This window comes from Bradyrhizobium sp. KB893862 SZCCT0404 (assembly GCF_018130885.1).
Classification (GTDB): Bacteria; Pseudomonadota; Alphaproteobacteria; order Rhizobiales; family Xanthobacteraceae; genus Bradyrhizobium; species Bradyrhizobium stylosanthis.
The window spans coordinates 113,560-170,032 of sequence record NZ_JAFCLT010000007.1 but is presented as its reverse complement, the minus strand read 5'-3'; the positions used below and the strand labels follow the sequence as shown (position 1 = coordinate 170,032).

55 protein-coding genes (2 of these 55 running past the window's edge) are annotated in these 56,473 nt (G+C 64.9%); 42 read left to right on the top strand and 13 right to left on the bottom strand.

The genetic code is table 11. From position 1 onward, the window contains the following. Window positions 1–166: the 3' portion of a hypothetical protein gene (locus JQ617_RS26355; RefSeq protein WP_212028862.1), read on the top strand. The gene continues 47 nt to the left of window position 1, outside the view; 166 of the gene's 213 nt are visible here — the last part of the coding sequence; its start codon lies off the left edge, out of view; its stop codon occupies window positions 164–166. Window positions 167–169: 3 nt separating this feature from the next. Here the strand turns inward: JQ617_RS26355 and JQ617_RS26350 are convergent, their stop codons facing one another. The 3 genes from JQ617_RS26350 to JQ617_RS26340 form a co-directional block, all read right to left on the bottom strand. After that, window positions 170–745, bottom strand: a complete 576-nt coding sequence (locus JQ617_RS26350; protein WP_212028861.1) for a GNAT family N-acetyltransferase — start codon at window positions 743–745, stop codon at window positions 170–172. A gap of 6 nt (window positions 746–751) precedes the next feature. Then, window positions 752–3,109 carry an Orn/Lys/Arg family decarboxylase gene (locus JQ617_RS26345; RefSeq protein ID WP_212028860.1) on the bottom strand — a complete coding sequence of 786 codons (2,358 nt, stop codon included), beginning with the start codon at window positions 3,107–3,109 and terminating at the stop codon, window positions 752–754. Window positions 3,110–3,190: 81 nt separating this feature from the next. Next, the gene (locus JQ617_RS26340) at window positions 3,191–3,670 is read right to left on the bottom strand and encodes an Lrp/AsnC family transcriptional regulator (protein WP_212028859.1); all 480 of its coding nucleotides are present in this window, start codon (window positions 3,668–3,670) and stop codon (window positions 3,191–3,193) included. Between the two features lie 143 nt (window positions 3,671–3,813). On the opposite strand from JQ617_RS26340, the gene ald reads away from it, so the two are divergent. After that, window positions 3,814–4,929 carry an alanine dehydrogenase gene (gene ald / locus JQ617_RS26335; RefSeq protein WP_212028858.1) on the top strand — a complete coding sequence of 372 codons (1,116 nt, stop codon included), beginning with the start codon at window positions 3,814–3,816 and terminating at the stop codon, window positions 4,927–4,929. Window positions 4,930–4,932: 3 nt separating this feature from the next. Here ald and JQ617_RS26330 read toward each other — a convergent pair whose 3' ends face one another. The 4 genes from JQ617_RS26330 to JQ617_RS26315 all read right to left on the bottom strand — a co-directional run bounded on the left by JQ617_RS26330 (window position 4,933) and on the right by JQ617_RS26315 (window position 9,786). Continuing rightward, window positions 4,933–5,568 carry a 2-hydroxychromene-2-carboxylate isomerase gene (locus JQ617_RS26330; protein WP_212028857.1) on the bottom strand — a complete coding sequence of 212 codons (636 nt, stop codon included), beginning with the start codon at window positions 5,566–5,568 and terminating at the stop codon, window positions 4,933–4,935. Between the two features lie 179 nt (window positions 5,569–5,747). Next, window positions 5,748–7,658 (bottom strand): flavin-containing monooxygenase, encoded by a 1,911-nt coding sequence (locus tag JQ617_RS26325; RefSeq protein WP_212028856.1) that lies wholly within the window; start codon window positions 7,656–7,658, stop codon window positions 5,748–5,750. Continuing rightward, entirely contained in the window at window positions 7,655–8,296 is a 642-nt protein-coding gene (locus JQ617_RS26320; protein WP_145663085.1) for a TetR/AcrR family transcriptional regulator, read from the bottom strand. The genes JQ617_RS26325 and JQ617_RS26320 overlap by 4 nt, the downstream gene beginning before the upstream one ends. Further along, window positions 8,293–9,786: an AMP-binding protein gene (locus tag JQ617_RS26315; RefSeq protein WP_212028855.1), complete on the bottom strand. Its 1,494-nt coding sequence runs from the start codon at window positions 9,784–9,786 to the stop codon at window positions 8,293–8,295. The genes JQ617_RS26320 and JQ617_RS26315 overlap by 4 nt, the downstream gene beginning before the upstream one ends. Window positions 9,787–9,959: 173 nt before the next feature. On the opposite strand from JQ617_RS26315, the gene JQ617_RS26310 reads away from it, so the two are divergent. The 7 genes from JQ617_RS26310 to JQ617_RS26280 all read left to right on the top strand — a co-directional run bounded on the left by JQ617_RS26310 (window position 9,960) and on the right by JQ617_RS26280 (window position 16,241). Continuing rightward, the gene (locus JQ617_RS26310; protein ID WP_063694401.1) at window positions 9,960–11,219 is read left to right on the top strand and encodes an ABC transporter substrate-binding protein; all 1,260 of its coding nucleotides are present in this window, start codon (window positions 9,960–9,962) and stop codon (window positions 11,217–11,219) included. A gap of 83 nt (window positions 11,220–11,302) precedes the next feature. After that, complete coding sequence (locus JQ617_RS26305) at window positions 11,303–12,205, top strand: branched-chain amino acid ABC transporter permease (RefSeq protein WP_212028854.1); 903 nt, start codon at window positions 11,303–11,305, stop codon at window positions 12,203–12,205. Next, window positions 12,202–13,221 (top strand): branched-chain amino acid ABC transporter permease, encoded by a 1,020-nt coding sequence (locus JQ617_RS26300; protein ID WP_212028853.1) that lies wholly within the window; start codon window positions 12,202–12,204, stop codon window positions 13,219–13,221. Before JQ617_RS26305 ends, JQ617_RS26300 begins: the two co-directional genes overlap by 4 nt. 2 nt (window positions 13,222–13,223) lie before the next feature. Further along, window positions 13,224–13,979 carry an ABC transporter ATP-binding protein gene (locus JQ617_RS26295; protein ID WP_212028852.1) on the top strand — a complete coding sequence of 252 codons (756 nt, stop codon included), beginning with the start codon at window positions 13,224–13,226 and terminating at the stop codon, window positions 13,977–13,979. Then, a complete protein-coding gene (locus JQ617_RS26290) occupies window positions 13,976–14,689 on the top strand; it encodes an ABC transporter ATP-binding protein (RefSeq protein WP_212028851.1) in 714 nt (237 codons plus the stop codon). The genes JQ617_RS26295 and JQ617_RS26290 overlap by 4 nt, the downstream gene beginning before the upstream one ends. A gap of 163 nt (window positions 14,690–14,852) precedes the next feature. Beyond that, window positions 14,853–15,071 (top strand): hypothetical protein, encoded by a 219-nt coding sequence (locus JQ617_RS26285; protein ID WP_212028850.1) that lies wholly within the window; start codon window positions 14,853–14,855, stop codon window positions 15,069–15,071. A 111-nt stretch (window positions 15,072–15,182) separates the two neighbouring features. Continuing rightward, the gene (locus JQ617_RS26280; RefSeq protein WP_212028849.1) at window positions 15,183–16,241 is read left to right on the top strand and encodes a YeiH family protein; all 1,059 of its coding nucleotides are present in this window, start codon (window positions 15,183–15,185) and stop codon (window positions 16,239–16,241) included. 325 nt (window positions 16,242–16,566) lie between these two features. Here JQ617_RS26280 and JQ617_RS26275 read toward each other — a convergent pair whose 3' ends face one another. The 5 genes from JQ617_RS26275 to JQ617_RS26255 form a co-directional block, all read right to left on the bottom strand. Continuing rightward, window positions 16,567–17,439, bottom strand: coding sequence for an ABC transporter ATP-binding protein (locus tag JQ617_RS26275; RefSeq protein ID WP_212028848.1), 873 nt, complete (start codon window positions 17,437–17,439; stop codon window positions 16,567–16,569). Further along, entirely contained in the window at window positions 17,436–18,344 is a 909-nt protein-coding gene (locus JQ617_RS26270) for an ABC transporter permease (RefSeq protein WP_349630653.1), read from the bottom strand. The genes JQ617_RS26275 and JQ617_RS26270 overlap by 4 nt, the downstream gene beginning before the upstream one ends. Further along, on the bottom strand, window positions 18,341–19,762 hold the full coding sequence (locus JQ617_RS26265; RefSeq protein ID WP_212028847.1) for an ABC transporter substrate-binding protein: 1,422 nt from the start codon (window positions 19,760–19,762) through the stop codon (window positions 18,341–18,343). The genes JQ617_RS26270 and JQ617_RS26265 overlap by 4 nt, the downstream gene beginning before the upstream one ends. Before the next feature lie 181 nt (window positions 19,763–19,943). Further along, on the bottom strand, window positions 19,944–20,717 hold the full coding sequence (locus JQ617_RS26260) for a Crp/Fnr family transcriptional regulator (protein ID WP_063694392.1): 774 nt from the start codon (window positions 20,715–20,717) through the stop codon (window positions 19,944–19,946). A 237-nt stretch (window positions 20,718–20,954) separates the two neighbouring features. After that, a complete protein-coding gene (locus JQ617_RS26255) occupies window positions 20,955–21,260 on the bottom strand; it encodes a gamma-butyrobetaine hydroxylase-like domain-containing protein (RefSeq protein ID WP_212028846.1) in 306 nt (101 codons plus the stop codon). Between the two features lie 193 nt (window positions 21,261–21,453). Here JQ617_RS26255 and JQ617_RS26250 point away from each other — a divergent pair, with 193 nt between their 5' ends. The 17 genes from JQ617_RS26250 to JQ617_RS26170 all read left to right on the top strand — a co-directional run bounded on the left by JQ617_RS26250 (window position 21,454) and on the right by JQ617_RS26170 (window position 41,139). After that, entirely contained in the window at window positions 21,454–22,227 is a 774-nt protein-coding gene (locus JQ617_RS26250; RefSeq protein WP_212028845.1) for a ferredoxin--NADP reductase, read from the top strand. Window positions 22,228–22,328: 101 nt separating this feature from the next. Further along, window positions 22,329–24,071: a fumarate reductase/succinate dehydrogenase flavoprotein subunit gene (locus JQ617_RS26245; RefSeq protein WP_212028844.1), complete on the top strand. Its 1,743-nt coding sequence runs from the start codon at window positions 22,329–22,331 to the stop codon at window positions 24,069–24,071. A 31-nt stretch (window positions 24,072–24,102) separates the two neighbouring features. Continuing rightward, window positions 24,103–24,336 (top strand): 4Fe-4S dicluster domain-containing protein, encoded by a 234-nt coding sequence (locus JQ617_RS26240; protein WP_063694388.1) that lies wholly within the window; start codon window positions 24,103–24,105, stop codon window positions 24,334–24,336. 2 nt (window positions 24,337–24,338) lie between these two features. Then, window positions 24,339–25,316, top strand: a complete 978-nt coding sequence (locus JQ617_RS26235; RefSeq protein WP_212028843.1) for a HEAT repeat domain-containing protein — start codon at window positions 24,339–24,341, stop codon at window positions 25,314–25,316. 133 nt (window positions 25,317–25,449) lie between these two features. Then, window positions 25,450–26,622 (top strand): fumarylacetoacetate hydrolase family protein, encoded by a 1,173-nt coding sequence (locus JQ617_RS26230; RefSeq protein WP_212028842.1) that lies wholly within the window; start codon window positions 25,450–25,452, stop codon window positions 26,620–26,622. A gap of 369 nt (window positions 26,623–26,991) precedes the next feature. After that, entirely contained in the window at window positions 26,992–27,957 is a 966-nt protein-coding gene (gene ytfQ, locus JQ617_RS26225; protein WP_212028841.1) for a galactofuranose ABC transporter, galactofuranose-binding protein YtfQ, read from the top strand. Between the two features lie 153 nt (window positions 27,958–28,110). Beyond that, window positions 28,111–29,655, top strand: a complete 1,545-nt coding sequence (locus JQ617_RS26220) for a sugar ABC transporter ATP-binding protein (protein WP_212028840.1) — start codon at window positions 28,111–28,113, stop codon at window positions 29,653–29,655. Then, on the top strand, window positions 29,652–30,644 hold the full coding sequence (locus JQ617_RS26215) for an ABC transporter permease (protein ID WP_212028839.1): 993 nt from the start codon (window positions 29,652–29,654) through the stop codon (window positions 30,642–30,644). Before JQ617_RS26220 ends, JQ617_RS26215 begins: the two co-directional genes overlap by 4 nt. Then, on the top strand, window positions 30,641–31,621 hold the full coding sequence (gene yjfF, locus JQ617_RS26210; protein WP_212028838.1) for a galactofuranose ABC transporter, permease protein YjfF: 981 nt from the start codon (window positions 30,641–30,643) through the stop codon (window positions 31,619–31,621). Before JQ617_RS26215 ends, yjfF begins: the two co-directional genes overlap by 4 nt. Next, a complete protein-coding gene (locus JQ617_RS26205) occupies window positions 31,618–32,388 on the top strand; it encodes a FadR/GntR family transcriptional regulator (protein WP_212028837.1) in 771 nt (256 codons plus the stop codon). The genes yjfF and JQ617_RS26205 overlap by 4 nt, the downstream gene beginning before the upstream one ends. 2 nt (window positions 32,389–32,390) lie before the next feature. Further along, window positions 32,391–33,317, top strand: a complete 927-nt coding sequence (locus tag JQ617_RS26200) for a Gfo/Idh/MocA family protein (protein WP_212028836.1) — start codon at window positions 32,391–32,393, stop codon at window positions 33,315–33,317. A gap of 2 nt (window positions 33,318–33,319) precedes the next feature. Beyond that, window positions 33,320–34,399 (top strand): aldose epimerase family protein, encoded by a 1,080-nt coding sequence (locus tag JQ617_RS26195; RefSeq protein WP_212028835.1) that lies wholly within the window; start codon window positions 33,320–33,322, stop codon window positions 34,397–34,399. Then, on the top strand, window positions 34,399–35,277 hold the full coding sequence (locus tag JQ617_RS26190) for an SMP-30/gluconolactonase/LRE family protein (protein ID WP_212029061.1): 879 nt from the start codon (window positions 34,399–34,401) through the stop codon (window positions 35,275–35,277). Before JQ617_RS26195 ends, JQ617_RS26190 begins: the two co-directional genes overlap by 1 nt. A 73-nt stretch (window positions 35,278–35,350) precedes the next feature. Beyond that, window positions 35,351–36,421 (top strand): multiple monosaccharide ABC transporter substrate-binding protein, encoded by a 1,071-nt coding sequence (gene chvE, locus JQ617_RS26185; protein WP_212028834.1) that lies wholly within the window; start codon window positions 35,351–35,353, stop codon window positions 36,419–36,421. Window positions 36,422–36,532: 111 nt separating this feature from the next. Beyond that, window positions 36,533–38,104 (top strand): multiple monosaccharide ABC transporter ATP-binding protein, encoded by a 1,572-nt coding sequence (gene mmsA, locus JQ617_RS26180; protein WP_212028833.1) that lies wholly within the window; start codon window positions 36,533–36,535, stop codon window positions 38,102–38,104. Beyond that, a complete protein-coding gene (gene mmsB / locus JQ617_RS26175) occupies window positions 38,101–39,291 on the top strand; it encodes a multiple monosaccharide ABC transporter permease (RefSeq protein WP_145663020.1) in 1,191 nt (396 codons plus the stop codon). Before mmsA ends, mmsB begins: the two co-directional genes overlap by 4 nt. A gap of 627 nt (window positions 39,292–39,918) precedes the next feature. Then, window positions 39,919–41,139 (top strand): sensor histidine kinase, encoded by a 1,221-nt coding sequence (locus JQ617_RS26170; protein ID WP_349630652.1) that lies wholly within the window; start codon window positions 39,919–39,921, stop codon window positions 41,137–41,139. Between the two features lie 24 nt (window positions 41,140–41,163). On the opposite strand, the gene JQ617_RS26165 is transcribed toward JQ617_RS26170, so the two are convergent. After that, window positions 41,164–41,319, bottom strand: a complete 156-nt coding sequence (locus JQ617_RS26165) for a hypothetical protein (RefSeq protein WP_167358335.1) — start codon at window positions 41,317–41,319, stop codon at window positions 41,164–41,166. Between the two features lie 172 nt (window positions 41,320–41,491). Between JQ617_RS26165 and JQ617_RS26160 the strand changes: the two genes are divergently transcribed. The 16 genes from JQ617_RS26160 to JQ617_RS26085 form a co-directional block, all read left to right on the top strand. Further along, complete coding sequence (locus tag JQ617_RS26160) at window positions 41,492–42,067, top strand: cytochrome c oxidase subunit 3 family protein (protein ID WP_212028832.1); 576 nt, start codon at window positions 41,492–41,494, stop codon at window positions 42,065–42,067. Window positions 42,068–42,069: 2 nt separating this feature from the next. Continuing rightward, window positions 42,070–42,330: a cytochrome C oxidase subunit IV family protein gene (locus tag JQ617_RS26155; RefSeq protein WP_212028831.1), complete on the top strand. Its 261-nt coding sequence runs from the start codon at window positions 42,070–42,072 to the stop codon at window positions 42,328–42,330. A gap of 95 nt (window positions 42,331–42,425) precedes the next feature. Then, on the top strand, window positions 42,426–42,878 hold the full coding sequence (locus JQ617_RS26150) for a c-type cytochrome (protein WP_063694371.1): 453 nt from the start codon (window positions 42,426–42,428) through the stop codon (window positions 42,876–42,878). Window positions 42,879–42,917: 39 nt separating this feature from the next. Further along, window positions 42,918–44,264 (top strand): cbb3-type cytochrome c oxidase subunit I, encoded by a 1,347-nt coding sequence (locus tag JQ617_RS26145; RefSeq protein WP_212028830.1) that lies wholly within the window; start codon window positions 42,918–42,920, stop codon window positions 44,262–44,264. A gap of 60 nt (window positions 44,265–44,324) precedes the next feature. Then, entirely contained in the window at window positions 44,325–45,137 is an 813-nt protein-coding gene (locus JQ617_RS26140; RefSeq protein ID WP_212028829.1) for a CbbQ/NirQ/NorQ/GpvN family protein, read from the top strand. Between the two features lie 10 nt (window positions 45,138–45,147). Then, on the top strand, window positions 45,148–47,067 hold the full coding sequence (locus JQ617_RS26135) for a nitric oxide reductase activation protein NorD (RefSeq protein WP_212028828.1): 1,920 nt from the start codon (window positions 45,148–45,150) through the stop codon (window positions 47,065–47,067). A gap of 148 nt (window positions 47,068–47,215) precedes the next feature. Continuing rightward, complete coding sequence (locus JQ617_RS40045) at window positions 47,216–47,728, top strand: hypothetical protein (protein ID WP_249157569.1); 513 nt, start codon at window positions 47,216–47,218, stop codon at window positions 47,726–47,728. A gap of 115 nt (window positions 47,729–47,843) precedes the next feature. Further along, on the top strand, window positions 47,844–49,181 hold the full coding sequence (locus JQ617_RS26125; RefSeq protein ID WP_249157567.1) for a TAXI family TRAP transporter solute-binding subunit: 1,338 nt from the start codon (window positions 47,844–47,846) through the stop codon (window positions 49,179–49,181). An 82-nt stretch (window positions 49,182–49,263) separates the two neighbouring features. Then, the gene (locus JQ617_RS26120; protein ID WP_212028827.1) at window positions 49,264–49,926 is read left to right on the top strand and encodes an HAD family hydrolase; all 663 of its coding nucleotides are present in this window, start codon (window positions 49,264–49,266) and stop codon (window positions 49,924–49,926) included. A gap of 6 nt (window positions 49,927–49,932) precedes the next feature. Then, window positions 49,933–50,883 (top strand): sugar-binding transcriptional regulator, encoded by a 951-nt coding sequence (locus JQ617_RS26115; protein ID WP_212028826.1) that lies wholly within the window; start codon window positions 49,933–49,935, stop codon window positions 50,881–50,883. A gap of 260 nt (window positions 50,884–51,143) precedes the next feature. Then, window positions 51,144–52,454, top strand: a complete 1,311-nt coding sequence (locus JQ617_RS26110; RefSeq protein ID WP_212028825.1) for an ABC transporter substrate-binding protein — start codon at window positions 51,144–51,146, stop codon at window positions 52,452–52,454. An 85-nt stretch (window positions 52,455–52,539) separates the two neighbouring features. Next, window positions 52,540–53,412: a carbohydrate ABC transporter permease gene (locus tag JQ617_RS26105; RefSeq protein WP_063694364.1), complete on the top strand. Its 873-nt coding sequence runs from the start codon at window positions 52,540–52,542 to the stop codon at window positions 53,410–53,412. A 1-nt stretch (window position 53,413) separates the two neighbouring features. Continuing rightward, complete coding sequence (locus JQ617_RS26100; protein ID WP_063694363.1) at window positions 53,414–54,244, top strand: carbohydrate ABC transporter permease; 831 nt, start codon at window positions 53,414–53,416, stop codon at window positions 54,242–54,244. 10 nt (window positions 54,245–54,254) lie between these two features. Beyond that, on the top strand, window positions 54,255–55,262 hold the full coding sequence (locus tag JQ617_RS26095) for an ABC transporter ATP-binding protein (RefSeq protein WP_212028824.1): 1,008 nt from the start codon (window positions 54,255–54,257) through the stop codon (window positions 55,260–55,262). A gap of 29 nt (window positions 55,263–55,291) precedes the next feature. Next, window positions 55,292–56,065 carry an SDR family NAD(P)-dependent oxidoreductase gene (locus JQ617_RS26090; protein WP_212028823.1) on the top strand — a complete coding sequence of 258 codons (774 nt, stop codon included), beginning with the start codon at window positions 55,292–55,294 and terminating at the stop codon, window positions 56,063–56,065. A 40-nt stretch (window positions 56,066–56,105) separates the two neighbouring features. Continuing rightward, window positions 56,106–56,473, top strand: the beginning of a protein-coding gene (locus JQ617_RS26085) for an FGGY-family carbohydrate kinase (protein WP_212028822.1). 1,279 nt of this gene lie beyond the right edge of the window; the window shows 368 of its 1,647 coding nt (coding positions 1–368); it begins with the start codon at window positions 56,106–56,108; its stop codon lies off the right edge, out of view.

Below are 56,473 nucleotides of genomic sequence, written 5' to 3'. Positions count from 1 at the left end.
CGGCCGCGAGATCGAGGTGTGCCAGGGCACGCTCGAGATCGATGCCGCCGACGAGGACGAGGCCAAGGAACGGGCGAAAGCAAGATTCTGCAAGGACCAGGCGTTGCATCATTGGTCGCTGCATGCCGACCGTATCCAGGTCAGGTCGGCTGACTTTCCTTCGTAAGATCTAGCGTCCGGGTGCGGTGACGGGCGGGGGCGCTGTCGTCCCGGCCCCGAGCGAGCGCTGCACCATCACGGTGTCGGACCAGCGGCCGTGGCGATAGGCGACGCCGCTGAGCAGCCCCGCACGCGCAAAACCGAACCTCTCGTGCAGCGCCAGCGACGGCGTGTTGTCGGCGTCGATATAACCGATCATCTGGCGGAACCCCGCCGCGGCACAGGCGTCGATCATTGCCCCGAGCAAGAGCCGTCCGACTCCGCGGCCGAGATGCGCGTGGTGGACGTAGATCGAATGCTTGGCGGTGTAGCGATAGGCCGGGCGCTTGCGGAACAGCACGGCATAGGCATAGCCGATGACCTCGCCGCGATAGGTCGCGACGAGATGCGGCAGGCGGGTCTGCTTCAGGTTCTTGCGGCGGTCGCGCAGGTCATCCGGCTCTGGAGCTCCGGTTCCCTCGACGTCGCGCGGCACGCCGGTGCGGACGTGATGGCGGTAGATCGCCAGCATCGCCTCGACATCGCTCTCGCGTGACGGCCTGACCAGGACGGGTTCTTCACTCGCGCGCGCAGCTGGTTCGTTCATCGGCACCTACTCGGCAACGACGTAGGTATAGAGCCCGATGCGTCCCTGGGCATCGATCTCCTTGTAGACGCCTTGGATCTCGACGTCGAAACCCGGGAAGGTGTTGAAGCAGGTCTCGAACATCTTGAGATAATCGATCATCGGCTTTGCCCGTTCCGTCAGCCGCTCGCCGGGCACGATGGTGGCGATGCCGGGCGGATAGACCACGAAGGGTGTGGTGGCGATGCGGCCCGCGATCGCCTCGATCGGCAGGTAGTCGACGTCGTTCTTGAACAAATAGCGGGCGGCGTCGCGCGGCGACATCGCGATCTCGGGCATGTGTTCGGGCATGAACTGCCGGGCCTGCAGCGCGCTGACATCGGCGGCGCGGAAGAAGCGGTGCATGTCGCCGCAGAGGTCGCGCAGGCGCACGCCGGCATAGCGCGTTTGCCGCCGCTGGTAGAATTCCGGGATCGCGTCCGCCAGCAGCGCATTGTCGTCATGGAGCCGCTTGAACGCGACGAGGCCGGAGATCAGCGTGCCGGCCTTGCTCGCCTCGACGCCCGGGGTGAGCAGGAAAAGCAGGGAGTTGAGGTCGTTCTTCTCGGGAACGATGCGGTTCTCGCGCAGATATTGCGCGACGACCGGCGCGGGGATGCCGTGCTCGGCATAGGCGCCGGTGGCACGATCGAAGCCCGGCGTGAGCAGCGTCAGCTTGTTCGGATCGGTGATGGCAAAGCCTTCCGCCAGATCGGGAAAGCCGTGCCAGTTGGTATCAGGCGAGAGCTGCCACAGCGCCGGATTGGTCGCGAGCTCGTCGGTGGAGAGCGTCTCCCAGGCGACGTTGTGGACGGCGCCGGGCCGGCCGACATCGGGGATGGCGACGCGGTCGGGCACGAAGGGCTCGAAGAACCAGCGGCGATCCGGATTCTGCTCCTTCTCCTCGAACTCCCGGCGCATCGCGCGGACCTTCTTGCGCAGCTCGATGCCGAGGCGGATCGTGTCGTCCCACAGCACCTCGCCGGAGCGGCCCTTCATCATCTGTGCGCCGACGTCGAGCGAGGCGAACAGCGGGTAGAACGGCGAGGTCGAGGCGTGCTGCATGAAGCTTTCGTTGAAGCGGCGGTGCTCGACGCGGCGCTTCTGGCCGCGGATGTGGCGATCCTTGATGTGGATCTGCGAGGCCTGCGAGAAGCTCGCGAGCTGCTTATGGGTCGACTGCGTCGCGATGATGCCCGGCGCTTCCGGGGGAAGGTTGTTCAGGCCCATGGCGAAGCGGCCGGCATACAGCGGGTGGAATTTCATGAAGCCGGCCCAGGCCTCGTCGAACAGGATGTATTCGCAGAGATGGCCGATGCGCTTCAGGATCATCTCGGCGTTGTGGATCGTGCCGTCATAGGTGCATTGCTCGACCACGGCAACGCGGAACGGCCGCTCCTTGCGCCAGGCGTCGCGATCCGTCACCAGCGGATGGTTGCGGATCGCCTCGCGCAGGGTCTTCTCGTCGAGCATGTCCCAGCGCATCGGGCCGATCAGGCCCCAGGCATTGCGGACGGTCGGGACATAGACCGGGATGCCGCCATTGATCATCAGCGCGCCGTGATGGGCGGCCTTGTGGTTGTTGCGGTCGAACAGCACGAGATCGCCGTCGGTGACGAGGGCGCCGAGCGCGACCTTGTTCGAGGTCGAGGTACCGTTGAGCACGAAATAGGTCTTCTCCGCGCCGAAGATCGCCGCCGCTTCCTTCTGCGCCTTCAGCGCCGGCCCTTCATGGGTGAGGAGGTCGCCGAGATCGAGCACGGAATTGTCGAGGTCGTCGCGGAACACGGACTCGCCGAGATGCTCGACGAAGACCCGGCCGATCGGGCTGCGATTGTAGAACACGCCGCCATTGTGGCCGGGGCAGGTCCAGAGCTGGTTGCCTTCCTCGGCATAGTCGACCAGCGCGCCGAAGAACGGTGTCTTCAGCGTCTCGGCATATTGCTTGAGACGGCTGATCAGGTTCTTGGCGATGAAGGGCGGCGTCTCCTCGGACAGGAAGACGTAGCCGTCGATGAAGTCGAGCACCTCGACCGGCAGGTCCTCGAACCGTTTGCGCCGGATCAGCAGGATGATCGGGAAGTCGAGGCCGCGGCGCCGCATCAAATTGATCAGCGCCGAGGTCTTGCCCTCCAGGCCCTTCTTGCCCCAGTCCACCACCATGCAGCCGATCGCGGCGTCGGTCTGCACCGCCATCTCGGCGTCCTCCAGCTTGCGGGCCCGGACCACCTCGAAGCCGGAGCGTTGGATCTCCTCGATGATCTGGTTGAAGCGGACGCCCTCGAGGTCGTCGGCGTCGAACATGGGGGCGGCGAACAGGAAGTTGAAGCGCTTGAAATAGTCCATTGTCTGTCCCGAATGTGCAGGAGACACAGCTCTCGGCACAATCGATGACAGTTCTATGACAGGGGGCGGGGCTGAGGCGTGCTAGCGCTTCACTTCACCGAACACGACCGTCGGCACCGCACGGTTGACGATCTCGCGTAGGGCAAAGCTCGATTGCACCCGCGCGACGCGCGGCAGGCGCGACAGCTCGGTGCGGTGGATGCGTTCGAAGTCCTGGATGTCGCGGGCCAGCACGATCAGGATGTAGTCGTCGGTCCCCGACATCAGGAAGCAGCGCACCACCGAGGGGCATTTCACCACCTCCGCCTCGAACGCCTTCAGCGCCTCGTCGCTCTGGCTCTCCAGCGCGATACGGACCAGCACCGTCGTGGTGAGACCAAATTGCGCCAGGTCGAGAGCGGCCTGGTAGGCCTGGATGTAGCCGTCGTCCTCGAGCGCCTTCTGCCGCCGCGCCAGCGCCGTGCTTGACAGCCCGACCTTGTTGGCGAGCTCGGCGTGGCTGGCCCGCGCATTGGTCGTGAGTTCCGCGAGGATGGTGAGATCTTTCCGGTCGAGGGCCAATGTTTCGTTTCCAGCGTCAAAGGACGTTTCCGCGCCGGAAACCGGCGCGCGTGCCCCGAAACTAGCGGATATTTGCACGAAACCAAACCGGCCCCCTCGCTACGATCAACAATGGAATCAATATATTGGCGAGGGAGAGCAAGATGCGTGTCGGTGTGCCCAGAGAGATCAAGGTGCAGGAATATCGCGTCGGGCTCACCCCGGGCGCCGTCCGCGAATATGTTGCGGCCGGGCATCAGGTGACGGTCGAGACCGGCGCCGGCAGCGGCATCGGCGCGTCCGACGAGGTGTACCAGCGGGCAGGGGCCTCCATTGCCGCGAGCGCGCGCGACATCTTCGCCAAGTCCGACATGATCGTGAAGGTGAAGGAGCCGCAGGCGAGCGAATGGGCTCAGCTCCGCGAAGGCCAGATCCTGTTTACTTACCTTCATCTTGCGCCGGATCCCGAACAGGCCAAGGGCCTGCTTGCGTCCGGTTGTACGGCGATCGCTTATGAAACCGTCACCGACGCGGCTGGTCACCTCCCCCTGCTCGCGCCGATGAGCGAAGTCGCCGGCCGCCTCGCCATCGAGGCTGCCGGCGCCGCGCTCAAGCGGTCGGCCGGTGGTCGCGGGCTGCTGCTTGGCGGTGTTCCCGGCGTGCAGCCGGCGCGGGTCGTCGTGCTTGGCGGCGGCGTGGTGGGCATGCAGGCCGCGCGCATGGCCGCGGGCCTTGGCGCGGAAGTCACCGTGATCGATCGTTCAATCCCCCGCCTGCGCGAACTGGATGACCTCTTTGTCGGACGCGTGCGCACGCGGTTCTCCACCATCGAGTCGGTAGAGGAGGAGGTGTTCGCCGCCGACGTCGTGATCGGCGCGGTACTGGTGCCGGGCGCCAGCGCGCCGAAACTCGTCACGCGCGCGATGCTCAAATCGATGCGGCCGGGCGCCGTGCTGGTCGACGTCGCGATCGACCAGGGCGGCTGCTTCGAGACCTCGCATCCGACCACGCACACCGATCCGACCTACGAGGTCGACGGTGTCGTGCACTATTGCGTCGCCAATATGCCGGGCGCGGTGCCGGTGACCTCGAGCCAGGCGCTGAACAACGCGACGCTGCCGTTCGGCTTGATGCTCGCCGGCAAGGGTTTTGCCGCGGTGCTGGAGAACCCGCATTTGCGCAACGGACTGAACGTGCACCGCGGTCGCATCACCAACAAGGCGGTGGCGGAGAGCCTCGGGCTGGAGTTCGCGCCGGTGGAGAGCGGGCTGGCGGCCTAGCAGTCAGGCCGGCTTGCGGTGGCGGCTGCCGAGCGCAGCCTCGATCGTCTCGGGCTTCTCGATGCGTTCGATCAACATGTCGATGCGGTCGCCGCCCCAGAACAACTCGCCGTTGAACACCATGGTGGGTACGCCGAACACACCGAGTGCCTCGGCCTCGTCGATGATGCGGTCGTGCTCGGCGCGGGCAGGGCCGTTCACGTAGGTTTCGAATTCGCTCGCCGAGCCGCCGCACGACGTGATGACATCCGAGATGGCGGCGGGATCGTCGATCTCGAGTTCGTGGCTCCAGAATTTGCGGAATACCGTGTCGTGGTACGGGCGGAAGAAGCCGTGTGCTTGCGCGAACAGCATGCCGGCGCTGGCATAGAAGGCGTCGTAGATCCGCCGCGGCCCCTTCATGACGAGCCCTTGCGCATTGGCATAACGCCGCGCGTCCATATAGGCGTAGCGCACCTTGCGCCAGAAATGCGGCGTGCGCTCCTCGACCCTCCCCATGAACTCGGCGATGCGCAGCGTGTAAGGCAACCATTCCAGCTCGACGCCGTGGGTTTCCTCGAGCTTGAACAGGCGCGCGTTGGCCACGAACGCGTAGGGGCTCTTGTAGTCGGTGTAGACGCGGACGATGGGCCTGGGCATGGCGGCTCTTCTTCCTTCTCCCCTTGCGGGAGAAGGTGGCGCGAAGCGCCGGATGAGGGGTTCTATCCGCTCGCAACACCGTTCGTGAGGATAGAACCCCTCACCCGGCTTCGCTGTCGCGAAGCCACCCTCTCCCGCAGGGGGAGAGGGTGCACCGGTTCTGCCGCGCGATCAACGCCTTACGTCACCGTCAGCCTGTACTGCCCCAGATCCGGATCATGCGTCATGCGCCAGTAATCCACGAACCGCCACGGCATCGCCGAGAACACCCGGCCGCTTGAGTTGCGGTAGTACGTGCTCATGCCCGGATGGGTCCAGATCATCGCCTCGTGCTCGGCATCGACCTTGCGGACGTAGTCGTCGAGCACGTCCTCGCGGACGTCGATCGCGGCGATATCCTGTTCGATCATACCGGCGAGACAGGCCGAGATATAGCGGCTCTGGCATTCCGACTGGAAGATGACGCTGCCGCCATGCGCGGGGCCGGAATTCGGGCCGAGCATGCAGAAGAAGTTGGGAAAATCGGGCACGGTGAGGCCAAGGAACGCAGTCGGGTTGTCGTTGGTCCAGGCCTCGCGCAAATTTTTGCCGCCGCGGCCAGAGATGTTGAGCCGCGCGGCCATCTCCGTGACCTTGAAGCCGGTCGCGACCACGATGATGTCGGCCGGGCGGTGCTTGCCGTCGGCAGTGACGATACCGGTTTCGTCGAAGCGGTCGATCGTGTCGGTGACGAGCTCGACATTGTCCCGCGTGAGCGTCTTGAACCAGTTGTTGTCGAGCAGGATGCGCTTGCCGTAGGGCGGGTAGGTCGGCACGCATTTCTCGATCAGGTCCGGCCGGCCCTGCAATTCGGACAGGATGAAATCGGTCAACTCCTGGCGATGCCGGTCGTTGCCCTTGTTGACCGCGCGCTCGGGATGCGGCCAGGCCGGGTCCTTGCGCAGGAACGGCAGCAGGCCGTCACCGTAACGCCAGAACATGTTGAAGCGGTACCATTGCACATAGAACGGCAGATGCGCGAGCAGCCAGCGCGCGCCCTCGGTGATCGGGTCGGAATAGCCCTTCACCGGCCGCGCCCATTGCGCGCTGCGCTGATAGACGGTGACCGAACCAACGCGGCCTGCGATCGTCGGCACCAGCTGCATCGACGTCGCGCCGGTGCCGATCACGGCGACATGCTTGCCGTCGAACTTGACGTCGTCGGACCAAAGCGCCGAGTGCAGGATCGTGCCCTTGAATTTCTCCTCGTCCTTGAAACGGGCGCGCGAGGGATCGTTGAGCTGACCAATGGCCGAGACCAGCGCGGTGGATTCGAAGGTCTCCTCACCATCCTGCGTTTTCAGGGTGGAGATCCAGCGCTTCTTGCCCTCGTCCCATCGCGATGCCGTCAGCTCGGTGTTGACGCGCAGATGTTGGCGGATGCCGTATTCGTCCGCGACCTTGAGGAGATAGCCGAGCAGCTCCTCGCGCTGGCAGAAATAGCGCGTCCATGCATTGCCGGAGCCGAACGAATAGGAATAGGAGTGGTTCGGCGTATCAACGCCGCAGCCGGGATAGCGGTTGATCCACCAGGTGCCGCCCAGCTCGGCGTTCTTCTCGACGATAGTGTAGGGGATGCCGAGATGCCCGAGCGCGACGCCGAGCGCGATGGCGCAGACGCCGGCGCCGACGATCAGCACGTGCTGCCCGGCGAGCTTGTCGTCGGAGGGCTTCTTGGTCCAGCGCGCCTCGCGCGGCACAAAACCCATCTCCTCACGCATCAGCGGCGCGTATTCCGGCGCGACGTTCTCGCCGAGGCAGGCGCGCATCATCCTCAGCAGCAGTGCCTCGCCGGGGTCGGCGATGACAGGCTTTGGCGTGCCGTCGGCAAACAGCTTGACCACGGCGGCGCGGATCTCAGCCTGGATTTCCCGGGGCACGCCGGCTTCCGGATCGGGGATGAGACGGATGTCGCGCTTGGGCAGGTATGGCGGCTCGAGCCATTTCTCATCCCCGGTCATGTGCACCAGCACCATCAGCAGGCAACGGATGTCGCCTTCGGCGATGGTCGAGGCGAGGTCGAGCGGCTTGTGCGGAGATTCGATGTTCATGGCTGGTCCTGATCTCCGGTTGAGCTGAAAAGGCCGCGCGTCATCAGCTTGCGATAGGCCGAGATGACGTGATCGGGCACGGCTGTGACGCCATTTTCCGAATAGGAATAGCGGCGGCTGAGATAGCCGCGCGCGCCCATCAGCATGTGGACGATCGCTTCGAATTCCTCGTCGCTGTAATCGGTGATCGCGCCGGCCCCTCGCGCGCGCCGCAAAATGCGGACATAGGCGACCGAGATGTTGTCGAGATGCTTCTGGTATCCGGTCGGCGCGAAGAACTCGGCCTCATTGAGGATGCGCAAAAATTCCGGCACCTCGCGGATGAAGTCGAAGAAGGCGGAGAAGCGCGAAATCTCCTGCCGCGCGGCATCCGCCGTACCGGTGCGGGCGCGGATGAACTCGACCATGTCGAGGCCGATCTTGGGCAGCAGCTGGTCCAGCAGCTCCTGGCGGTTCTCGAAATGATTGTAGAAGGTGCCCTGGGCGACACCGGCCTGTTCGGTGATGCGGGCGACGGACGCTTCGGCGTAACCATGCTTGCCGACGACCTTCGTTGCGGCCTCGAAGATCTTCTGCTTGGTCCAGGCGTTGCGCTCGACGCGGTTGAGCTTCGTCACCTTGGCGTTCGCTTGCGTCATTCGGACGTCTCCAGCTCGGCGCGCAGCACGCGCTTGAGGATTTTTCCGCTCGGATTGCGCGGCAGGCTGTCGCGGATGATTAGCTGCTTCGGCACCTTGAAGCTCGCCAGCCGCGCGCGGCAATGCTCGGTGAGGGCAGGGAGCGCGAGGCTAGCGCCCTCGCTCAGCACGACGATCGCGACGGGACGCTCGCCCCAGCGCGCATCGCGCAGGCCAATCACCGCAACCTCGCGTACCTCGGGCAGATCGTAGATGACGCGCTCGACCTCGGAGGAGGCGATGTTCTCGCCGCCGGAGATGATCATGTCCTTCTTGCGGTCGGTCAGGTACAGGAAGCCCTCGTCGTCGAGATAGCCGACATCGCCGGAGCGGAACCAGTCGCCGAAGAAGGCCGATGCCGTCTTCTCCGGATCCTTCCAATAGCCGCGCGTGATCTTGGGGCCGCGCAGGCAGATTTCGCCGTTGACGTTGGGCGGCAGCTTTTTGCCGTCCTCGTCGCGGATCTCGATCTCGACATGGGCAATGGCGTGCCCCGTGGAGCCGATCTTCTCGATCTCGCGGCCGGCCTCCATGAAGGTATCGCCGCCGACGGTTTCGGTGAGACCATAGGCGTCGATGTAGCGCGCATTGCGGAAGTACTCGGAGAAGGCGCGGATGCGCAGCTCCGGCGTCTTCTCGCCGCCGCCGATCGCCCATCTCAGGCTGGAGACGTCGTAGCGGTCGCGGGTCGGACAGGTCAGCATCGCCGTGGTCATCACGGGTGCGAACCACGCGGCGTTGAGCCTGTCCTCGGCGATGGCGTTGAGGGCTGTCTCCGGCTCGAAATTGCGCTCGATGCGGATGAAGCCGCCATGCCAGAGCACGGCGATGCCGGGCAAATCGAGCGCGCCGACGTGATAGAGCGGGCCGACGACGAGAAGCCGCGTCTCGGCGCTGAGGCCCAGCGCGATGGTCTGGTCGGCCGACTTCCAGTAGAAATTATCGTAAGTGAGCATCACGCCCTTGGGGCGGTCGGTCGTACCCGACGTGTACATCAGTCGCATCAGGTCTGATGGCTGACGAACGTGCATGGAGGCGGGTGCCGCATCGCCTGCCAGGTGCGAGATGCTCTGCTGCGCGGCGTCGTTCAGCACAACAGTCTTGGTGCCCGCGGCATTCGCGGCCAATTCCTCATCGACGATCAGCAGCCGCGCACCGGCATTCCCGGCGATGTAGCCGACCTCGTCGCGTGAGAGGCGGAAGTTGATGGGCAGGAACACCGCGCCGAGATGGCTCGTCGCAAACACCAGCTCGAGGAACGCCGCGCTGTTCTTCATCAGCACGGCCACGACATCGCCCGCGCCAATGCCTTGCGCGGCGAGCCAGCCGGCCGCTTGCCGGATGCGCGCGTCAAACACGGCGTAGGAAATCTCCTCGCCGCGATATTTCAGCGCAGACCGCTGCGGCGTACGCCGGGCGTGGAAGGTGATGAAGCTCGACAGGTTGATCATTTTCGCCGGTTTCGGGCCGATTGCCGGCCTCGTTGCCTTCCCGTTCTGAATGATGACTCATAATTCATGTTTGTCTTGACGTCACCCCCTGCCTCTGAAATTGTTGGGAACACGGAGACGAGACGATCTCCGGCAAGGGACTGGAAACGCCGACCCGAAAGAGGGAGGGGAAAATGACGAAGACCCGCACGCCGGGCATCAGCCGCCGTTCAACACTGGCGCTGATGGGCGCCGGTGCGATGAGTGTTGCCGCGCCCTGGGTGGCGCGTGCCCAGGCCAAGACCATCAAGATCGGCATGCCGACGATTTTGTCGGGGCGCGTCGCGCAGCTCGGCACGTCCTCGCGCAATGCCGTGATGCTCGAGGTTGAGAAGGTCAACGCCGCCGGCGGCCTTGCCGGCCGGCAGATCGAGATGGTGATCCGCGACTCCAAGGGCCAGCCGCAGGAAGCCGCCCGCGTCGCGCGCGAGCTCGTCAACACCGACGGCTGCGAGCTGCTGCTCGACGGCGAGGCGTCGTCCGGGTCCTTTGCCGTGCATGAGGTCGCGCGCGATCTCGGCGTGCTCTGCATCCACACCTGCTCGGAAGCGTCCTCGCTCACTGCCGATCCCAAGCAGCACATCCCGAATGCGTTCCGCTGCGTGCGCCAGGGCATCCACGATTCCATCGTCGGCGGCAGCTACGCTGCCTCGATCGCCAAGGCCAAGGGCCTGAAGAAATGGGCGACCTGCTCGCCGGACTATGCCTATGGCCGCGACACCACCGGCGAGTTCACGCTGTACCTGAAGCGCTTCGCGCCCGATGTCGAAGTCATCAGCGAATCCTGGCCGAAGCTGTTCCAGCCCGACTACACGGAGGTGGTGACGAAGATTTTGCAGGCCAAGCCGCAGGCGCTGTACTCCTGCCTGTGGGGCGGCGATCTCACCTCCTACATCGACCAGGCCAACATCTACGCGATGTTCAGCCAGATGGAGGTGTTCGCGGTCAACATGGCCGACTACACCGCGCTCACCGTGGTGAAGAACCTGCCGAAGGGCATCCACTCCGGCAATCGCTACATCAAGACCTTCCCGACCACGCCGGAGAATGCGGCCTGGGGCGATGCCTACCGGGCCAAGTACAACGAATATCCGACCAATTGGTCGTGGCAGAACGCGACTGCCGTGATGTTCCTGGCCGAGGCCGCGAAGAAAGCGAACTCCGCCGACGGCAAGAAGCTCGCGGAGGTCCTGAAGGGCCTCACCATCAAATGCCCGTTCGGCGCCGACGGCACCGTGACCATGCGCGGCGACGACCACACGCTGGTCGGCTACGCCATCGGATGGGGCACCACGATCCCGCAGGAGCCCTATGTGCCCGAGGTCAAGGCCGGCGACTGGAAGACCATCTTCGAGCTCGAAGCCGAGTGGAAGAAGAGCAAGGGCTACACCTGATCTGACGCGCGGCGGAGGCGGGCGACCGTCTCCGCCATTTGTTTTCCGCGCCATGCCCGGCGCGCTGCCATGAAAGTGCTCCCGTGGATCTCGACGCGCTCGCCGGCTGTCTTGCCAGCTCCGCCTGCCTGGTGACGCAAACCACCAGCGGCCTCATCATCGGCATGCTGCTGTTTCTGGTCGCGGTGGGGCTGACGCTGATCTTCGGCGTGCTCAAGGTGGTCAATTTCAGCCACGGCGCCTTCTACATGTTCGGCGCCTATTTCGCGATGACGGCCTATCAGCTCACCGGCAGCTTTGCGCTCGCGATGCTGGCCGGTGCGGCCGGCACCGCGCTTCTCGGCCTGGTCTTCGAGCGCGTCTTCATGAGCCGCGTCTATGGTGCGGACGTGCTGATGCAGCTGCTGGTCTGCTACGCCTTCGTGCTGATCTTCGACGATGTGGTGCGCATCATCTGGGGACCCGAGTTCAAGGCGATGGGCATGCCGTCCGCGTTCCAGGTGATGCCGCTGTTCATCGCGGGCGGCGTGGTGCCGCCGTATTATCTCCTGCTGATCGGCGTCGCGCTTGTCGCGGCTATCGTGCTTGGCGCGGGCCTGTCGCGCACACGCATCGGCAAGGTGATCCGCGCCGCGGCCCATAACCCGGGCATGGTCTCCGCGCTCGGCATCAACACCGGCCTGATCTATGGCGGCGTGTTCGCGCTCGGCGGCATGCTGGCGGGCCTTGCCGGTGCGCTGGCCGCGCCCGTGCGTTCGCTGACTCCAGGCATGGGATTCTCTGTGCTGATCGAGTCCTTTATCGTCACCGTGATCGGCGGCATGGGCTCGATCCTGGGCGCGCTGATCGGCGCGCTGCTGCTCGGCCTGATCAGGTCGTTCGGCTCCCTCGGCTTTCCCCTGTTCACGGAAGGCCTGATGTACCTCTTCATGGTGATCGTGCTGGTTTCCAAGCCCACCGGCCTGTTCGGCAAGGAGGCGGCATGACCGAGCTCGAGGCCGGACGTGCGCAGACGCTGGTGCCGGCGCGCGGCGGCGCGGCGCTGCAACGCTATCGCGACGTGCTGATCGCGCTGATCGCCTTCGCCGTGCTGGCGAGCCTGCCGCTCTTCACCGGCAGCAAGGCGCTGCTCGACTTCGTCATCCGCTGCTCGGCCTACGGGCTGTTCGCGACCTCGCTCAATCTGCTGGTCGGCTACACCGGCCTGACCTCGTTCGGTCACGGCATGTTCTTCGGCCTTGGGGCCTACAGCTTCGGCCTGATCATGCAGAAGCTCGGCGTGCCCATTCCGGTCGCCTTCGTCGCGACGCTGGCGATCACCGCGGCCGTCGCGGCGGTCATCGGCGCGATCTGCGTGCGGCTGAAGGAGATCTACTTCGCATTCGTCACGCTCGCCTTCCAGATGCTGATCCACTCGACCATCTTGTCCTGGGCCTCCTTCACCGGCGGGGATCAGGGCCTGCGCGGCGGCATTCCACGGCCCGCCTTTCTCGGCATCAACCTCGCCAACCACGTCCATCTCTACATCGCGAGCTGCGCGCTGCTGGTCCTCGGCCTGCTCGCGATGCGCCAGATCGCGCAATCGCCGTTCGGCTACACGCTGCGGATGATCCGCGACAATGCCGCGCGCGCGAGCTTCCTCGGCATCGACGTCTGGCGCGCCAAGCTGACCGTGTTCGTACTGGCGGCACTGTTCGCATCGATGGGCGGCATGGTGATGGCGTTGTTCGTCTCCGGCGCCTATCCGGAGTTCGCCTATTGGACGATCTCGGGCGAGGGCATCTTCATCAACATGCTCGGCGGCGTCTCGACCTTCCTCGGGCCGATGGTCGGCACGGTGCTCTTGCTGCTGCTCAACGACACCGTCACGCGCTTCACCGAATATCACGGCATCGTGCTCGGCGTGGTCATCCTGTTCTTCGCGCTGGGTCTGCGCAAAGGCCTGCTCGACTTCGTCGCCGAATGGTTTGCGCAGCGGCGCGACGCAGGCGAGGGGCGCTAGCCATGCTCGAGATCCGCAACCTCGCAAAATCCTTTGGCGGCGTGAAGGCGACCAACGACGTCTCGCTCGAATTTCCCGACGGCTCGCTCACCGCGGTGATCGGCCCGAACGGCGCCGGCAAGAGTACGTTCTTCAACCTGATCACCGGCGCCTTGAAGCCCGATTCCGGGCAGGTGCTGCTCGACGGCGTCGATCTCGCTGGCCGCTCGCCGCCGGAGATCGTGCGTCACGGCATCGGCCGCGCCTTCCAGGTCGCCAGCATCTTCAAGTCGCTCACCGTGCAGGAGACCATGCTGGCCGCAGTCAGCGCCGACCAGCGCTCGTCCGCGGTGCTGCACAAGCGGTTTCCCTTGCCCGAGACGCGGGACCGCGCCGAGCATGTGATGGAACTGCTCGGTCTGGCAAGCAAGCGTCACCGCACCGCCGCGACGCTGTCGCATGGCGACCAGAAGCTGCTCGACATCGCGCTGGCGCTGGTGCTCGAGCCAAAGGTGCTGCTGCTGGACGAGCCGACCGCCGGCATGGGGCCGGAAGAGCGCTGGCGCATGATCGATAAGGTGCGCGAGCTCTGGGAGATCCAGAAGATCACCGTCGTCTTCATCGAGCACGACATGGACATCGTGTTCAAGATCGCCCCGAAGATCGTCGTGCTCTGCTACGGCCGCATCCTCGCGACCGGCACGCCGGACGAGATCCGCAACAACACCGCGGTGATCGATGCCTATCTCGGCACCGAACATGCGGGAGCCGCCGCATGAGCGCTCCCGTCATCGAAGTCGATGACCTCGACGTCTATTACGGCACGAGCCAGATCCTGTTCGGCGTCGGCCTCTCGGTGCGGCAGGGCGAGACCATGGCGCTGCTCGGCCGTAACGGTGCCGGCAAGTCCACTACGATGAAGGCGATCATGGGCCTCGCGCCGCCGCGGCGCGGCAAGGTCAGCCTGCGCGGCGCGGTGATCTCAGGCAGGAAGCCGCACGCTATCGCGCGCGCGGGTCTCGGCTTCGTTCCGGAGGATCGCCAGATCTTTCCGGAGCACACGGTCGAGGACAATCTCGTCATCGGTCGCAAGAAGGGGCCGGACGGCCAGGACGAATGGCCGATCAAGCGCATCTATGAGGTCTTCCCGCTGCTGGAGCCGCTGCGCCATCGCATCGCGGGGCGTCTCTCCGGCGGCGAGCAGCAGATGCTGGCGATCGCGCGCACGCTGATGGGAAACCCGGCCTTGCTGCTGCTGGACGAGCCGAGCGAAGGCCTCGCGCCGATCATCGTGCAGCGGATCGGCGAACTGCTGCGCCAGCTCCGCTCGCTCGGCTCGACCGTGCTGATCGCCGAGCAGAACATGCATTTCTGCCTGGGGCTGGCGAGCCACGCCACGGTCATCGACAAGGGCCAGATCGTCTACGCCGCCGGGATCGACGAGCTGAAGGCCAACGACGGGATTCGCCGCCGCTATCTGGCCCTGTAAACCGGCTGCCGGTGCCCCAATAGGCCGGAAGAACAAAACTGTTGCCTCGGGACCCTCCGACGGAAGGAGTTTCCCCTCCCGGGGGCAAAAACGCCAATCGCTTCCATTGCTGTTTGGGGCCGAAACGACGACATTTCCGTCAGAAATTGATGGATTGACGACCATGGAACGTACCGGATTTGAGCCCTTCGGCGAGCAACTGATGTCCGCAACGGACGCCCAGCCGAAGTCGCGTGCCTCGAAGCTCCTGCTGCGGGCCGGCACCACGGTGTTCTGGTCGCTGGTCGCCGGTATCGTGCTGGCGCGTGCCGCCTTCTTCGAGCCGGGCATCTATGACGGCTTTGCCCGCGTCGCTTCACTGGCCAAGAATCTGATCTTCTGAGCCCGATTATTCCCGGCCGAGGACAGAACTTCCCTCGGCCCTGATATGTCGAAAACATATTTCCCAAACGGGTCGCGCTGCGTATAAATCCTTCTCCTCCGGGAGAAATTTGTGTCGCAGAATCAAGCATCCAGCCAGGCCGATTCCAAGCCGGCCACCGCCGTCAGCCGCATTGCGGCGCTGATTCCCGGCATCCTCCTTTGCATTCTCGTTGCCGGTGTCTCGGCCCTGCTCGAGCGGGCGGAACTGGGCGTTTTCGAGCATCCCTATGTCGAGGCGCTGGTGATGGCGATCCTGCTCGGCATGGCGCTGCGCAGCTTCTGGAAGCCGGCGCCGCGCTGGCAGGCCGGCATCGCCTTCAGCGCCAAGCAGCTGCTGGAAGTCGCGGTCATGCTGCTGGGCGCCTCGATAAGCTTCGCCGCGATCGCGGCTTCGGGCATCGCGCTGCTTGCCTCCATCGCCGCCGTCGTCGTGATCGCGCTGTGCGTCTCCTTCGGCCTCAGCCGGCTGCTCGGCCTGTCGACGCGCCTGTCCATCCTGATTGCCTGCGGCAACTCGATCTGCGGCAATTCGGCGATTGCCGCCGTGGCGCCGATCATCGGTGCCAATAACGACGAGATCGCATCCTCGATCTCCTTCACCGCCATCCTCGGCGTGATGATGGTGCTGGGTCTGCCGCTGCTGATCCCGCTGCTGCAACTGTCCGCCACCCAATACGGCATCCTCGCCGGTCTCACCGTTTACGCGGTGCCGCAGGTGCTGGCGGCGACGGTGCCGGCCGGGCTCATCTCGACCCAGATCGGCACGCTGGTGAAACTGATGCGCGTCCTGATGCTGGGGCCCGTCGTCGTCGGCCTCTCGCTCGTCGCCTCGCGCTGGCAGAGCGATGCCAAGAAGACCAGTGTCGGCTTCTTCCGCCTGGTCCCCTGGTTCATCCTCGGCTTCCTCGCGCTCGCGACCCTGCGTTCCCTCGAGATCGTGCCGAGCACGGTGGTCGGACCGGTGACGAAGATCACCAGCTTCCTCACGGTGGTGTCGATGGCAGCGCTCGGCCTCGGCGTCGACGTCCGCGTGCTCGCCAATGTCGGAGGCAGGGTGACAGCAGCGGTGACGCTGTCGCTGATGCTGCTGCTCGGGATCAGCATCGCGCTGGTACACTGGTTCAAGTGATCGGGGCAAAACTGCCGTAGGGTGGGCAAAAGCGCGAAGCGCCGTGCCACCATCTGTCTCCGTAGGCGAATTTTGGTGGGCACGCTTCGCTTTGCCCACCCTACGAGACCGGGTTTATCGGAGAGACGCCTTCGCCACGAACTCCTCTTCCTTCTCCCCTTGCGGGAGAAGGTGGCGCGAAGCGCCGGATGAGGGGTTCTATCCGCAAGTGACCCACTCAATACGTGCGCGCGGATGCATACCCCTCATCTGCCTTGCCTTCGGCAAGGCACCTTCTCCCGCAAGGGGAGAAGGGAAGTAACACCGCAAGCGTCGAGACGGATCGCTAAATCACATCCGCCAGCGAGTGGCCGTGCAGCTCGATGTTCAGCCCCTGCATGCCCATGTCGTTGATCTCGCCGCCCATCGCTTTGAGGCTTTCCTCGCGGATCAGCGACATCAGCCCGCGGCGGAGCGCCAAAAATTCCGACGACATCATCATGGATTGCTGCCGCGGCCGCTCCAGCGGGATCGGGATTTCCGCCTTGATCGAGCCCGGACGCGCGGTCATGCAGTAGACGCGGTCGGACAGGAAGATCGCCTCGTCGATATCGTGGGTGACGAACAGCACCGAGATCTTCAGCCGCTGCCACATGTTGGTGAGGATCTGCTGCATGATCACGCGCGTCTGCGCATCGAGCGCGCCGAACGGCTCGTCCAGCAGCAGCACTTTCGGTCCCGTCGCGAGCGCGCGCACGATGCCGACGCGCTGCTTCATGCCGCCGGAGAGCTTTTCGGGATAGTGTTTTTCGAAGGCCTCGAGGCCAGCTAGTCCGAGCAGCGTGCGCGCCGCGCGCTCGCGCTGGGAGCGCGGCATGCCGCGCATCTTCAGGCCGAACTCGACATTCTCACGTACCGTCTTCCAGGGAAACAACGAGTATTGTTGGAACACCATGCCACGCTCGGCGCTGGGGCCGTTCACGCGTTCGCCGTCGACGGTGACAACGCCCGTCGTCGGCTTGAGGAAGCCGGCGACCGCGTTGAGCAGCGTCGACTTCCCGCAGCCGGAGGGGCCGACGATCGAGACGAACTCGCCGGGCTTGACGTGAATTTGCGTATCCGTGACGGCTTGGACGGGCCCCTCGATGGTCTCGTAGGCCAGGGAGAAGTTCCTGACCTCGATATGGCCTTTCGGAGTACTTGCAAGAATCTCGCTCACGTCGTCCTCCACGGCATTACCAATCGTCCGGCGCCCCGGATCAACAGGCTCGATCCGAGGCCGAGCACGCCGATCGCGATCATGCCGAGCGCGATGTCGGCATACTGGACCAGCGAATAGGCCTCCCAGGTGAAATAGCCGATGCCGTATTGGCCCGAGATCATCTCGGCGGCGATCAGCGACACCCAGGCGACGCCCATGCCGACGGTGAGGCCGGTGAAGATGTGCGGCAGCGATGCCGGGAAATACACCTCGCGGAAGATCGAGCGCTCGCGCGCCCCGAGGCATTGCGCGGCGCGCACCAGCACCGGATCGACCAGCGACATGCCGTGCAGCGTGTTGACCAGGATCGGGAAGAACGAGCCGAGGAAGGTGATGAAGACGATGCTCTGCTCGTTGGTCGGCCACAGCATGATCGCCATCGGCACCCAGGCGATCGCCGGAATCGGCCGCAGCACCTCCGCGACGGGGAAGATGATCTCGTGCACCAGCTTGAAGCGGCCCATGATCAGGCCGAGCGGCACGCCGACGATCGCCGCCAGCGAGAAGCCGATGAAGATGCGCCGGCAGCTGAGCAAGATGTGCATCAGGAACTTGGGATCGTGCATCGCCTTGCTGAAGCTCGCATAGACCGCAAGCGGCGAGGGCACGTTGGTGAAGCGCACGAAGAACACGACGCGATAGGTCGTGAGCAGGTGCCAGACCAGCAGGAAGGCGATCAGCGACGTGACGCCGATCGCGATCGCCCGCAGTCCCGCCCGATTGAGCCGGTACCAGCGCAGCGCGAGCGTGCCGAAGGAGGGCGGTGCTGCGGGCGGCGTGGCGGCGGGCGTGGGACCCGCCTCTGCAATGGCTGTTGCCGGCATGCTGTCCTCGGGATGTCTGGCGAGGGCGGGGCTGCTCACGTCTTGCCTCCGCCGACGGCCGCCTTCACCGCATCGTCGAAACCGAGCACCTTGCCGCTGATCTTGGCGGCGTAAGCCTCGGCGTCCTTCTTGAGCAGGAACGGCGCGACCTCGCCATTGCCGACAGCAAAGAAGGCCTGGTCGGCGAACAGCTTGATGCCGCGCGTGGTGTCGAAGACGTAGGCGACGTTGATCTTCTTGCCCTTGGCTTTGTAGTCGGCATAGGCCCCTAACGTGCAGCTGGCGGAGGAGAAGGGCACGATTCCGGCATCATCCACCCAGACTTCGCCGGCCTTGCGCGGATCGGCGATAGGCTTCTTGCAGAAGGAATCTTCGCCTGCGATTTCGTAGTTCCTGGTGCTCGCAAGCTGGGCGTCATAGTCGAGCTTCATCTCGGCATAGGCCTTGCGGATGTAGCTGTCGTCGACCCATTTCTTCGGATCGAATTCCTTCATGCGGCCGAGATTCTGCAGCACCTTGACGTCGGTCGTCGCCGCATCGATCAGGGCCGGCTTGATCGTGGGATCGGTGGTCATGTTGCTGCTGGGGCCAAGGAAGATGTAGACGACCTCCTTGCTGATGCCGGTCCATTCCTGGATCTTTTCAGCAGCCAGTTTGGGATCGTCGCGCAGCCACTGGTTGGCGGCGATGACCGCCTTGAAGTAGGCAACGACGACCTCCGGATATTTCTCAGCGAAGTCGGTGCGGACGACGATGCCATGGAAGGTCGGCAAGTTCGTCTCGACGCCGTCGAAGATCTTGCGCGCGAAGCCGCGGAACGGCAGCAGCTCGGCGAAGGGGACGAAGTCGGCATGCGCGTCGATCTTCTTCTCCTGGAGATTGGTCGAGCCGACCTCCGGGCTCTGGCTGACGAGCTGGAAGAAGTCGGATGCGTAGCCGCGGTCCTGCATCGCCTTCAGCACCATGCCGTGCGCGGCGGAGCCGAAGGGGACGCTGACGAGCTTGCCCTTGAGATCGGCGAGGTCGTAGTAGGGCGAGTCCTTGTGGACGACGAGGCCGTTGCCGGAGCCGGAGAGGCTGTAGGCGGCGATGCCGATCAGTCGGCTCTTGCTCTCCGGATTGCTCTCGAAGGTGAAGCCGTTCACGATCAGCGGATAGTCGCCCATCATGCCGATCTGCAGCTTGTTCGCCATCATCGCGTTGGTGACGGGCGGGCCCGAGGTGAAGTTCTGCCACTCGAGCTCGAACTTGATGTTGGAATATTTGCCGTCCTTCGGCAGGTATTTCTCGAGCAGATGCAACTGGCGAATGACGACGCCCGCGGTCACCGTGTTGGTCGTGGTGTCCTGCGTTCCAATCCCGAGCGTGACGGTCTCTGCCGAGGACGGCTGCGTGACGAGTAGCGCCAGCGACGTCACCGACATCGCGATCGAGAGCGTGGGAAGATGGCGGACCATTCTCATCCTCATTCGGTTGGATGTGCTGTGGTTGCCATGATTGGGTGAGGGCACCGGCAGGGCAAATCCGGAGTGGCCGCCGCAGTCGATTAGTTGCCGGGAAAAGCTGATTGCATACTCCTTGAGCAGTCCTGCACTATAAAGCCGCTTGCCTGTGCACAGAGCGCTGGTCGCGGGCCCCTCAATCCGAGGCCTGGCCGCGCATCTCCTCCAGCACGTCGGTCCGGCACACCACGATCTGGGAGCGCTTGGTGACGACGATTCCCTTCTCCTGCATCCGCTTCAGGCTGATCGTGACCCATTGCCGGGTAGCGCCGACCATGTGTGCGATGTCGGCATGGGTGAAGGCCGCCGCGATCACGGTGCCGTCGGCGTCCTCGACGCCGTAGAGCTCGACGAGGTGCAGCAGGAGATGCGCAAGGCGCTGTGTGATCGAGCGCGTTCCCAGCATCTGGGCCAGCGCCGAATAACATTTGCCCTTGAAGGTCAGGCCTTCAATCAGGCCGATCGCAAGGTTGGGGATCTCTGCGGCAAGGGATCGCAGTTCCTTTCCGGGCAGGTGCACGACGCTGCAATTGCTGGATGCGACGCCGGACCATTGATGCACGGTGCCTTCGAACACTTCGGGCCCGCCGACGAAATTGCCGACATGCCAATAGGCCAGCGTGATCTCGCGCCCGAGCGGCGAGGTGTAGAAGACGCGGATACGGCCGCTCTCGATCAGCCAGATGCCGTCATGCTTGCCGCCCTGGCTGAACAGCGTCTGGCCCCGATTGAGCACCTTTCGCCGGCCCTGCTTCAGCACCAGCTCCCGCTCCCGCGGCGAGAGCTTGTCCATCAAGGGCGGCGGCCCGCCAATCCATTGCTGGTTCTCGGTGAGCAGCAGCGAGGAGCTGCCGGCAGGCCGGATTGCCGGGGGCGCAGCCCCACGACCAGCATTCGCCGCCTGCAACATTCGCCTGCCTCCGGAACGTTCAAATCGTTCTAAAGAGGAGCAATGTCCGTGCCAGAGGGGGGAGGGCGCGCGCCGTTGCCACACCCTACGCCGTCATCGCCCGCCCGGTGCGCAATTGCGCACAGGGGCGGGCGATCCAGTATTCCAGAGACGTCAATGGGTTACGGAGAGGCCGCAGCGTACTGGATTCCCCGCCTTCGCGGGGAATGACAGCGGTGCGCGTAAGGAGATCGAGGCTTACCGCCCCGCCAGGCTCAGCAGATACGGCTTCGGGTAAATTCCCCGGTTGTGCCCGTCCGAAAACGCGATGTTCAGCCCGTAGCCGAGATCGCCGATCTCGGTGATCGCGATCCCCGGAAATGTATCCGGGAAGCGGCCGTCGAAGCGGGCGCGGGTGCAGTGGGCGCATTTGCAGGAAAGGCGAAGCTTTTCGGCAGGGACGCTCAGCGCGTCGTCCTGCGTGGTGCGGACGAGGAGCGCGGCGAGATCGGCGCTGGCTTCATAGTCGGCCACGGTCGGTGCCACCAATGCGGTCATGGTCATCACGAACCTCCGCCTCTTCTCTACGTCGGCGCGGGCGCCCGCGAATAGCAACTAATTGCCGGGCAGCCGTGATCGCGTGCCCGCTCTTCGGTCATCGCCGCGAAATGTGAAACTAATCGACCGGGAATTTCACTTCCGAATTGCCGGACTCTCTTCTCTCCGTGACCTTGGGCGCCATCGACGAGGAGAGATCATGAGCGCATTTCAGAAGGAAACGGTTTTGTCGGTCCGTCACTGGACCGACTCGCTGTTCAGCTTCACCGCCACACGCGATCCCGGCTTCCGCTTCCAGAACGGCCAGTTCGCGATGATCGGCCTCGAAGTCGAGGGCAAGCCGTTGATGCGGGCCTACAGCATGGCCAGCGCCAATCATGAAGAGGCGCTCGAATTCTTCTCGATCAAGGTACAGGATGGTCCGCTGACCTCGCGCCTGCAGAAGATCAGGGAAGGCGACATCATCCTGGTCGGCCGCAAGGCGACGGGCACGCTGATAACAGGCAATCTCATTCCCGGAAAACGCCTGCTGCTGCTCTCGACCGGCACGGGCCTTGCGCCCTTCGCCAGCCTGATCAAGGACCCCGACGTTTACGAGAATTACGAGACCATCGTGCTTGCGCATGGCTGCCGCCAGGTCTCCGAGCTGTCTTATGGCGAGCACGTCGTCGACGGCCTGCGCAATCACGAGTTCTTCGGCCCCTTGATCCGCGATAAGCTGGTCTATTACCCGACCGTCACCCGCGAGCCGTTCCGCAACCGCGGCCGCATCACCGACCTGATCGCCTCAAACCAGCTGTTCGACGATATCGGGCAGTCCGGCCTCGATATCGAGACCGACCGCATCATGCTGTGCGGCAGCCCGGCCATGCTCGAGGAGCTGCACACGATGTTCTCCACGCGCGGTTTTGTCGAGGGCAATCACAGCCGGCCCGGCCATTTCGTCATCGAGAAGGCCTTCGTCGAGCGCTGAGGCGCAAATCGCATCCCGGCGACAACTAATTGCTATCGCCGGCAAGCCGACTGAACAAATCTGATGCAAAGGCGCCGGGATCGGCGAACCAGGAGCAAGTGATGGCACTAGATCAGATCGTCGACGGACTTTCGGAGGTTTCCTGCGATGTGCTGGTGATCGGCGGCGGCACGGCCGGTCCGATGGCGGCGCTGAAGGCGAAGCTGAAGAACCCGAAGGCCAACGTCGTCCTGCTCGAAAAGGCCAACGTCAAGCGCTCGGGCGCGATCTCGATGGGCATGGACGGGTTGAACAACGCCGTCATCCCCGGTTACGCGACGCCGGAGCAGTACACCAAGGAAATCACCATCGCCAACGACGGCATCGTCGACCAGAAGGCGGTCTATAAATACGCGCAGAACTGCTACAAGATTATCGAAGAGCTCGACAGCTTCGGCATCCGCTTCCTGAAGAACGAGAACGGCGACTACGCCGTCAAGAAGGTGCACCACATCGGCACCTACGTGCTGCCGATGCCGAACGGCGAGACCGTGAAGAAGGCGCTCTACCGCCAGCTCCGCCGTGCCCGCATCCTGATCTCCAACCGGTACATGGCGACGCGGCTGCTCAAATCCGCCGACGGCCGCATCGCGGGCGCGGTCTCGGTCAACACCCGCACCGCGGAGATGCTGGTGATCAAGGCCAAGGCCGTGATCCTCTGCATGGGCGCCGCCGGCCGCCTCGGCTTGCCGACCTCCGGCTACATGTTCGGCACCTATGAGAACGCCGCCAATTCCGGTGACGGCTATGCCATGGCCTATCACGCCGGCGCTGCGCTCGCGAACCTCGAATGCTTCCAGATCAATCCGCTGATCAAGGACTATAACGGCCCGGCCTGCGCCTATGTCGCCGGTCCCTTCGGCGCTTATACGGCGAACAACGAAGGTTCGCGCTTCATCGAATGCGACTACTGGTCCGGTCAGATGATGCTGGAGTTCTATAACGAGCTGCTCTCCGGCAAGGGCCCGGTGTTCCTCCAGCTCAAGCATCTCCACCCCGACACCATCTCCGAGATCGAGTCGACGCTGCACAAGGTGGAGCGACCGACGCGCGGGCTGTTCCAGCAGGGACGTGGCGTCGACTACCGCAGCGAGTCCATCGAGATGCACATCTCCGAGATCGGCTTCTGCTCCGGCCACAGCGCTTCCGGCGTGTTCGTCGACGACAACGCCCGCACCACCGTGCCCGGCCTATACGCCGCCGGCGACATGGCGAGCGTGCCGCACAATTACATGCTCGGCGCTTTCACCAACGGTTCGGTCGCCGGCATCGACGCCATGGAGTTCGCCGACAGCCACGACTTCGCGGAGTTCGATGCCGCCGATGTCGCGCTGGAGCGGGACCGCGTCATGGCGCCGACCAAGCGCGAGGACGGCATTCCGCCCAACCAGATCGAGTACAAGACGCGCCGCCTCGTCAACGACTATCTCCAGCCGCCCAAGGTCACGCGCAAATACGAGCTCGGTATGCGCCGCCTGGCCGAGGCACGCCAGGACATGCAGGAGCACATGATCGCGCGCAACGCGCACGAGTTGCTCCGCGCCCTCGAAGTGCAGTCGATCATGGACTGCGCCGACATGGCCGCGCACGCCTCGCTCTATCGCGAGGAAAGCCGCTGGGGCCTCTATCACTGGCGCACCGATTTCCCGGAGAAGGACAACGAGAACTGGTTCTGCCACACGCTGCTCTCGAAGCAGAACGGCAGGATGACCAGCGAGAAACGCGCCGTCGAACCTTACGTCGTGCCGATCGCCGACGACGAGAAGGATCTCTACGACAAGCAGCGCATCCGCGCCTCCGCCTGATCCACCAGAACACAGCAACAGGAGACAGCAAATGCCTCTCGCATCCTTTCAGACCTCGGTTCCGGTGGTCGTGGACGACGCCAAATGCATCGCCGACAAGGGCTGCACCGTCTGCGTCGACGTATGTCCGCTCGACGTGCTCCGCATCAGCGAGATGACCAACAAGGCCTACATGGCCTATGACGAGTGCTGGTACTGCATGCCCTGCGAGGCAGATTGCCCGACCGGCGCCGTCACCGTCAACATTCCCTATCTGTTGAGGTGATCATGTCGAGCCCGTTCGAATCCTACGACGACCTAGAGGACGCCGACGAGCGGCTCCAGGCCGCCGATCCCGCCGAGCGCCGCGTCGCCATCATCGCGCTCGGCCATTCCGGCGACCCGGCTGCGGTCGCGCATCTCTCGAACCTCGTCGCCGATCCCGACGCCGGCGTGCGCCAGCAGGTGGCGATGGCGCTCGGCGAGTTCGACGGGCCGGAGGCTGCGAGCGCGCTGGTCAAGCTGCTGGTCGATCCTGAAAGGATCGTGGCGGCGGCCGCGGCCGACAGCATGGCCGAATTCAAGGATCCCGCCTGCGCCGAGATCATCCTGCCGCTGGTCAAGCACGCTCACGCCTTCGTCCGCATGGGCGCGCTGCGTGCGCTCAAGGAATTGCGCTGCAAGGACACGCTGAAGCCGGCGCTGGAAGCGCTCCAGGACGCTGACGCCGCCGTGCGCGTGCAGGCGATCGGCGTGATCGGCTTCCTCAAGCTCGAAGAATCCATCCCCGCATTGACGGCGCTGATCAACGATCCCGACGCTCATGTCCGCCGCGCCGCCGTGAGCGCGCTGGCGTTCTCGCAGATGAAGCCTGCGGCCGAGACCATCACGCGCGCACTGAAGGACGTCGACTGGATGGTCCGCGAGATGGCGGCGGAGACGCTCGGCCTCAACGTCAACGGCTCAATTGCCGCGGACCAGCTCGTTGCCGCGCTCGCGGACGAATTCTGGCAGGTGCGGCTGAAGTCGATCCGCAGCCTCGGCAAGATGAAGATCGAGCGCGCGGTGCGCCCGATCGGCCATTGCATCAACCACGACCAGGCCAATCTGCGGAAAGAGGCGGCGGCTGCGCTCGGCGAGATCGCCCATCCCGACGGCGAGGCCTTCCTGGCCGTGATCGCCGACGATCCGGATCCCGACGTTCGCAAGAACGCACGCTGGGCGCTGCAGCAGATCGCGGCCCGGAAGGCGCGCGCAGGCGCATAAGGGGCGCGGGCAGGGGCATAGCGGCTCTTCCCGGCCGCTCTGGACTTCGCCCGCCAGACGTTTATTGGTCTTCGCCAACGGGATTGGTCGCTTGCGTGAGTTGCCGGTCCGAGAAACAGCGAGGACGCCGGCCATGACGACATTGACTGTGAAGGACCTTCTCCCCGAGGACGGTACGCGGGGAACATTGGTCGGCCGCGTCTGGCTGCCGCAGGTCAATGGTCCGGCCGTGGTCGCCGTGCGCGGCGACGGCGTGTTCGACGTCACCGCGAGATTTCCGACCATCAGCGCGCTTTGCGAGGAGGACAATCCCGCCAAGGCCCTCGCCGCAACCAAAGGCGAACGCATCGGCGATCTCGAAGCCATCGTTGACAATACGGTGCCGGACGGCCGCGACCCGAAAAAGCCCTGGCTGCTCGCGCCTGTCGATCTCCAGACGCTGAAGGCGGCCGGCGTCACCTTCGCGATCTCGATGCTGGAACGCGTCATCGAGGAGCGCGCCAAGGGCAATCCGGCTTCGGCCGAAGCGATCCGTAAAGAAGTCACGCGGCTGATCGGCGACGATCTGTCGAAGCTCAAGCCGGGCTCGGACCAGGCGATGCACCTGAAGCAGGTGCTGATCGACCAGAACGCCTGGAGTCAGTATCTCGAGGTCGGTATCGGCCCGGATGCCGAGGTCTTCACCAAGGCGCCGACGCTGTCCTCGGTCGGCACCGGCATGGACGCCGGCCTGCATCCGAAATCGACCTGGAATAACCCCGAGCCCGAGCTGGTGCTGTTCGTCTCCAGCCGCGGCAAGATCGTCGGCGGCGCGCTCGGCAACGACGTGAACCTTCGTGATTTCGAGGGCCGTTCGGCGCTGCTGCTCTCGAAGGCCAAGGACAACAACGCGTCCTGTTCGATCGGCCCGTTGCTGCGGCTGTTCGACGACAGCTTTACGCTCGACGACGCGCGAAAGCTCGACATCAGCCTGAACGTGACGGGCACGGACGGCTTCGTCCTCGACGGCCACTCCTCGATCAGCAAGATCAGCCGCGATCCGACCGATCTCGTCGAGCAGACCATCGGCAAAATCCACCAATACCCCGATGGTTTCGTGCTGTTCCTCGGCACGATGTTCGCGCCCGTCAAGGACCGCGACGCGCCGGGGCAGGGCTTCACCCACAAGCGCGACGACATCGTCACCATCTCCGCGCCTGAGCTCGGCAAGCTCGTCAACCGCATGCGCACCAGCGACGAGTGCGAGCCCTGGACGTTCGGCATCGGCGCGCTGATGAAGAACCTGTCGCAGCGGAAGCTGATCTAGCTTGCTCCGTTCTCGGCTCGCAGAAGCGAGCTTGCGGAAGATCGTCATGCCCGGGCTTGTCCCGGGCATCCACGTTCTTGGTGCCGCACCGTGAGGCGTGGATGGCAGGGAAAAGCCCGGCCATGACGGTGTGCTTCCACCCCGTAAAATTCCTTCATCTCCCCGTTGCATCTTCGGAACAAAATCGCGCTTGGCGTGTCTTAAGATCGCCTGCAGCCGCCGGCGCGTGTTTTCCGCCAATTAGTCAAATAATATGACTAGTCGGAACCCATCTTCCGTGAAATAGTGCCTCCCGCCGCCTCAAAGGCCGGCCTGCGGGTGCCATGCTACCGATCGGCGCCCCGGATAACATCTTGGGAGACACGCCTGATGACCCCTAAAGCCCTCTTTGCGGCCAGCGCCATGGCCGCCTTGCTGCTCGCGCTGCCGGCCAGTGCCGGTCAGCTCACCATCGGCTTCTCGCAGATCGGATCGGAATCCGGCTGGCGCGCGGCCGAGACGTCCGTCTCCAAGCAGGAGGCCAGTAAGCGCCAGGTCAATCTCAAGATCGCCGACGCCCAGCAGAAGCAGGAGAACCAGATCAAGGCGATCCGCTCCTTCATCGCGCAGAACGTCGATGCGATCTTCCTCGCCCCCGTCGTCTCGACGGGCTGGGATTCGGTGCTGAAGGAAGCCAAGGAGGCCAAGATCCCGGTCGTGCTGCTCGACCGCGATATCGATCCCTCCGGCAAGGACCTCTATCTCACCGCCGTGACCTCCGACAGCGTGCACGAAGGCGCGGTCGCCGGCGACTGGCTGGCCAAGACCGTCGGCGACAAGGCCTGCAACATCGTCGAATTGCAGGGCACCGTCGGCGCCAGCGTCGCCGCCAACCGCAAGAAGGGCTTTGACACCGCCATCGCCAAGCATGCGAACCTGAAGGTGGTACGCAGCCAGACCGGCGACTTCACCCGCGCCAAGGGCAAGGAGGTGATGGAAAGCTTCATCAAGGCCGAAGGCGGCGGCAAGAACATTTGCGCCGTCTACGCCCACAATGACGATATGATGGTCGGCGCCATCCAGGCAATGAAGGAAGCCGGTCTCAAGCCGGGCAAGGACATCCTCACCGTCTCGATCGACGCGGTCCCCGACATCTTCAAGGCGATGGTGGCTGGCGAGGCCAATGCGACGGTCGAGCTGACGCCGAACATGGCGGGCCCGGCCTTCGACGTCGTCGCGGCCTTCAAGGACAAGGGCACCGTTCCGCCGAAATGGATCCAGACCGAATCCAGGCTGCTCACCGCCGCCGACAATCCGCAGAAGGAATACGACAGCAAGAAGGGTCTCGGCTACTGAGCCGGGCATCGCGCCGGACCGCTTGCTTGCGGCCCGGCGCCCTCTTCGAAATTGCTGCGTGATCTTGCCGGAAAACCGCTGCGCACTTTTCCGGATCATGCTTTAGGCTGGGTGCCCGCGTCATGGGCGGGCGCCGGTGGGAGTGAACTTGCCATGGAGAATAGCCGCGATCCTGCTGCCCCACTGCTGGAGGTGCGTGGGATCAGCAAGAGCTTCGGCGCCGTGCGTGCGTTGCAGGAGGTCGACTTCACGCTGCGCGCCGGCGAGATCCATGCGCTGCTCGGCGAGAACGGCGCCGGCAAGTCCACGCTGATCAAGGTCGTCACCGGCGTGTTCCCGCGCGATGCCGGCATCGTCCGGCTCGGTGGTGAGGAGGTCGCGCCGCGCTCGGCAAAGGCCGCGCTTGGGGCCGGCATTGCCACCGTCTACCAGGAGGTCAATCTGCTGCCGAACCTCTCGGTGGCGCAGAACCTGTTTCTCGACCGCCAGCCGATGCGCTTCGGCATCGTGCGCGAAGGCGAGATGCGCCGCCGCGCCAACGCATTGCTCGCCGACTTCGGCCTCGACATCGACGTCGCCGCGCCGCTCGGCAACTATTCGGTCGCCATCCAGCACGTCACTGCGATCGCCCGTGCGGTCGATCTCTCAGCGCGCGTGCTGATCCTGGACGAGCCGACCGCGAGCCTCGATCGCCACGAGGTCGAGATCCTCTTCCGCATCATGCGTCAGCTCGTGGGGCGCGGCATCGGCATCGTTTTCGTCAGCCACTTCCTCGACCAGGTCTATGAGATCTCCGACCGCATCACCGTGCTTCGCAACGGTCGCCTCGTCGGCGAGCGCGAGACCGCCTCGCTGCCGCGCCTCGAGCTGATCCGCATGATGCTCGGCCGCGAGCTCGCGGAAACCACCAGCGCGCGGGCCTCCGCGGGCGAGCACAAGCCGCGCGAGGTCTGCGCCAGCTTCGAGAACTTTGGCAAGACCGGCTATGTCGCGCCCTTCAATCTCGAGTTGCGCCATGGCGAGGTCGTCGGCCTTGCCGGGCTGCTCGGCTCCGGCCGTACCGAGACGGCGCGGCTGGTGTTCGGCGCCGAGCGCGCCGATCGCGGGCAGGCGAGGGTGGAAGGCGCAGCCGTACGGCTGCACTCGCCGCGCGATGGCGTGCGTCACGGTTTTGGCTATTGTCCGGAGGAGCGCAAGACCGACGGCATTGTCGCCGAGCTCAGCGTGCGCGAGAACATCGTGCTCGCGCTCCAGGCCAAGCGCGGCCTGCATCGTCCGCTGTCGCGGCGCGAGCAGGACGAGATCGCGCGCCGCTACGTCAAGATGCTCGATATCCGCCCGGCGGATCCGGAGCGCCCCGTCGGCCTGCTCTCCGGCGGCAACCAGCAGAAGGTGCTGCTGGCGCGCTGGCTTGCGACCTCGCCGCGGCTCCTTGTGCTGGACGAACCCACGCGCGGCATCGATGTCGGCGCCCACGCCGAAATCATCCGCCTGATCCGCGAGCTCTGCGATGACGGGCTGTCGCTGCTCGTGATTTCCTCCGAGCTCGACGAGATCGTGACCTATTCGGACCGCGTCGTGGTGCTGCGCGATCGCACCCATGTCGAGGCGCTTGCGGGCGAGGCGATCGACGTCGGCAACATTCTCGCAGCCATCGCCGCCGACGGCGCTGCCCCGGCGCATGGGGCTCACGCATGACAGCGCTGCTGCCGCGCCGCGGCCTCGCCCAGATCCTCGCGCTGATCGTGATCCTTGCGGTCGACCGCGTGGTGTCGCCGCAATTCTTCGATTTGCGCCTGCAGGATGGCCGCCTGTTCGGCAGCCTGATCGACGTGCTCAACCGCGGCACGCCGGTGGCGCTGCTCTCGCTCGGCATGGTGCTGGTGATCGCGACGCGCGGCATCGATCTCTCGGTCGGCGCGGTGATGGCGATCTGCGGCGCCATCGCGGCGAGCCTTGCCGACAGCCACGGTCTTCCGATCGTGCTGGCGGCCGCGCTTGGCGCCGGCCTCGTTTGCGGCCTCTGGAACGGCTTTCTCGTCGCCGTGCTCGGTATGCAGCCGATCGTGGCGACGCTGATCCTGATGGTCGCCGGGCGCGGCATCGCCCAGCTCATCACCGAAGGGCGGATCGTGACGTTCTCCTCGCCGGACCTGGTCTGGCTCGGCAATGGCTCGGTGCTCGGCCTGCCGGTGCCGGTCGTGATTGCCCTGGGTATGCTCATTCTCACCGGCGCGGTGGTGCGCGGCTCGGCGCTCGGCCTGCTGATCGAGGCGACCGGCGGCAATGCGCGGGCGAGCGAGCTCGCCGGTGTCGGCACCCGCGCGATGATTTTGGCGGTCTATGTCTGGTGCAGCGTCTGCGCCGCGCTCGCCGGCGTGATCGCGGCGGCCGACATCATGGGTGCGGACGCCAACAATGCCGGCCTCTGGCTCGAGCTCGACGCCATCCTCGCGGTGGTGATCGGCGGCACCTCGCTGTTCGGCGGCCGCTTCAGTCTCGTCCTGGCCGTCCTGGGTGCGCTGATCATCCAGACCATGAACACCGGAATCCTGTTGTCGGGCTATCCGCCGGAGTTCAATCTGCTGGTCAAGGCGGTGGTGGTGCTCGCGGTGCTGCTGCTGCAATCGCCGAAATTCTCAGGCCTGGCCGGGATCGCTGCGCGGCTGCGGAGGACCAAAGCATGAGAGGCCTGCCGCCTGTCCTCATCACGGCGATCGTGCTCGTCGCGGGCTTCGCGCTCTGCGCCATGCAATTCCCCAACATTGCCTCCACCCGCGTGGTCGGCAATCTCCTGACCGACAACGCCTTCCTCGGCATCGTCGCCACCGGCATGACCTTCGTCATCATCTCCGGCGGTATTGATCTGTCGGTCGGCTCGGTGATCGGTTTCACCACCGTGTTCGTCGCGCTGGCGATCGAGCGCTGGGGTGTGCCGCCGCTGGTCGCCTTCGTCGCCATCCTGGCGCTCTCGGCCGCCTTCGGCGCGGCGATGGGCGCGGTCATCCATGTCTTCGACCTGCCGCCTTTCATCGTCACGCTGGCCGGCATGTTCCTCGCGCGCGGTGCAAGCTTCCTGCTGTCGACGGAATCGGTGCCGATCACCGCGCCGGTCTATTCCACCGTGTCGGACTTCGCGCTGCGGATGCCCGGCGGTGGACGGTTGACGGCGGTCGCGATCATCATGCTGGTGATCGTGATCGGCGGGGCGCTGCTGCTGCATCTCACGAGGTTTGGTGCCAACGTCTATGCGCTCGGCGGCAGCCGGGCCACCGCAAGCCTGATGGGCGTTGCCGTCGGCAAGATGACGATCAAGATCTACATGCTGTCGAGCCTGCTCGCCGGAATCGCCGGCATCGTCTTCTCCTTCTACACCAGCGCCGGCTATTCGCTCTCCGCCGTCGGCGTCGAGCTCGACACCATCGCCGCCGTCGTGATCGGCGGCACGCTGCTCACGGGCGGGCAGGGCTCGGTGATCGGAACCTTCCTCGGCGTATTGATCCAGGGCCTGATCCAGACCTACATCAATTTCGACGGGACGCTGTCGAGCTGGTGGACCAAGATCGCGACCGGCGTGCTTTTGTTCGCCTTTATCGCCCTGCAGCAGGGCCTGGTCGCACTTGCACGCCGGCCCGCGGCCAAGAGCATGGGAGCTGTCTCATGACCTCGCGCATCGTCGTCATCCCGACGCGGCGGGCCCACTCCAACCATGCGGAGGTGGCGCGTTCGATCGGCGTCGACATCATCGCCGGCCGCTACGCGGAAGGCACGCGCCTGCCGGGCGATGCCGAGATGATCGCGATGTTCGGCGTGTCGCGGCCGGTGCTGCGCGAGAGCGTGAAGACGCTGGTCGCCAAGGGCCTGCTCACCACCAAGGCCCGCGTCGGCACCGTCGTGCGCGAGCGCGGTGCCTGGAACATGTTCGACGCCGACGTACTGGCCTGGCATCTCGATGCCGGCATCGACAAGCGCTTCCTCAACGATCTCGCCGAGATTCGTCTGGCGGTGGAGCCGCGCGCGGCGATGCTCGCCGCAGTACAGCGGTCCGAGGAAGATGTCGCCGAGCTTCGCCGGAGCATGGACCGCATGCGGCGCGAGGCGTCCGACTCCGTCGGGTTTGCCGATGCCGATCTCGCGCTGCACGTGGCCGTGGCGCGCGCCTCCGGCAATCTGTTCATGCGGTCGATCGGGCATGTCATCGAGGCCGCGTTGCGCGCCTCGTTCCTGCTCAGCGCTCCGGTCGAGACGGAGGACCGCGACACCGTGCTGCTCTGGCATCAGAACATCGTCGATGCCATCGCCGCAGGCGATGCCGAGGCTGCCTCGGAGGCCATGATTTACGTCATTCACAACGGCATGCGCCGCCACGAGGGCACGGTGATCGAGACCGCCCCGGCCGAAGTGCTGCCGTCAGCGGACACTGGAGAATAAGCGTGACAGACCTTCGCATCGCCATCGTCGGCTTCGGCAAGATCGCGCGGGACCAGCATGTCGGCGCGATCGCCGCGACATCGGGGGCGACACTTGCAGCCGTGGCGAGCCGCAACGCTTCGCTCCCGGAGCTGCCGCATTTCGCCACCATCGAGAAGCTGCTGGAGAAGGGGCCGCCGATCGACGCGGTTTCGCTCTGCACGCCGCCGCAGGTGCGCCGCGCCCAGGCTGCTGCAGCGCTCAAGGCCGGCAAGCATGTCATGCTGGAGAAGCCGCCGGGCACTGGAGTGGCCGAGCTCGATCCGTTGATCGCGATGGCAAGTGAGGCCAAGCGGACGCTGTTTGCGACCTGGCATTCGCGCTACGCACCGGCGGTCGAGCCGGCCCGCGCGTGGCTGGCGAGCCGCCGGATCAAATCCGTGCACATCAACTGGAAGGAAGACGTCCGCGTCTGGCACCCCGGCCAGGCCTGGATATGGGAGCCGGGCGGGCTCGGTGTGTTCGATCCCGGCATCAATGCGCTGTCGATCCTGACCCGCATCCTGCCGCAACCCGTGTTCGTGACTGCGGCCGAGCTTGCCTTTCCCGCCAATTGCCAGGCCCCGATCGCCGCGGACCTGAAGCTGACGGATATCGACGGCCTGCCCATCACCGCCGCGTTCGACTTCCGTCAGACCGGGCCGCAGAGCTGGGATATCCTCGTGGAGACCGATCAAGGCCGGATGACCTTGTCCGGTGGCGGGCGGCGGATGGCCGTCGACGACAAGCCCATTGCCGAGGCGCCCGATCAGGAATATCGCGAACTGTACCAGCGCTTCGTCAAGCTGGCGGCGTCAGGCGCGAGCGATGTCGATCTGGCGCCGCTGCGTCTCGTCGCCGACTCTTTCCTGCTCGGCAAGCGCACGATCGTCGAACCGTTTGTGGATTGACCATGGCTGGCTCAAAGAAAATCGAACAAGATGTTTTCGGAACATTGCCCGACGGCCGCAAGGTCGAGCGCATCGTGCTGCGCGGGGAGGGGGGCTTCGAGGCCCGCATCATCACCCACGGCGCGGTGATCCAGGCGCTGATCGCGCCCGACGCCAAAGGCGGCACTGACGACGTCGTGCTCGGCCATGACTCCTTTGCCGGCTATCTCGCCGAACGGAAGTTCTTGGGTGCTACTGTCGGCCGCTACGCCAACCGTATCGCCAAAGGGCAATTCTCGCTCGACGGCGAGAGCTTCCAGCTTCCCGTCAACAACGGGCCGAACGCGCTGCATGGCGGCCTCGACGGTTTTGATCGCAAGCTCTGGGACATTGCCGGCATCGAGGAGGGCGCCGAGCCCGCGGTGACGCTCACCTATTCCAGTCCGCACGGCGAGGAGAATTACCCAGGCAAGCTCGACGTGCGGCTGACCTATCGCGTCACCGGCCCGGCCGAGCTGTCGCTGATGATGGAGGCACGCACCGATCGTCCCACCATCGTCAACCTGACCAACCACAGCTTCTTCAATCTGGAAGGCGCGACGTCGGGGGTGTCGATCCTCGACCACAAGCTCACGGTTGCCGCCGAGCATTTCCTTGCCATCGATCCCACCGCCATTCCGCTGCCGGAGCCGCCGCGCGGGGTGGCGGGAACACCATTCGACTTCCGTGACGCCAAGGCGGTCGGCGCCCGCATCCGCGAGAGCCACGAGCAGTTGCGCAACGGCAGGGGCTACGACCACACCTATTGCCTCGGCCGCGACGGCAAGCTCGCGCTGGCGGCGCGGCTGGAAGCGCCGCGTTCGGGGCGCATCATGGAGCTCTTGACCAATCAGCCCGGGCTCCAGGTCTATTCCGGCAACTATCTCGACGGCACGATCTCGGGCAAGGGCGGCAAGCTGATCCGGCAATCGGACGCCATGTGCCTGGAGCCGCACATCTGGCCCGACGCGCCGAACCGGCCAGACTTTCCGAGCCCGCGCCTCGATCCCGGCCAAGTCTATCGGCATCACACCGTCTATCGCTTTGGAGTGAGAGCGCCATGATGGAACAGGTGCCGACCTCGGTTCTATCGACCGAGCAATGCCATCTCGGCGAAGGGCCGACCTATGACGTCACCACCGATACTGCCTGGTGGTTCGACATCCGCGAGGGCAAGCTGTTCGAGGCGCAGCTCGGCAGCGGCTCGGTCCGCAGCCACGCGCTCGGCCGGATGGCCAGCGCGCTCGGGCGTATCGATGCCGCGCGGCAGTTGATCGTCGCGGAGGATGGTCTTTACATCCGCACGCTTGCCGATGGCGCGATGACGCTGTTCCTTCCGCTCGAAGCGGACAATCCCACCACGCGCTCCAACGATTGCCGCGTGCATCAATCCGGCACGTTCTGGATCGGCACCATGGGCAAGAAGGCCGAGCCGAAAGCGGGCGCGATCTACGCGCTCCATCGCGGCAAGATCTCGACGCTGTTTCCCGGCATCAGCATTCCCAATTCGATCTGCTTCTCGCCCGACGGCGCCACCGGCTATTTCACCGACACGACGCGCGCGGTGCTCTATGCCGTGCCGCTCAACCCCGCTACCGGCCTGCCGCGCGACGAGCCGGAAGTGCTGCTGCGCCATAGCGGCATCGGCGGTCTCGACGGCTCGGTGTGCGATGCCGACGGAAACATCTGGAACGCGTGCTGGGGCGCGAGCCGCGTCGACGTCTACTCGCCGCAAGGCGAGCGCCTGCGCTCCCTAAGCGTGCCGGCCAAGCAGTCGAGCTGCCCGGCCTTTGTCGGCCCCGACCTGTCGCGCCTGCTCGTCACCTCGGCGTGGCAGGACATGGACGCCGCGGCACGCGCCGCCGATCCGCAGGCCGGCTGCACATTCCTGTTAGAGGCATCCGCGCGCGGTCGCGCGGAGCCCGACGTCAAGCTCGCATAGGAGACCTCAAGGCAACCGACCTCCGTTCTCGACGAAACCAAAGAAACAGTCTGACACCCAAAGGGAGTGAAACATGCTGAAACTGAAGACCACATTCCTCGCGCTGGCACTGGCCGGCGCTGCGACGATGGCGGCAGGCCCGGCCTCCGCGCAGGAGAAGGCGACCGTCGGCATCGCCATGCCGACGAAGTCGTCGGCGCGCTGGATCGACGACGGCAACAACATGGTCAAGGTGCTGAAGGAGCGCGGCTACAACACCGATCTGCAATACGCCGAGGATGACATTCCGAACCAGCTCTCGCAGGTCGAGAACATGGTGACCAAGGGCGCCAAGGCGCTGGTGATCGCCGCGATCGACGGCACCACGCTGTCGGACGTGCTCAAGCAGGCGAAAGCGAAAGGCATCACCGTGATCGCCTATGACCGCCTGATCCGCGGCACGCCGAACGTCGACTATTACGCCACCTTCGACAATTTCCAGGTCGGCGTGCTCCAGGCGGAGTCGATCGTGCAGGGCCTCGGCCTCAAGGACGGTAAGGGTCCGTTCAACATCGAGCTGTTCGGCGGCTCGCCCGACGACAACAACGCCTACTTCTTCTACAACGGCGCGATGAGCGTGCTGAAGCCCTACATCGACAGCGGCAAGCTCGTCGTCGTCTCCGGCCAGATGGGCATGGACAAGGTCGCGACGCTGCGCTGGGACGGCGCCACGGCCCAGGCCCGCATGGACAACCTGCTCAGCGCCTACTACGGCAACAAGAAGGTCAACGCCGTGCTGTCGCCCTATGACGGCCTGTCGATCGGCATCATCTCCTCGCTGAAGGGCGTCGGCTACGGCAGCGCCGGCCAGCCGATGCCGATCATCTCGGGTCAGGACGCCGAAGTGCCCTCGATCAAGGCCATGCTGCGCGGCGATCAGTACTCGACCATCTTCAAGGACACCCGCGATCTCGCCAAGGTGACCGCCGACATGGTCGACTCCGCGCTGGCCGGCAAGCAGGTGACGGTCAACGACACCAAGACCTACGAGAACGGCGTCAAGACCGTGCCGTCCTATCTCCTGAAGCCGGTCGTGGTCTACAAGGACAATTGGGAGAAGACCCTGGTCGACAGCGGCTACTACAAGAAGTCGCAGTTCCAGTAAGTTGTTACGTCCGTCATTCCGGGCGATGCGAAGCATCGGACCCGGAATCTCGAGGTTCCGGGTTCGCCCTTCGGGCGCCCCGGAACGACGGCGATTTAAGGACATTATGCCATGACCGCCATGCTGGAGATGCGCAACGTCAGCAAGAGCTTTTCGGGCGTGCAGGCGCTGCGCGACGTCAATTTCTCGGTTCAGGCCGGGCAGATCCACGCGCTCGTAGGCGAGAACGGCGCCGGAAAGTCGACGCTGATGAAGGTGCTCAGCGGCGTCTATCCGGCAGGCAGCTACGAGGGCACCATCGTCTTCGACGGCGAGGAGCGGCGCTTCCGCGACATCAACGATTCCGAGGCGCTCGGCATCATCATCATCCACCAGGAGCTGGCTCTGATCCCGCTGATGTCGATCGCGGAGAATATCTTCCTGTCGCATCCGCCGTCGAAGTTCGGCGTCATCGACCGCGACGAGGTCTACCGGCGTACCCGCGAGCTGCTGGCGCAGGTCGGTCTGAAGGAATCCCCGGATACGCTGATCACGGATCTTGGCGTCGGCAAGCAGCAGCTGGTCGAGATCGCCAAGGCGCTGTCCAAGCGCGTGCGGATGTTGATCCTGGACGAGCCGACCGCGAGCCTCAACGAGGCCGACAGCGCCGCGCTGCTCGAGCGGCTGATGGCGTTCCGCGAGCAGGGCATCGGCTCGATCCTGATCTCGCACAAGCTGAACGAGGTCGCCAAGGTCGCCGATCACATCACCGTGCTGCGCGACGGCCGCACCGTCGACAGCATCGATTGCCATGCCGAGCCGATCCAGGAAGACCGCATCATCCGCAGCATGGTGAACCGCGACATGGCGCACCGCTTTCCGGAGCGCAGCGTGAAGATCGGCGAGCCTGTGCTCGACGTCGCGAACTGGTCGGTCTATCACTCCATCCATCCCGAGCGGCAGGTGATCAAGAACGTCAATTTCGGTGTCCGGCGCGGCGAGGTCGTGGGCATTGCCGGGTTGATGGGGGCAGGCCGCACCGAATTCGCCATGAGCCTGTTCGGCCGCTCCTGGGGCACCAATATCAGCGGCAGCATTGCCCTCGAGGGGCGGGAGATCACGCTGCCGAGTGTGGCCGCGGCAATCGACGCCGGCCTTGCCTATGTCACCGAGGACCGCAAGCAGCTCGGCCTGATCCTCGCCGACGACGTCCGCAAGAACATCACGCTCGCCAGCCTCGACCAGGTCGCACCTAACAGGGTGATCGACGACATCGCCGAGCTGAAAGTCGCCAGCGACTACCGGAACCGGATGCGGATCCGCTGCTCCGACGTCTACCAGGAGACCGGGCAGCTCTCCGGCGGCAACCAGCAGAAGGTGGTGCTGTCGAAATGGCTGATGACGGACCCCAAGGTTTTGATCCTGGACGAGCCGACCCGGGGCATCGACGTCGGTGCCAAATACGAGATTTACTGTATCATCAACGAGCTGGCCGAGGCCGGCCGGGGCGTCGTGGTGATCTCCTCGGAGATGCCCGAGCTGCTCGGCATCTGCGACCGCATCTGCGTCATGAACGAGGGCGCCTTCGTTGGCGAGTTCAGGGGCGCGGAGGCGACACAGGAAAAGATCATGCGCGCCATCATGCGCAACGAACGTAGCAACGGCGTGCCTGAGGCCGCGGAGATGGGAGGAACGCAGCCATGACCGACAAGACGGTTTCGCTGCCCGAAGAGCGCCGGCACGGCAACTTCATCAAGAACAATTTGCGCAACTACGGCATGCTGATGTCGCTGGTCGCGATCATGCTGTTCTTCCAGGTCATGACCGGCGGCACGCTGCTGCAGCCGCTCAACCTCACCAATCTGGTGCTGCAGAACAGCTACATCGTCATCATGGCGCTGGGCATGCTGCTGGTGATCGTCACCGGCCATATCGACCTTTCGGTCGGCTCGGTCGCGGGCTTCGTCGGCGCGGTCGCCGCGCTGCTCATGGTGACCTACAAGGTCGACTACACGCTCGCGTTCATCATCTGCCTCGCCGTCGGCGCCGCCATCGGCGCGGCGCAGGGCTATTGGGTCGCCTATTTCAAGATCCCGTCCTTCATCGTGACGCTGGCGGGCATGCTGGTGTTCAAGGGCCTTGCGCTCGCAGTGCTGCAGGGCCAGTCGCTTGGGCCGTTCCCGCCGACGTTCCAAAAGCTGTCGTCGGGCTTCATTCCGGAGCTGCTGCCCGAGGCCGGCACGCTGCATCCGACCTCGATGCTGATCGGCGCCGTGCTCGCGCTCGGCCTCGTCTATGCCAGCGCCAAGGGGCGGTCGCGCGAGCAGTCGCACGGCATCGAGGTCGAGCCGTATGCGTTCTTCCTCGGCAAGAGCATTCTGCTGGCCTGCGCCGTGCTCTATTTCACCTATCTGATCGCCTCGCATCGCGGCCTGCCGAATGTGCTGGTGATCATGACGGCGCTGATCGCGCTCTACGGCTTCGTCACCCGCCGCACTGTGATCGGCCGGCAGATCTATGCGGTCGGCGGCAACGCCAAGGCGGCGAGCCTGTCGGGCATCAAGACCGAGCGGCTGACCTTCCTCACCTTCGTCAACATGGGCGTGCTCGCCGCGCTCGCCGGCCTCGTCTTCGCCGCACGGCTGAACACGGCGACGCCCAAGGCCGGCCTCGGCTTCGAGCTCGACGTGATTGCGGCCTGCTTCATCGGCGGCGCCTCGGCCTATGGCGGCGTCGGGCGCGTCGGCGGCGCCGTGGTCGGCGCCATGATCATGGGCGTCATGAACAACGGCATGTCCATCCTCGGCATCGGCATCGACTATCAGCAGGTCATCAAGGGCCTAGTGCTGCTGGGTGCCGTGTGCATCGACGTGTATAACCAGCGGCGGTAGTCGCATAGGGTGGGCAAAGGCGCAACGCGCCGCGCCCACCATGTCGCGGCATCCTCGCATAGGCTGGCGGGCACGCGGACAAGTCCGCTTTGGCCACACTTGAGGCCGCTACAGTTTTCCTCAATTGCGATCACGGCATCGCGACCGAGGCAAATGCCACGCCTTGACCATGATTTGGGGTACAATTGGGAGGCTGAACAGAGCACGGGCAGGGCAGTGCCAGTGGCGGCTCGAATCCAAGACATGACAGACGATGAGTACGAGGCGCGGCTTCGCATTCTCGTGCGCATCGTGTCCGTCTCCACCCTGGGTCTCTGCTCCTTTGCGGCGGGGTTGCTGATCGGCGCCTTTGTTCTGTTTTAGACGGGGCGATCCCGCCAACAGGCGGCGTTTCCTCGGCTTCAAGATCGCAATGAAGGCGGCGCGGCGTTCGCAAGCCGACGGATGGCGGCACCGCGCGATAGCTGTGAGACGCAGGAGCGACTGAGGTTCACAACGAAGGGCATTGCTTGTCCCGTTGATCTAGATCAACGGTCGGTCCGACCCCCGCGAATTTCATGCGATTGGCGCAAGGGACAATGGGGAACTTGAGTGACGAGTGCAGTGCGGTCATCGCCGGCTTCGGAGGTGACGCTGGTCTCGACATTGCCGGCGTTGCAATTGATCTACGATACCGCCCCGATCGGGCTCGCCTGTCTGTCGCTGGACTGCCGATACCTGCTCATCAACCAGCGCCTGACCGAAATTTGCGGCATATCCGTCGAGGGGCATCTTGGGCACACGGTCAGGGACTGCGTGCCTGCGTTGGCCGACTCCGTCGAGCAGATCGTGCGCTCGATCGTCGCGACGGGTGATCCCGTGATCGGCATCGAAGTGGCGGGACAGCGGGCCGATCAGCTCGAGGAGCGCTCCTGGGTCACCTATTGGCATCCGCTGCGCATGCCGGGCGGCGAAATCGTCGCGGTCAATGTGGCGGCGGAAGAGGTCACCGAACGCAAGCGTGCCGAGCGGGAGGTCCGCAGCGCGAAGGATGCCGCCGAGACCGCGCTTCGACATTTGCGCGATATCCAGGACGTTCTGATTGAGGCTGAAAAGCTGGCCGCACTCGGGCGCATGGTTGCCGGTGTCGCGCACGAGATCAACACGCCGCTCGGCAGCAGCCTGACGGTTGCCTCGACGCTGCAACGCAAGGCCGAGCAGTTCGCGGCGGAGGTCGCGCGGGGCAATCTCAAGCGATCGACATTGACTGAATTTCTGGAATTGGTCAGCGACGCGTCGGCGCAGCTGGTCGACAATCTCGGTCGCGCTGCCGAGCGCGTCCAATCCTTCAAGCAGGTTGCGGCCGATCAGACCGAGTCATACCGGCGTAGCTTCGATGCGGGCGAGCTGACTGGTCAGGTTCTCTCGCAGTTCGAACGTCAGCTGCGAACGCACGAGATCACGCTCAGTTTCAGCTGCGACCCTGACCTGGTCATGGACAGCTATCCCGGTCCGTTCGGCCAGGTGCTCAGCAATCTTGCCGTCAACGCGATGACGCATGCGTTCTCCGGTGGCAAGACCGGGACTATCAACGTCTCGCTCCGTGCCATCGATCATGAGTCGGTGGAATTGCTGTTTTCCGACGACGGCTGCGGCATGGCACCCAACGTGGAGCGGCAGGCCTTCGACCCATTCTTCACCACGCGCCGGCATGACGGCGCAAGCGGTCTCGGCTTGCATATCGTCCATAGCATCGTTGTCGATCGGTTGGGCGGACAGCTCCGGCTCGCGAGCGAAGCCGGCGCGGGCACGAGGTTTCAGCTCGTCCTGCCAAGGACGGCGCCCGATCGGCGATCCCGCAACAGCTGAACGCGGCCCCACCTCAGTGCGCTGCTACTGCGTCGTGAACAGGACCGTCGCGATCGCGATCGAGAGGCTTACCGCCGACACGGTCGCGACCGTCGACAATACGCCCATGCGCCGGAGCGCGATCGCAAAGGCAATGATGATGGGTGTCGCGGTCATCAGCCCGATCTGTGCGTCGCTCATGTCATTGCCCGCTGCTCCGTGGGAACCTTGGCCCTGTCCGTAGCGCGCTCGGGCGGGCCGGACGTTGCGTCGGCGCAAAGATGTCCGCCGTCGGTCCCCCAGTTTGTCCTGCGACAAATTCCGAACTGGACGGGTCAGCTAAGTCTGGCCGGTGTCCTGATCCGGAAAGACGATGTCGGCAGCCGATTGCGAACAACAGGGAACCGGCTGGGGAATCCTGGAAGATCTCCCCGGCGATCCCATGATCTGGGTGCTGATCTTCAGCGAACTTGTCGCCTTCGGCTTGTTCCTCGGCGCGTTCGTGGTCGCCCGCGCCATCCATCCCGCGATGTTCGCGGCGGGGCAGGCCACCCTCAATTCGACCCTCGCGGGCCTCAACACGCTCGTGCTGGTGACCAGCGGCTGGGCTGCGGCGCGGGCCACCAAAGCCGCGCGGGCGCGTGAACCGCGAACGACGCGCCGCTGGCTCCTCATCGCCATGGCGCTCGGCGGCTTCTTCATCGCGATCAAGCTCGCGGAATATGCCGAAGAGATCGGGCGCGGCGTCGGGCTTGAAACCAGCCCGTTCTTCACCCTGTACTTCCTGCTGACCGGCTTCCACCTGCTGCATGTCGGCTTCGGCATCGTCATTCTCGCCGTGGTCTGCCGCCGCGCTGAGGTATCCGGCGTCGAGACGGGGGCTGCCTTCTGGCACATGGTCGATCTGGTCTGGATCGCGATGTTTCCGATTCTCTATCTGGTGCACTGACGATGCCGGATCGCCTCGACCTCACCTGGATGGCGTTGATCGGCCTTGCGCTCGCGACCATCCTGCTTCCGCCGCTGATGCCGCGGCCGTGGCTCGGCAACGCCGTGCTGCTGGCGCTCGCCGTGATCAAGGGCCGCCGGGTAGCGCTCGATTTCATGGATCTGCGCGCCGTGCCCGCGCTCTGGCGCGGCCTCGTCAGCGCCTGGATCGTCATCCTGCTGCTGTTTGCCTGGCTCGCATCGGCCGTCGCCGCCCTGATCTGATGTGCTCATTGCGCCCTGACAAAGAACCCGACGGGCGAAGCGGCAATAAATCGCAGCATCGCATTCTCTAGACAACCAACCGGAAAGGATTGGCAATGGCTGAACGCCTGACCAAGTCGGCCGCGCGAAACGTCTTCTACGGCGGCTCGGCCTTTTTCTTCGCCATCTTCATAGGGCTGACGGCGCACAGCCATTACTACATGGCCACGAGCTCGACCGACGCGACCACGCTGACGTCGTCGGTCGCCCGCGGCAAGCATGTCTGGGAGAAGAACTCCTGCATCAACTGCCACACGCTGCTCGGCGAGGGCGCCTATTTCGCGCCCGAAGTCGGCAACGTCTGGGATCGCTGGGGCGGCAAGGAGGATCCGGCCGGTGCGCGCGAGACGCTGAAGGCCTGGATGCAGGCGCAGCCCTCGGGCGCGCCGGGCCGGCGGCAGATGCCGCAGTTCAACCTCACCGACCAGGAGCTCAACGATCTCGCCGATTTCCTGCAATGGACCTCGACGATCAAGCGCCAGAGCTGGCCGCCGAACCAGGCCGGCTGAGCAAGCTGCTTTCCTCTTTCAAGCCAGAGAGACCCCGAGATGAAATACCAAACCCAGAAAGTCGCGATGCTGTATTTTTACGGCGCGCTGACCTTGTTCCTGGCCCAGGTCCTGTTCGGCCTGCTCGCCGGAACCATCTACGTCCTACCCAACACGCTGTCGGTGCTGCTGCCGTTCAACATCGTCAGGATGATCCACACCAACGCGCTGATCGTGTGGTCGCTGATCGGCTTCATGGGCGCGACCTACTATTTGCTGCCCGAGGAGACCGAGACCGAGCTGTACAGCCCGCTGCTCGCGAAGATCCAGTTCTGGATGTTCTTCGGCGCCGCCGGCATAGCCGTGGTCGGCTATCTCTTCCACTATCACGAGGGCCGCGAATTCCTCGAGCAGCCCTTCATCATCAAGGTCGGCATCGTCGTCGTCTGCCTGATGTTCCTGTTCAACGTCACCATGACGGCGCTGAAGGGCCGGAAGACCACGGTCACCAACATCCTGCTGTTCGGCCTGTGGGGCGTTGCGATCTTCTTCCTGTTCGCCTTCTACAACCCGGCGAATCTCGCGGTCGACAAGATGTACTGGTGGTACGTCGTCCATCTCTGGGTCGAGGGCGTCTGGGAGCTGATCATGGCCTCCGTGCTCGCCTATCTCATGATCAAGCTCAACGGCATTGATCGCGAGGTCGTGGAGAAGTGGCTCTACGTCATCATCGGCCTTGCGCTGTTCTCCGGCATCCTCGGCACCGGCCACCACTTCTACTGGATCGGCGCCCCCGGCTACTGGCAGTGGATCGGCTCGCTGTTCTCCACGCTCGAGGTCGCACCCTTCTTCACCATGGTGATCTTCACGGTGCAGATGACCTGGAAGGCCGGCCGCAAGCATCCGAACCGCGCCGCACTGCTGTGGTCGGTCGGCTGCTCGGTGATGGCGTTCCTCGGCGCCGGCGTCTGGGGCTTCCTGCACACGCTGTCGTCGGTGAACTACTACACTCACGGCACCCAGGTCACCGCCGCGCACGGCCATCTCGCCTTCTTCGGCGCCTATGTGATGCTGAACCTGTCGGTGATGGCCTATGCGATCCCGCAGCTCAAGGGACGCGCGCCGTACAATCAATGGCTCAGCATGGCCAGCTTCTGGATCATGTGCACGGCCATGATGACGATGACCTTCGCGCTGACCTTCGCCGGCGTGATCCAGGTCCACCTCCAGCGTATCCTCGGCCAGAGCTACATGGACGTGCAGGACCAGCTCGCCTTCTTCTACTGGATCAGGCTCGGTTCCGGCGTGTTCGTCGCGATCTCCGCACTGATGTTCGTCTGGGCCGTGCTGGTGCCCGGCCGCGAGAAGCAGGCGACCATTCCCGCCGCGCTGCAGCCGGCTGAATAGGAAAGAGGGGCGGCCGCGACCGTCGCGGCCGCCTCGCCCAAGTCAATTCGGAGAGAGATCATGAAAGCTGCCCTTCACGCCGTCACGGCACCGGCGCCCGCACTGCCGCCCTATGTCGCGAGCGGCAACGAATGCGCGCTGTTCGAGCACGCCTGGCGGCATCAGCTCCCCGTGCTGCTGAAGGGGCCGACCGGCTGCGGCAAGACGCGCTTCGTCGCGCATATGGCGGCGCGGCTCGGCCTGCCGCTCCACACCGTCGCCTGCCATGACGATCTCACCGCCGCCGATCTCACCGGCCGTTATCTGCTCCGCGGCGGCGACACCGTGTGGACCGACGGCCCGCTGACGCGCGCGGTGCGCGAAGGCGGCATCTGCTATCTCGACGAGGTCGTGGAAGCGCGCAAGGACGTCACCGTGGTTCTGCATCCGCTTACCGACGATCGCCGCATCCTGCCGCTGGAGCGCACCGGGGAGGAGCTCGCGGCGCCCGAGAGTTTCATGCTCGTGGTCTCCTACAATCCCGGCTACCAGACGCTGCTCAAGGCGCTCAAGCCCTCGACGCGGCAGCGCTTCGTTGCCATCGAGTTCGGCTTCTTGCCCCCCGAGCAGGAGATCGCCGTCGTGTCCGCCGAAAGCGGACTGCCGGCCGAGCGCGTGCGGCCGCTGGTCGGGCTGGCCGGCCGGCTGCGCGCGCTCAAGGGCCATGATCTGGAGGAGGGCGTCTCGACCCGGCTCGTCGTCTATTGTGCGACCCTGATCGCCGCCGGCATGCCGACCGCCGATGCCGTGCTCGCCGGCATGATCGAGCCGTTGACCGATGATGCCGACGTCAAGGCCGCGCTGCTCGACGTCGCGCGCGCCGTGATCGGGTGAGGCGGCTCCCATGCTCGATTTCCTCGAACTGGAGGAGACGGTCGGACGCGCCTGGCACAGGATGGTCGGCGGCACCGCGAGCTATCCCGCTCACGACGATCATGCGGTGACGCTAGCGGAGGTGAAGGGCCGGCTTGCGGTGATGTTCCGCGCGCTCGGCGGCGAGAGCGGCGTGCAAATCGCGAGCGCCGGCGCCCGCAGATCCGGACACCGGCTCGGCTGGCGGCAACGCATCGGCCTCGGCGACGAGCGCCTCGAGCAGCCGGGCCGCGATGCCGCAACCATCTTCCTGCCCGATCGCATCGCGCTGTTTCCCGACCGCGCGCTCAATGCATCGCTCTATCGCTGGCTCGCGGCGTGGTTTGCGGTTGCGCCGGTCGAGGCGATCAGCGAGGCCGATCCGCTCCGGCGCGATCTGCTCGTGCTGCGCCGCGCCGCCGAAACAGCCGTCTTCGTGCTCACGCAGTTTCCCGGCCTCGTCTCGGACTACGCAAAGCTTGCCGCGGCGACAGCCGAGGCCAGGCCACGGCGGCCGTTGCCGCGGATCGAGCAGGAGGTCGAGCAGATCGCTCTCGCCTTGCTCGGCGCCGGACCTGCACCCGCAGGAAAGCTGTGGCCGGCCATGATGGGCACGGGACCGCTGCCGGACAAGGCGCCGCCCGGCTATCGTCCGATCCTGCCGTGCCCGCTGTGGGGCGAATGCTGGGCGCGCGAGCTGTCGCCCGCGCATGCCAGCGAGGATGAATGCGCTGCTGGCGCGGAGCCTGCGAGCGCGGACAATCGCAAGCGCTTCGCCGTCCGCGAACGCGAGGACGGCGCCAATCGCCGCGATCCCTTCGTGCTGAACCGTTTCGAGAAGATCCTGGCGATGGCCGAAATGGTCAATGTCGATCGCCCCGCCGACGACAGCGACGAGGAGGACGCGCAGAAAGCCGCCGACGATCTCGAGGAGATCACGCTCAGCCGACGCAGCGGCAAGCCCGCGAGCCGGTTCAAGTTCGATCTCGACCTGCCGCCGGAGGCGCTCGATGCCTCGCGGCTGGATGCGGACCTGACCTATCCCGAATGGGACTATCGCAGCAGCGCCTATCTGCCGGATCATTGCCGCGTGCTCGCATCGCCGGCTTCGGAGCAAGGTGAAAGCTGGATGCCCGACGAGACGATGCGCCGGCACATCCGCCAGGTGCGCCGCCGCTTCGAGGTGTTGCGGCCGCGCCATGAATTGCTGCGCGCCCAGGCCGACGGGCATGATCTCGACCTCGATGCGCTGGTGCGCGCGCGGTGCGATCTCCGCGCCGGCGGCAACGGCGCAGGACTTGATCGCGTCCACATGGCGATGCGCCCGCAGGGGCATGATCTCGCCGTCACGCTGCTCGTCGACGTCTCGCTCTCGACGGACGCCTGGGTCGATGGCTGTCGCGTGCTCGACGTCGAGAAGGAAGCGCTGCTCGTGCTCGCGCATGGGCTGTCGGCCTGCGGCGACCACCACAGCATCCTGACCTTCACCTCGCGCCGACGCTCCTGGGTGCGGATCGAAACCGTCAAGGCGTTCGGCGAGCCGATGAGCGGCGTGGTCGAGCGCCGCATCGGCGCGCTCAAGCCCGGCTATTACACACGGATCGGCGCGGCGGTCCGCCACGCCTCGGCCGGGCTTGCGCGACAGCCGCAGCGCAAGAAGCTGCTGCTCGTCCTGACCGACGGCAAGCCGAACGACGTCGATCATTACGAGGGGCGCTTCGCGGTCGAAGACACCAGGAAAGCCGTGCAGGAAGCGCGCCGGAGCGGTATCGCGGTCTTCGGCGTGACGGTGGACGCGGCGGCGCAATCCTATTTCCCGACGCTGTTCGGGCGCAGCGGCTACGCGATCGTCAGCAACATCAAGCGGTTGCCCGCGGCACTGCCGGCGATCTACCGGCAAGTGGCGCATTGAGGGGCCGGGACAGCCGCAACTGATGCGTCAGTACTTCTGGCCCTGAAGAGCTGCGAAGGCTTGCCTCATGAAACATTGATGTAGCGCAAGGCGCGCGGAAGGCGAGGGCGCATCGTTTCCCTCGGGCATTAAACTGTGGAGCCAATCCATGAGCCAGATGAGCGTGAGAAAAGCTGCAATAGCAACCGCGACCTTCGCATGCGCGACACTGCTGTCCGTCGGCTGGTCCGAACAAGGCGGCGTGTCGCTCTCGACCGAAAGCGCGCAGGCACGCGTCGGTCGCCCGCTCACTCCCGTCAGCGTTGCGGGTGTTGCGCGCCGGCAAAATCGCCGGGCCGCGTATGGGTACGGTGCGGGCGCCGTCGGTGCCGGTCTCGCCGGTGCTGCGGTTGTCGGCACGGCGGCAGCTGTCGCCGCCACTTCACCCGGATGGGGCTATTATGGGAACAGGCCTTACGTCGGTAGCGGCGCGTTGGCCGCCAACGCCTATTATGGCGGCCCCGTCGAAACCGGCCCGTTCTACGCGCAACGGGCCTATTACGGCCGTGGCCCCGGGTACGGCTACAACGGTTGGAGTGACTACAAGGCGCGAAACGGGATCGTCTGTGATCCCGGCACTATGATCAAAGGTGACGACGGCCTGATGCACGTCTGTCATTAGAGCAGTTCTTTCGACAAGCAGGGGCGGCTCCAGAGTTCGCCCCTGCTTGTAGCGCAAGACGGCGTCTGGCCGTTCCGTTGGTTAAAGCTCACCGTCAACATGGGACGTGCCGAGATTGGGCAAGGGGACCATCAAGCTACCAATCTGGCTGCGCATCGTGGTCATCGTGGGCCTGGCGACCCTCGCCACTGCTGCAGGCCTCATCGCGTATCGCTGGTACGTCCGGCCGGTGACGCTATCGATTGCGGTCGGCTCGTTCGACGGCGACGCTCCAAAAATCGTATCGGCGCTGGCGAGCAGGCTAGTCGTCAACAACGCGCCGGTGCGGCTCAAAGTGGTGGAGACCAGCGGCCTGATCGAATCCGCGGCGACGTTCTCTTCGGGCAAGGCGGATCTTGCGGTCGTCCGCGGCGATGTCGGCGATCTCTCGCAGGCGCAGGCGATTGTGGTCCTGGCCCAGGCCGTGGCGGTGCTCGTTGCGCCGCCGGGCTCGGCCATCACGGACATGGGCGGCCTGAAGCGTACGACGGTCGGGGTGGTCGCCGGCGACACCAATCAGAAGCTCGTCGACGTGTTGAGACGAACATATGACCTTGATCGCGCCAACGTCGCGTTCAAGAGCGTTGCGCTCGATCAGGTCCGCCGGGCGCTCGAAACCAAGGAGATACGCGCCGTCCTGTTCGTGATGCCCTTGAGCGACAAATACCTATCGCTGGTGCGAGGGCTGTTCCCTCAGAACGCGAAGACCGCCCCGGTCCTGATTCCGATCGAGAGCGCCGGGGCCATTGCGGAAAAGGAACGTGCCTACGAGAGCTTCGACATCCCCAAGGGCACGTTGCGCGGATCGCCTCCCGTCCCCGAGGATGACGTGACCACGCTCCAGTCGGCTTTCTATCTGGTCGGCAAGAAGAGTCTCGATAACGATATGATCGCGGGCTTCACGCAAGCCCTCACGACCGCCCGCAGGGACCTTCTGGCCGAGCTGCCGATCCTGGCGCAGTTCAAGGCACCCGACACCGACGCGGGCGCCTATCTTCCGGTTCATGCGGGCGCGGCGGAGTTCTACAACGGCAGTCAGGTCTCGTTCCTGGACAAGTGGAGCAACGCCATCTTCCTGGCACCGATGGCGCTTGGCGCGCTCGTCACGGTGGTCGCGGCAGCCTGGCGGTTTCTCCGATCCGGCGAACTGAAGCCGACGAGACCGGCGCTCGACACGCTCTATGCGTTGGGGCAACGGATAAGACACGCCGGCAGCGTCTCGGAATTGCTGGAGATCGAAGATCAGATCGACAGCGTATTGCGCGCGCAGCGCGCCGCGGCAGGTGACGATGAACAAGCCCTGGATGCTGCCACCCTGAATGTTGCCGCTCATCGCCTCGAAAATCTGATTCATGATCGCAGGGCGGCGCTCGCCGCCGCAGGTTCGGAGACGCCGCAAAAGGCAAAATCGTGATGCCTGGTTCGGGGAGAGCCCGCGGCGACAAGGTCCGGAGTGAGCTATTGCCCATGGCGTGGGTATATGATCGAATATCCGGATGGACCAGGGCCGGCCGAAACCCGATCTGATCATCTTCGACTGCGACGGCGTGCTGGTCGACAGCGAACTGTTGAGCTGCCGCTGCCTGTCCGAGGTGCTGGCCGAATTCGGCTTCGTGCTCAGCGTAGAGCAGGCGCTCGAGCTGTTTCTCGGACGCAGCACCAGGGCGATCGAGCAGCATTATCGCGATCTGGGTCGCGTCGTGCCGGATGACTTCCTGCCGCGATTGAAGTCGCGCGTCTTGGAGACCTTTGCCGCCTCGCTCGAGCCGATCCCCGGGGCGGGGGCCGTGATCTCAGGATTGACCGTGCCGTCCTGCGTCGCCTCGTCCAGCGACATCGACCGGGTGTCGCTCTCGCTCGACGTCACCGGCCTTAGGGCCCATTTCGGCGACCGCATCTACACCGCGCAGATGGTCAGCCACGGCAAGCCGGCGCCCGATCTGTTCCTCTACGCGGCGGACAAGATGGGCGCAGATCCCGCGCGCACGCTGGTGATCGAGGACAGCGTCAGCGGCGTGCAGGCGGGCAAGACGGCCGGCATGACCGTCTGGGGATTTGTCGGCGGCGGCCATTATCGCACCCGCGACGGCCGCGCTATATTGTCCGCAGCCGGAGCCGATCGGGTCTTCGCGCGCATGAGCGATTTCTGGGAGGCGTAGGCCCGCATGGCCGCCGAGAACGACAAGTCGAGACTCGACGACGCCGCGCGTGCCGGCTGGCTCTATTTCATTGCCGGCCACACCCAGGACGAGATCGCCAAGATGCTCCAGGTCTCGCGCGCCTCGGCGCAGCGGCTCGTCTCGCTGTGCCTCGCCGAGCGGCTCATCACCTTCCGGCTCGAACATCCCATCGCCGCCTGCATGGAGCTGGCGGCGCGCCTGAAGGAGCGGTTCGACCTCGTCCATTGCGAGGTGGTGCCGGCCGATCCTGCTGCGCCGCAGGCGACGGCAGGCATTGCCGAGCGCTGCGCCAACCTGCTCGATTCCACGCTGCGCTCGGAGACGCCCGTCATCGTGGCGCTTGGCACGGGCAGGGCGGTGCGCGCCGCGGTGGAGCGCGTCACGCCGATCGACCGCCCCAACCACCAGATCGTCTCGCTGGTCGGCAACATCTCCGCCGACGGCTCGGCGAGCTTCTACGACACCGTCGGCCGGCTCGCCGATCGCACCGGTGCGCGGCACTATCCGATGCCGCTGCCGTTCCTGATGTCGTCGGAAGACGAGCGCAACAAGATGGTGCGCATCGAGCCGATCGCCAAGGTCAAGGCTGTCGCGGCCAAGGCCGATCTGCGCCTCGTCGGCATCGGCCAGATGGACCAGAAGGCGCAGGTCCATATCGACGGCTTCGTCACCCGCGACGAATTGTTCGAGATGATGCGGCAGGGTGCGATCGGCGAGATCACCGGCTGGGCCTATGACGCGAAGGGCCGCCTGCTCAAGGCCGGCACCAACAAGCGCCTCACCAGCATCCCGCCGGAAGTGCCGGCGAAGACCACCACGATCGGCGCCGCCGTCGGTGCTGCCAAGGTGCCGGCGATTGCGGCGGCGTTGAGCGGCGGGCTGATCAACGGGCTGATCACGGACGAGGCCACCGCAAGGGCGATTCTGGAGCGGTAGGGCGTTGGGGCCGATGTCGTCATGGCCGGGCTTGTCCCGGCCATCCACGTTCTTGGTACCGCTCGTGAAACTCTCGTGGATGCCCGGGACAAGCCCGGGCATGACGACCTCATGTGTCCAATCAGCCCACCTTCCCGCACCGCAGCACTCATAAGTTGCGCAAACGCCAGCGCGCCTGCTTGACAATGGTCATCCCTCCGTTGAACATACGCCCAACGCGTGGGCATATGCTCAAAAGCGCGAGTCCAAGGGAGGTCACCGTGAAACATGTCCTCGGCGCCGTCTGCGGCGCGTCTGTTCTGCTGGCCGTCCCCGCGATGGCCGAAACCACCCTGACGATCGCCACCGTCAACAACGGCGACATGATCCGCATGCAGGGGCTCACGAGCGAATTCACCAAGAAGAACCCCGATATCACCGTGAAATGGGTGACGCTGGAGGAGAACGTGCTGCGTCAGCGCGTCACCACCGACATCGCCACCAAGGGCGGCCAGTTCGACGTGCTCACCATCGGCACCTACGAGGTTCCGATTTGGGCCAAGAAGGGCTGGCTGGTGCCGCTCGCCAATCTCGGCGCCGACTACGACGTCGCCGACCTCTTGCCGAAGATCAGGGACGCGGTCTCGACCGACGGCAAGCTCTATGCCGCGCCGTTCTACGGCGAGAGCTCGATGGTGATGTATCGCACCGATCTGTTCGAGAAGGCCGGCCTGAAGATGCCGGAAAAACCGACCTGGGATTTCGTCATCGATGCCGCGAAGAAGCTCACCGACAAGAATTCCGGCACCTACGGCATCTGCCTGCGCGGCAAGGCCGGGTGGGGCGAGAACATGGCCTTCCTCTCGGCAATGGCCAATTCCTACGGCGCGCGCTGGTTCGACGAGAAGTGGGAGCCGCAGTTCAACACGCCGGAATGGAAGACGACGCTCACCACCTATGTGAACCTGATGAAGGAAGCCGGCCCTCCGGGCGCGAGCTCGAACGGTTTCAACGAGAATCTGGCGCTGTTCAACGCCGGGAAATGCGCGATGTGGATCGACGCCACGGTCGCGGCGTCCTTCGTCACCAACCCGAAGGATTCCAAGGTCGCCGACAAGGTCGGCTTTGCGCTCGCGCCCAACACCGGGCTCGGCAAGAACGCCAACTGGCTGTGGGCCTGGAATCTCGCGATCCCCGCCGGCTCCAAGAAGACCGAAGCCGCCGAGAAGTTCATCGCCTGGGCGACGAGCAAGGACTACACCAAGCTGGTGGCATCGAAGGACGGGTGGGCCAACGTGCCGCCGGGCACGCGGACATCGCTCTATCAGAACGATGAGTATCTCAAGGTCGCGCCGTTCGCCAAGCTGACGCTGGCCTCGATCGATGCTGCCGATCCGAACAAGCCGACCGTGAAGCCCGTGCCCTATGTCGGCGTACAATACGCCGCCATTCCCGAATTCCAGGGCATCGGCACGCAGGTCGGCCAGCAATTCTCGGCCGCACTTGCGGGATCGACCTCCGTCGACGCGGCGCTCGCCGCCGCGCAAACCGCGACCGAGCGCGAGATGAAGCGCGCCGGCTACATCAAGTGAACCCGAGCTCTCCCTGAGCTCAAACTTGCGGCCATCCATCCTTGCTGGATGGCCGCCCTTTCTTCCTCCGAGCGGAGAGCCAAGGATGGCAACCCGGCAGACGCAGCTTCTTGCGCGGTCGCTCCTGACCCCGGCCGTCGGGCTGCTCTTCATCTGGATGATCGTTCCGCTGGCGCTGACGATCTATTTCTCGACGCTGCATTACAGCCTGCTCGATCCCGGCTCCGAAGAATTCGTCGGCCTGGAGAACTTTCGCTACTTCCTCACCGATCCGGCCTTCCTCGCCTCGCTCCAGAACACGCTGGTGCTGGTCGGCTCCGTGCTGGCGCTGACCATCCTGCTCGGCATTCCCCTGGCACTGCTGCTCGATCAGCCCGTAATCGGGCGCAATTTCGTGCGGCTCATGGTGATCGCGCCATTCTTCGTGATGCCGACGGTGAGCGCGCTGGTCTGGAAGAACCTGTTGATGCATCCGGTCTCCGGCCTGTTCGCGTGGCTCGCGAAACTGGTCGGGCTGACGCCGGTCGACTGGTTCAACGACGTGCCCCTGTTCTCGGTGATCCTGATCGTCGCCTGGCAATGGCTGCCGTTCGCGACGCTGATCCTCTTGACCGCGCTGCAATCGCTCGACGAGGAGCAGAAGGAGGCCGCCGAAATGGACGGCGCCAGCGCCGTCTCGACCTTCATCTACATCACGCTGCCGCATCTGGCGCGGCCCATCACCGTGGTGATCCTGATCGAGACCATCTTCCTGCTGACCGTGTTCGCGGAAATCTTCGTCACCACCGGTGGCGGACCGGGCCTGCAGACCACCAACATCGCCTTCCTGATCTATTCGCAGGCGCTGATCCAGTTCGACGTCGGCAGCGCCTCGGCCGGCGGCCTCGTCGCGGTGGTGATCGCCAACATCGTCGCCTTCTTCCTCGTCCGCATCGTCGGCCGCAATTTGGAGGCCTGACATGGCACGCATGGCGACGAGGCAGCGCGTGGTCATCTCGACGATCGGGGCCTGGCTGTTCGGCTTCCTGATCTTCTTCCCGATCCTGTGGATGGTGCTGGCGAGCTTCAAGACCGAGCTCGAGGCCTTCGCCATCCCGCCGTCCTTCCTGTTCTTCCACTGGACCCTCGAGAACTATGTCACCGTGCAGGAGCGCAGCGACTATTTCCACCATGCGATGAACTCCGTCATCATCGCCGGCGGCTCGACGCTCATCGCGCTGTTGATTGCGATTCCCGCGGCCTGGTCGATGGCGTTCTCGCCGACCAAGCGCACCAAGGACATCCTGCTCTGGATGCTCTCGACCAAGATGATGCCGCCGGTCGGCGTGCTGGTGCCGATCTACCTGATCTACAAGACCGTCGGCCTGCTCGATTCCCGCATCGGTCTCGTCTTCATCCTCTGCCTCGGCAATCTGCCGATCGTGATCTGGATGCTCTTTACGTACTTCAAGGAGATCCCGCGCGACATCCTGGAGGCCGCGCGCATGGACGGCGCCACCATCGGCCGCGAGCTGGTCTATGTGTTGACGCCGATGGCGATCCCGGGCCTCGCGTCCACGCTGCTGCTCAATTTGATCCTGGCCTGGAACGAAGCGTTCTGGACGCTCAACCTGTCGACGTCCAACGCCGCGCCGCTCACCACGTTCATCGCCTCCTATTCCAGTCCGGAAGGGCTGTTCTGGGCCAAACTGTCGGCGGCCTCGACGCTGGCGATCGCGCCCATTCTCGTCCTCGGTTGGTTCAGCCAGAAGCAGCTCGTGCGCGGGCTCACCTTTGGCGCGGTGAAGTAAGGGGGCTGCCATGGGTCAGATCACACTTCAGGACGTGCAGAAATCCTTCGGCCCGGTGCACATCATCAAGGGCGCCGACCTCGACATCGCCGACGGCTCCTTCGTGGTGTTCGTCGGCCCCTCCGGTTGCGGCAAGACCACGCTGCTGCGGCTGATCGCCGGGCTCGAGGACGTCAGCGGCGGCAAGATCCTGATCGACGGCAAGAACGTCGTCGACACGCCGCCAGCCAAGCGCGGGCTGTCGATGGTGTTCCAGTCCTACGCGCTCTATCCGCATATGAGCGTGCGCGGCAATATCGGCTTCGGGCTGAAGATGGCCGGGCTGCCGAAGGACGAGATCAACCGCAAGGTCGAGACGGCAGCCGCTACGCTGAACCTCACTCCCTATCTCGACCGCAAGCCACGCGAGCTCTCCGGCGGCCAGCGCCAGCGCGTCGCGATCGGCCGCGCCATCGTCCGCGAACCCAAGGCGTTCCTGTTCGACGAGCCGCTCTCCAACCTCGACGCCGCGCTGCGCGTGCAGATGCGGATCGAGGTGACGCGGCTGCAGAAGCAGCTCGGCACCACCGCGATCTACGTCACCCACGACCAGGTCGAGGCCATGACCATGGCCGACAAGATCGTCGTGCTCAACGGCGGCAAGATCGAGCAATACGGCTCGCCGCTGGAGCTCTACGAGCGGCCCGCAAATCTCTTTGTCGCCGGCTTCATCGGCTCGCCCAAGATGAATTTCGTGACCGGCGAGTCGGCCTTGCAGCGCGGTGCGGCCACGATCGGCGTGCGGCCGGAGCACCTCAAGATCGAGCGCGAGGGCGCCGGCGGCTGGCAGGGCACGATCGCGGTCGCCGAGCATCTCGGCAGCGACACCTTCCTCTATGTCGATGCGGGTCCCCTCGGCATGCTGACGGCGCGCTACATCGGCGAATTGAGCCTGCATGCCGGCGACCGCGTGTCGCTGGTGCCGGACCCCCAGCGCATTCACCGCTTCGACGACGGCGGTAACGCCCTTCGAGGCTAACAAGAAACGGCAAGACACGGATAGACACCATGTACCTGGAAAAATTCAGATTGAACGGCAAGACCGCGTTCATCACCGGCGGCGGGCAGGGCATCGGCCTTGGCTGCGCCGAGGCGCTGGCCGAAGCCGGCGCCAAGGTCATCATCGGCGACCGCGACAGCAAGGTCGCCGACAGCGCGAAGGCCGAGTTGAACGCCAAGGGCTACGACGTCGAGACCGCGATCATGGACGTCACCGACACCAAACGCGTGGCCGAGGTCGCAAGCGACCTCGTCGCCCGTCACGGCAAAGTCGACATCCTCGTCAACAATGCCGGCATCGCGCGCAGCGAGACCCCGGCCGAGACCGTCACCGACGAGCACTGGCTCAACGTCATCGACGTCAATCTCAACGGCACGTTCTGGTGCTGCCGCGAGTTCGGCAAGCACATGCTGAAGGCCAGGAGCGGCGCGATCGTCAATGTCGGCTCGATGTCCGGCTTCATCGTCAACAAGCCGCAGGAGCAATGCTTCTACAATGCTTCCAAGGCCGCCGTGCACCATCTGACCAAGTCGCTGGCAGCCGAATGGGGCGCGCGCGGGATCCGCGTCAATGCGGTGGCGCCGACCTATATCGAGACGCCGCTCAACGCCTTCGTGAAGAGCAATCCGAAGATGTACGACGCCTGGATCGGTGGAACCCCGATGGCGCGGATGGGGCAGGTCGAGGAGATCGCCTCGGTCGTTCTGTTCCTCTCCTCGGAAGCCGCGAGCCTGATGACCGGCAGCATCGTGCTGGTGGATGGCGGCTACACTTGCTGGTAGGCTTGTCGCCAAAACTGGCGGAAAGCGACCGGGAGTGACCATGCCGCGAGCGTATATCGGCGTCGACGTGGGGACCACGAGCACGCGGGCAGGGGTGTTTGACGAGGCCGGGACGCTGCTCGCGACCGCGCGGCATCCGATCCGGATCTGGCACGAGCCCGGCGACATCGTCGAGCAGTCCTCGCAGGACATCTGGGAAGCCTGCGCCAGATCGGTGCGCGCGGCGATGGCGGAGGCTGCGATTGCGCCGGGCAGCATCGGCGGCATCGGTTTCGACGCCACCTGTTCCCTCGTGGTGCTTGATCCGCAAGGCGAGCCGCTCACCGCCAGCGCCTCCGGCGACGCCCAGCGCAACGTCATCGTCTGGATGGATCATCGCGCCACGGCCGAAGCGCGGTTGATCAACGA

Coding starts and splice junctions, on each gene's coding strand:
- JQ617_RS26350 (WP_212028861.1), bottom strand. CDS start 745: ATGAACGAACCAGCTGCGCGCGCGAGTGAAGAACCCGTCCTGGTCAGG.
- JQ617_RS26345 (WP_212028860.1), bottom strand. CDS start 3,109: ATGGACTATTTCAAGCGCTTCAACTTCCTGTTCGCCGCCCCCATGTTC.
- ald (WP_212028858.1), top strand. CDS start 3,814: ATGCGTGTCGGTGTGCCCAGAGAGATCAAGGTGCAGGAATATCGCGTC.
- JQ617_RS26330 (WP_212028857.1), bottom strand. CDS start 5,568: ATGCCCAGGCCCATCGTCCGCGTCTACACCGACTACAAGAGCCCCTAC.
- JQ617_RS26325 (WP_212028856.1), bottom strand. CDS start 7,658: ATGAACATCGAATCTCCGCACAAGCCGCTCGACCTCGCCTCGACCATC.
- JQ617_RS26320 (WP_145663085.1), bottom strand. CDS start 8,296: ATGACGCAAGCGAACGCCAAGGTGACGAAGCTCAACCGCGTCGAGCGC.
- JQ617_RS26315 (WP_212028855.1), bottom strand. CDS start 9,786: ATGATCAACCTGTCGAGCTTCATCACCTTCCACGCCCGGCGTACGCCG.
- JQ617_RS26310 (WP_063694401.1), top strand. CDS start 9,960: ATGACGAAGACCCGCACGCCGGGCATCAGCCGCCGTTCAACACTGGCG.
- JQ617_RS26300 (WP_212028853.1), top strand. CDS start 12,202: ATGACCGAGCTCGAGGCCGGACGTGCGCAGACGCTGGTGCCGGCGCGC.
- JQ617_RS26295 (WP_212028852.1), top strand. CDS start 13,224: ATGCTCGAGATCCGCAACCTCGCAAAATCCTTTGGCGGCGTGAAGGCG.
- JQ617_RS26290 (WP_212028851.1), top strand. CDS start 13,976: ATGAGCGCTCCCGTCATCGAAGTCGATGACCTCGACGTCTATTACGGC.
- JQ617_RS26285 (WP_212028850.1), top strand. CDS start 14,853: ATGGAACGTACCGGATTTGAGCCCTTCGGCGAGCAACTGATGTCCGCA.
- JQ617_RS26265 (WP_212028847.1), bottom strand. CDS start 19,762: ATGGTCCGCCATCTTCCCACGCTCTCGATCGCGATGTCGGTGACGTCG.
- JQ617_RS26260 (WP_063694392.1), bottom strand. CDS start 20,717: ATGTTGCAGGCGGCGAATGCTGGTCGTGGGGCTGCGCCCCCGGCAATC.
- JQ617_RS26255 (WP_212028846.1), bottom strand. CDS start 21,260: ATGACCATGACCGCATTGGTGGCACCGACCGTGGCCGACTATGAAGCC.
- JQ617_RS26250 (WP_212028845.1), top strand. CDS start 21,454: ATGAGCGCATTTCAGAAGGAAACGGTTTTGTCGGTCCGTCACTGGACC.
- JQ617_RS26245 (WP_212028844.1), top strand. CDS start 22,329: ATGGCACTAGATCAGATCGTCGACGGACTTTCGGAGGTTTCCTGCGAT.
- JQ617_RS26240 (WP_063694388.1), top strand. CDS start 24,103: ATGCCTCTCGCATCCTTTCAGACCTCGGTTCCGGTGGTCGTGGACGAC.
- JQ617_RS26235 (WP_212028843.1), top strand. CDS start 24,339: ATGTCGAGCCCGTTCGAATCCTACGACGACCTAGAGGACGCCGACGAG.
- JQ617_RS26230 (WP_212028842.1), top strand. CDS start 25,450: ATGACGACATTGACTGTGAAGGACCTTCTCCCCGAGGACGGTACGCGG.
- ytfQ (WP_212028841.1), top strand. CDS start 26,992: ATGACCCCTAAAGCCCTCTTTGCGGCCAGCGCCATGGCCGCCTTGCTG.
- JQ617_RS26220 (WP_212028840.1), top strand. CDS start 28,111: ATGGAGAATAGCCGCGATCCTGCTGCCCCACTGCTGGAGGTGCGTGGG.
- JQ617_RS26215 (WP_212028839.1), top strand. CDS start 29,652: ATGACAGCGCTGCTGCCGCGCCGCGGCCTCGCCCAGATCCTCGCGCTG.
- yjfF (WP_212028838.1), top strand. CDS start 30,641: ATGAGAGGCCTGCCGCCTGTCCTCATCACGGCGATCGTGCTCGTCGCG.
- JQ617_RS26205 (WP_212028837.1), top strand. CDS start 31,618: ATGACCTCGCGCATCGTCGTCATCCCGACGCGGCGGGCCCACTCCAAC.
- JQ617_RS26195 (WP_212028835.1), top strand. CDS start 33,320: ATGGCTGGCTCAAAGAAAATCGAACAAGATGTTTTCGGAACATTGCCC.
- JQ617_RS26190 (WP_212029061.1), top strand. CDS start 34,399: ATGGAACAGGTGCCGACCTCGGTTCTATCGACCGAGCAATGCCATCTC.
- chvE (WP_212028834.1), top strand. CDS start 35,351: ATGCTGAAACTGAAGACCACATTCCTCGCGCTGGCACTGGCCGGCGCT.
- mmsA (WP_212028833.1), top strand. CDS start 36,533: ATGACCGCCATGCTGGAGATGCGCAACGTCAGCAAGAGCTTTTCGGGC.
- mmsB (WP_145663020.1), top strand. CDS start 38,101: ATGACCGACAAGACGGTTTCGCTGCCCGAAGAGCGCCGGCACGGCAAC.
- JQ617_RS26165 (WP_167358335.1), bottom strand. CDS start 41,319: ATGAGCGACGCACAGATCGGGCTGATGACCGCGACACCCATCATCATT.
- JQ617_RS26160 (WP_212028832.1), top strand. CDS start 41,492: ATGTCGGCAGCCGATTGCGAACAACAGGGAACCGGCTGGGGAATCCTG.
- JQ617_RS26155 (WP_212028831.1), top strand. CDS start 42,070: ATGCCGGATCGCCTCGACCTCACCTGGATGGCGTTGATCGGCCTTGCG.
- JQ617_RS26150 (WP_063694371.1), top strand. CDS start 42,426: ATGGCTGAACGCCTGACCAAGTCGGCCGCGCGAAACGTCTTCTACGGC.
- JQ617_RS26145 (WP_212028830.1), top strand. CDS start 42,918: ATGAAATACCAAACCCAGAAAGTCGCGATGCTGTATTTTTACGGCGCG.
- JQ617_RS26140 (WP_212028829.1), top strand. CDS start 44,325: ATGAAAGCTGCCCTTCACGCCGTCACGGCACCGGCGCCCGCACTGCCG.
- JQ617_RS26135 (WP_212028828.1), top strand. CDS start 45,148: ATGCTCGATTTCCTCGAACTGGAGGAGACGGTCGGACGCGCCTGGCAC.
- JQ617_RS40045 (WP_249157569.1), top strand. CDS start 47,216: ATGAGCCAGATGAGCGTGAGAAAAGCTGCAATAGCAACCGCGACCTTC.
- JQ617_RS26120 (WP_212028827.1), top strand. CDS start 49,264: ATGGACCAGGGCCGGCCGAAACCCGATCTGATCATCTTCGACTGCGAC.
- JQ617_RS26115 (WP_212028826.1), top strand. CDS start 49,933: ATGGCCGCCGAGAACGACAAGTCGAGACTCGACGACGCCGCGCGTGCC.
- JQ617_RS26105 (WP_063694364.1), top strand. CDS start 52,540: ATGGCAACCCGGCAGACGCAGCTTCTTGCGCGGTCGCTCCTGACCCCG.
- JQ617_RS26100 (WP_063694363.1), top strand. CDS start 53,414: ATGGCACGCATGGCGACGAGGCAGCGCGTGGTCATCTCGACGATCGGG.
- JQ617_RS26095 (WP_212028824.1), top strand. CDS start 54,255: ATGGGTCAGATCACACTTCAGGACGTGCAGAAATCCTTCGGCCCGGTG.
- JQ617_RS26090 (WP_212028823.1), top strand. CDS start 55,292: ATGTACCTGGAAAAATTCAGATTGAACGGCAAGACCGCGTTCATCACC.